This is a genomic window from Pseudomonas sp. MWU12-2345 (assembly GCF_023242385.1).
Classification (GTDB): Bacteria; Pseudomonadota; Gammaproteobacteria; order Pseudomonadales; family Pseudomonadaceae; genus Aquipseudomonas; species Aquipseudomonas gingeri_D.
Genome location: NZ_JALLJA010000007.1, coordinates 114,847 through 170,287, shown reverse-complemented (window position 1 = coordinate 170,287; position 55,441 = coordinate 114,847). Strand labels below are relative to the sequence as shown.

Genomic DNA, 55,441 nt, shown 5'->3' with positions numbered 1-55,441 from the left:
TCGACACAGGCCCAGCCATTGGTCCCCGACAGCGTTTGGCAACGGGAAGCATCCACGCCTTCTTTTTCCAGGCAATCGAGCAAGTGCCGGCCATGCCGATCATCGCCCACGCAGCCCAGGTAGGCGCCGCGAGCGCCAAGCCGGGATGCGAATACCGCGACGTTGAGCGCATTCCCGCCCGGATATTCGATGTTCCGGTCCAGGTATACATCCAGGGTGTTATCGCCCACTGCGATCAGGCCGGCCATGCTCAGTACTCCGTTTTCCACATGTAGCGGCGAGTCGTCAGCGGTTGCTGATGCCAGACCGCCAGATGGGCGGCGATGCGTTCAGCGGCAATGCCGACGATGTAGGGCGCGACAATCGCGCGGATCTCCGGGTCGATGCCGGGCATCGGGAAATCCTTGGAGTCGTAGACCATGACCCGTTCGGTATAGCGCTGGCAGAAGCTTACGACGCGTTCCATCTGTGCTCGACTGGGATCTTCACCGACCAGCAGCAGCAGCGGGGTGGAGGCATCGATGGCTTCGAACGGGCCATGGAAAAACTCCGCGGCCTCCACTGGCAGGCAGTGCAACCATTGGCTTTCCATCACCACGCAGACGCCGAACACATAGGCCGTGGTGAACATCGGCCCCGACGCGAGGAAGTACATGACCCGATCATCTTTATAGCGGCGTGCCTCTTCGGTCGCGCGTTGGTCGTTGTTGATCGCCGCATCGGCCAGCGCCCGTGGCAGCGCTTTGAGTGAGCGGGTGAGTTTGTCCAGCAGTGGCCAGTCTTCGCGTTTGGCCAGAATGCCGCCGATCAATGCCTGAAGGATCATGAAGCAGCCGAAGTACGCCTCGTCGGTGCGTCCTAGCAGGAAGCAATGTTGAACGGTTTGGGCCAGTTGCAGCTCGGCGGTCTGAGTCACGCCCACGGTCAGGCATGGCTTGCCTTGCAGGAAGCGTGCGGCGGCGATGGTTTCCTGGGTTGTTCCGGACTTGGATGCGAGGACGACCAGGGTGCGCTCATCCAGGCGCGGCGGGTCGATGTCCATGAACTCGGCCGGGAAATAACGACGGACTTCCAGCGAGTGGCTGTAGCGCTCAAGCCAGTACTGCAGGCCAAGCATGATGCGGTTGGGAGCGCCGCAGCTGACGAAATAGATGCGGTCAATCCGCGTTGCCAGCTCCTGGCCAAATTGCTGGGCGTCGTCGACGATTTGAACGGATTGCTGCAAGGACGCGATGAAACCTTCCCGGTTGAACTGGATCGCCATGTGGACTCCTGGGTGCCTTGTTGCGGTGGTTCAGGCTGCTGTTCATGACCACCATTTAGACCAAAAGCTATACCATGAAAAATACCATTACAAGGCTTTTTCCCCGTGGTCTAATGGACGGAACAGGCGGTTTCCAGGGTTTTCCTGAGCCGGGTTTCCTTTGTTATTGTCAAGTTGGCGGATTTGCGGCGGTTTTTGTTTTTTACAGTCGCACTGGATCGCCAGAAAAAATAATCCAGGATGTAGACCATGAAAGTGCCCCCTTCCAAACCCGCCGATGTGGCGTTTCCCGTGCCCCAACGCAAACAGGTTGCCTGGCAGGCCGTACAAGCGCTGCTGGAAATGCTGGAGCGCCCTGAGTTCGGACCGACTGAGCGGATCCCAGCGGAAAGGGATCTGGCCGAACACCTGGGGATCAGCCGGATGACCTTGCGCAAGGCGCTGCAAACCCTGATCGATCGCGGGGTTCTCGAGCGGCGGGGCAATCGCGGAACCTTCGTGACCGCTCCGGGTGTCGAGCGGCCACTCAACACCGTGGCGCGCAAAGGCATCGCCGAAGTGGTTGAACAGGCCGGGGCCAGGCCCGGCAGCAAATTGCTCTACTTCGAACAAACCCAGGCCAGCGTCCGTGTCGCCAAGCTGCTTAAGATTCGGGAAGGCGATGTGTTATTGACCATCAGGCGCCTGCGTACCGTGGACCAAAAGCCGTTCTGCATCGAGACCAGCTACATTCCTGCCGCCCGCGTGCCGGAGCTGGTAGCGGGGGATCTGATCGAGGGCGCCTCGTTGTATGCCTTGTTGTTGGCGCGGTATCAGATCGAAATAGACAGTGACGAGGGTACGTTGAGCATTGCCACGATGAATGACCAGGAAGCGCGGCTGCTGGAAGTCGACCCTGGCACGCCCGCACTGGTTTATCGGGGGGTGATATTCGATACCCAGGGGCAGCCGGTGGAGTATCTGGTCTCGATCAATCACCCGCAGCGTGTGGTGTTCAAGCTGGCGGACAGTCGGGTTGGCAGCTTTCATTCCAGTCAGTAAGACAGCCGAAGGCGTTTGTGCCGAGCAGGCTTTTATCCGTCGACCTTGCCCGAAAACCGGTTTGAAATAAGTGGCTTTACCGCATTCCCTTTTCAAACCGATAGTGCGCTGGAACCTCCTGGGCGATGAACTGCTGCATGTGTTGCAGAAAGCGGGCCTGCAGCTTCGACGTCGGCCCCTGGACCGGCAGCAGCATGCTGAAGTCCATTTCGATCGCCGGTTCGAACGCCCGGAATACGATGCCACTGCCCCGGTACTCGACGGCGCTGATGGCATCGACCAGGGCCACCCCCAATCCCTGCTCGACGAACATGCACATAGGCAGTGACAGCTGGGTTTCCAGGCGCAGCTCACGCTCGACCCCATGAGCGGCAAATATCGAGTCGATGTGTTGACGCGAACCGATGGATTGCGGATAGGAGATAAACGCCTCGCCGCGCAGATCCTCCGGCCGGATCGTGGTCTTGTCCTGTAGGCGATGGTTTGCCGGCAGGGCACAGAGCATGCGGGTGGCCAACAGTTTCTCGGCACGCGGGCTGGGGTAGGTGTTGGGCAGTACGATGATGCCCAGGTCGCAACGCTGGCCGACCACCAGGTCCACCACCTCCCGCGATGATTGCACCACCAGCGAAATCTGCACCTGGTCATGCTCGGCCATGAAGGCGGCGATGGCGCGGGGCAGGAACGACAGGCCCATGGCCGGCGCGCAAGCGATGTGCAGCGAGCCGCGTTTCAAGCTGCGGATATCTTGTGCTGTCCGCGCTATACGCTCGACGCCGAGCAGCGAGCGTTGCACTTCCTGATACAGGGTCATGGCTTCGGGGGTGGGCTGTAGCCGGCCTTTGATGCGGTCGAACAGGCTGAAGCCAATGTCCTCCTCGAGGCTGGCAATCAGTCGTGTCGCCGCCGGTTGCGAGATGTGCAGCATCTCGGCGGCACGGGTCACGGTCTGGCCCAGAATCACCGCACGAAAGGCTTCCAGCTGACGAAGGTTCATGGCGCTATCCCTTGGGAAAATCCATAACAAAAAGACATGGGTTTACCAAAATAAAGCATTTTTCAAGTCGCTGTCAGCTCTCTAGGATCGTTTGCATCAAGATTATCCAGGCGTAATGCCTGCGCTGAGGGTGATTCCTCGGTGTGTGAGAGCGATAGCGGGATCCATGCAAAAAACTGATGTCATTGTCGTCGGTGCCGGTTTGGTGGGGTTGTCCATTGCCTATGGGCTGGCGCTGCTCGGTCGTCAGGTCAGCGTCCTGGATGAGGGCGACGACGCCTTTCGGGCCGCGCGGGGTAACTTCGGCCTGTTATGGGTGCAGGGCAAGGGTTATGGGATGAGTCCCTATGCGCAATGGACGCGCGACTCGGTGGCGTTGTGGCCACGCTTCGCCGCCTCCTTGCAGGCCGATACCGGTATCGACCTGCATCTGCGCCAGGCCGGCGGATTCCAGCTATGCCTGAGCGATGCCGAGATGGCCGACGAAAGCCGCCAGCTGCACTGGCTGCGCAAATCCATGAACGGCGATTATCCGTTCGAACTGCTCGACTCGGCGCAACTGCGTAGCCGCTTGCTTGGCGTAGGGCCGTCGGTGGTGGGGGGCTGTTATTCGCCCATGGACGGTCACGTCAATCCGTTGAAGTTGTTGCGTGCCCTGTATGCCGCCTGCCGGCTGCGCGGGGTCAGGATCATCAATGGCCAGCGGGTCAGCGCCGTTGGCCAACGAGCCTCGGGCTTCGAACTGCATGCCGGTGACCAGCGTTGGTACGCCGGGCAGATCGTCCTTGCGGCCGGACTCGGTAACCGTGAACTGGGCGCGCAGTTGGGGTTGGACGTGCCGGTGAGCCCCAATCGCGGGCAGATCCTGGTCACCGAGCGCCTCAAGCCTTTTCTGCATTACCCCACCACCTATGTGCGCCAGACCGACGAAGGCACGGTGCAGTTGGGCGACTCCCATGAGTCCGTGGGGTTCGACGACGCTACCGGCAGTGAAGTGATGGCTGCCATCGCCGCGCGTGCCGTGCGCTGCTTTCCGCAGTTGGGGCAGGTACGGCTGGTTCGGGCCTGGGGGGCGCTACGGGTGTTGAGCGCCGATGGTTTTCCAATCTACGAAGCCCCAGCGGCCTGCCCGGGGGCGGTTGTCGTCAGTTGCCATAGCGGTGTGACCCTGGCTGCGATTCACGCCTTGCGCCTGGCGCCCTGGATTGGCGGTGAGTGCGCGGATCCGGCGGTGGGACCTTTCAGTTTGCGACGTTTCACTGCCAAGCATGAGGTGCGTCATGTCGGCTGACACCTTGTTCCGGGCCTTGGGGCCTGCGGGAAAAACCGTGCGGATCGAATTCGAAGGTACATCGTTGGCGGTGCCCGAGGGCATTTCCCTGGCCGCCGCGTTGCTGTTCAGCGGCGTCACTCATACCCGCGAAAGCGCCGTCAGCGGCAGGCCCGGGGCACCCTATTGCATGATGGGCGTGTGCTTCGAGTGTCTGGTCGAGGTGGATGGACAAGACAATTGTCAGGCGTGCCTGCTGCCGGTGCGAGCGGGGATGCGTGTGCTCAGGCAGCGTGGCGCTCGCGATTTCCGGGTCGCCGAACACGACGAGGAAGGCGCTGATGAATAGGCAGACAACCGACCTGATTGTGATCGGCGCCGGCCCCGCTGGAATGAGCGCCGCCCTTGAGGCCAGGCGATACGGGCTTTCGGTGGTGGTGCTGGATGAACAGGGCAGCCCCGGCGGGCAGATCTACCGCAACATCCGGCAGGCCGATGCGCGCAGTCGCGCTGTATTGGGTGATGACTATGCGGCGGGGGCTGGGCTCGTCGCGCAGTTCCTCGCCTGTGGGGCCCGTTACCTGGCCAACACGGCGATCTGGCAGGTGACGCCGCAGCGTCAGGTGCACTACCTGATCGAGGGGCGCGCCGAAATCTTGCAGGGGCAGCATGTCTTGATCGCCACCGGTGCGTTCGAACGACCGATGCCGGTTCCCGGTTGGACCCTGCCCGGCGTCATGACCGCCGGTGCCGGGCAGATCCTGCTCAAAAGCGCGGCGATGGTGCCAACCGGCCCGTTGCTGTTGGCGGGCTGCGGGCCTTTGTTGTACCTGCTGGCGGCGCAATACCTGCGTGCCGGGATCGCGATCGAAGCGCTGGTGGACACCAGTGGCCCGGGCGACCTGCTGCGTGCCTGGCGCAAAGTCCCTGGTGCATTGCGCGGTTGGCGCGACTTGCTCAAGGGCCTGCGCTTGCTGATTGCCTTGAAGCGCGCCGGGGTCAGGCATTTTCGGGCTGCGCGGGACTTGCGTATCGAAGGCCAGGCGCAGGCCGAAGCCCTGAGTTTCGACAGCAATGGGCGTCGCTGGACGATTCCCGCTTCCCTGGTTCTGCTGCATCAAGGTGTGGTGCCCAACACCCAGATCAGTTGGTCATTGCGCCTCGAACATGACTGGAGCGAACAGCAACTGTGCTGGATTACACGCCGTGACAGCTGGGGTGAAACCAGCCTGCCGGGAGTTTTTATCGCGGGTGACGGTGGTGCCATTGGCGGCGTTCAGGTGGCGCTGCTCGAAGGTCGCCTGGCTGGGCTGGCGATTGCCGCAAGGTCGGGAAAAATCGACGGGCAACGCTTGCAGGAACTCGCCATGCCTTATCGAAAGGCCTTGCGCCAACAACGTGCGGCACGGCCACTGATCGATGCCCTGTACCGCCCGCAACAGCAAAACCGCATTCCCGCCGACGAGGTGATTGTCTGCCGTTGCGAGGAAGTCAGCGCCGGTGAGATTCGCCGGCACGTCGAACTCGGTTGTCTGGGACCCAATCAAGCCAAGGCTTTCGGGCGCTGCGGCATGGGGCCTTGCCAGGGGCGCCTGTGCGGTTTGAGTGTCACTGAAATCATTGCCGGACATCGCCAGGTTCCCGCCGCCGAGGTTGGTTACTACCGCATTCGATCGCCCCTCAAACCCATCACGCTTGCCCAACTGGCCGGCGAGACAGCCCACACCCAGGAGCACTTATGAGCCGTATTCAACGCATCGAAAGCAATCCACGCCTGAGTCGCAGCGTCGTGCATAACGGCGTGGCCTGGCTCAGCGGCATCGTCGCCGCCGATTGCAGCCAGGACATCCAGGGCCAGACACGCCAGGTTCTGCAACGGCTCGACGAACTGCTGGAAGTCTCCGGCAGCGACAAGAGCCGTCTGCTCAGCGTGCAGGTCTGGATGAAAGACATGGCTGCCGATTTCACCGGCATGAATGAAACCTGGAGCGCCTGGGTCGATGCCGGGCAGACGCCGGCACGGGCCACTGCCCAGGTGATGTTCGATGACCCGGGGATCCTCCTGGAGTTGATCGTCACCGCCGCCGTCTGAGTTTCACCGTGGTACCCGCTGCGCCAGATCAAGCCTTGCGCAAGGACACAGTAGTCGACCGCCAGAGTCGCCACTTCCGCCAGTTCACATTGCTGCTGCCATAACGGACGCCTTCGCTTGCGGAGCATCCGACATAAACAACATCGCATCCGGAGCTATGAATGAACGTAAAAAGCCTTGTCCTGAAAGTCAGTCTTGCCTCGTTGCTGGCGTTTGCTGTCAACCTGCAGGCGGCGGAGCAACCGCTACGTATCGGCATCGAAGCGGCTTACCCGCCGTTTGCTTCGAAGACGCCGGATAACACCATCGTCGGCTTCGACTACGACATCGGCCAGGCGCTGTGCGCGGAGATGAAAGTCCAATGCCTGTGGCAGGAGCAGGAGTTCGACGGGCTGATTCCCTCGCTCAAGGTGAAGAAAGTCGATGCGGTGATTTCATCGGTCTCCATCACCCCCGAGCGGCTGAAGTCGGTTGATTTTACCGATCGCTACTACCGTATTCCGGCACGTCTGGTGTTCAGGAAAGGCAGTGGTATCAGCGATATTCCCGCTCAGCTCAAAGGCAAGCGGATCGGCGTGCAGCGCGCGACCAATTTCGATCGCTACGTGACCGAAAAATTCGCGCCGGCCGGTGCCGAGGTGATCCGTTACGGCTCGCAGAATGAAGTGTTTCTCGACCTGTTGGGCGGGCGACTCGATGCCACCATGGCCAGTTCGGTGGTGATCGATGAAAGCCTGTTGAAACGGCCGGAAGGGAGCGACTTTGAGTTCGTCGGACCGAATTTTACCGAAGAGCAATTCTTCGGCACCGGTATCGGTATTGCGGTGCGCAAGAACGATCCGCTGGCCGCTCGTTTCAATCGGGCATTGGCGACGATTCGAGCCGATGGCACCTACGACAAAATTCGCCAGAAGTATTTCGATTTCGATATCTACGGCGAGTAGGGATCGGGTGTTGTTTCGGCCCGCATGCTTGAGCATGCGGGCGTTTTCTTTGTCAGTCGGAGTCAAGATGCAAACCAAGGCATTACTGAGTGAACAACAGGTGTCGCAAATGCTCTCGGTGGCAAAGGATCTGGCCCAGAGCCGTAACTGGCCCGTGGCAATTGCCATCGTCGATGACGGCGGTCATCCGTTGGGCCTGTTGCGCCTCGATCATACGGCGCCGATTGCCGGTTATATCGCCATGGAAAAAGCCCGCACCGCGGCGCTGGGGCGTCGCGATAGCAAGGTTTATGAAGACATGATCAATGGTGGGCGCCAGGCTTTTCTAAGTGCGCCGAACCTGCAAGGCATGCTTGAAGGCGGTGTCGCCATCTGGCATGCAGGCCACTGCATCGGTGCCATTGGGGTGTCTGGCGTCAAGGCGGAACAGGATGCCGAACTGGCCCGTTTGGTGATTGATACCCTGTTGAGTGCCGCGCTCGACGACAGCGGACTTCACCGATGAGCGGGTGATCCGCAGCCTTGACCTGGCTCAAGCGCATCGCCGGCAATTGATGGCTGAATACGCACACAGTATCCAGTCATGTTTTCGGCATCCTCTGAGGGGAGCAATTGATGAGTGATCCGGGCTCCCAGGCAAAACCCGCGGCAGCGGTGCAATTTCCACTCGGGCTGATCACGGCATGCCTTGCCCTGGTGATCGTGTTGATACTGCCGCTACCGGCGGATTTACCTATAGTCGGGCAACGGATGTTGGCCATTCTCGTCTTCGCGGTGACGGTCTGGGTCACCGAGGCGGTGTCTTACGAAGCCAGTGCAATCATGATCACGTCGCTGATGGCGATTCTGCTGGGTACCGCCCCGACGCTGCAGAACCCCGCACTGACCTACGGCTCTTCGGCCGGCGTCACCATGGCGCTCAGCGGGTTTTCCAATCCAGCCCTGGCACTGGTGGTCGGTGCGCTGTTTATCGCCGCCGCGATGACGCACACCGGGCTGGACCGGCGTATCGCGCTGGTGACGCTGGCGAAAGTCGGCGGCAGTACCTGGCGGGTATTGCTCGGCGCCATGGTGGTCATCGTCTTGCTCAGCCTGGTGGTGCCCAGCGCAACGGCGCGCAGCGCTTGCGTGGTGCCGATCATGATGGGAGTGATTGCGGCCTTCGGCGTTGCCAAACGCTCCAATATCGCGGCAGGAATCATGATCATCGTCGCGCAGGGAACGAGTATCTGGAACGTCGGTATTCAAACGGCCGCCGCGCAGAACCTGTTGACCGTCGGCTTCATGGACAAGATGCTCGGCCAGCGCGTGTCATGGATCGACTGGTTTATCGCCGGGGCGCCCTGGGCCGTCGTCATGTCGGTGGTGTTGATCGTCATTGTCCTGAAAATATTGCCCCCCGAAACCGACCAGGTGCCCGGTGGCAAAGCCGCTATCCTGGCCAGCCTGGCTGAGCTGGGACCAATGACCGGCGCGCAGAAACGCTTGGCGGTTGTTTCTTGCCTGCTGCTCCTGGCCTGGGCGACCGAAGGCAGACTGCATGCTTTCGATACGACCTCGACGACTTATGCCGGGCTGGTGCTGTTGCTGCTGCCGCGTTTCGGGGTCATGACCTGGAAGGACGTGCAAGCCCGAATCCCGTGGGGCACCGTGATTGTCTTCGGCGTCGGCATCAGCCTGGGCACCGCGCTGTTGACCACCCAGGCCGGGCAGTGGCTGGGTGCCCAGGTCGTCGGGCACACCGGGTTGGACAGAATCGGCACGCTGGGGGTTTTTGCCGTGCTCAGCGGCTTCCTGATCCTGATCCACCTGGGGTTTGCCAGTGCTACCGCACTGACCTCGGCGCTGCTGCCGATCCTGATGGCGGTCCTGCACAACCTGCCGGGGGATTTCAGTCGGTTGGGCATGACCATGCTCCTGGGATTCGTCGTCAGCTTCGGCTTCATACTGCCCATCAATGCGCCGCAGAATATGGTGTGCCTGGGCACGGAGACCTTCAACCCGAAACAATTCGCCCGGGTTGGCGTGGTGATTACGCTGATTGGTTATGTCTTGCTGTTGGTGTTTGCCAGTACCTACTGGGCATGGCTGGGGTGGATGTGAGCGGCGTCGGTGATGAAGTTCAGCCCAATCGGCAACGATTGGGCTTGCTTATACGGGGGTAGCTCCCTGCTTGAGCCCTCGCGGCCTAGTGTTCTTCCGGCCCATCATGCAGCAGATGAAAGATCTCCCGCTTCATCCGGATAAACCCCGGGTCCATGACCATGTCCAGGGTTCTCGGCCGGCCTATTGGAACGTCCAGCACCTCCTTGATCCGCCCCGGTCGGGCGCCCATGACGAAGATGCGGTCGCCCAGCAGGATGGCTTCGTCGATATCATGGGTCACGAACAGCACGGTCTTCTTGGTGTGTTCCCAGACCTTGAGCAGCAGTTGCTGCATCTGCAGGCGCGTCTGGCTGTCCAGCGCCCCAAAGGGCTCATCCATCAGCAGGATCTGCGGGTCGTTGGCCAGGGCGCGGGCTATCGCGACCCGTTGCATCATCCCCCCGGAAAGCTGCTTGGAATAGTTATCGGCAAACTTCAGCAGGCCGACTTCATTCAGGTAGTAGTCCACCGTCTCGCGGCGCTCCGCGGCGGCAATGCCACGACGCTTGAGGCCGAACTCGATGTTCTTGCGCACCGTCAGCCAGGGAAACAGGGTGTAGCTCTGGAACACCATGCCACGGTCGGCCCCCGGGCCGTCGACCAACTGGCCACCGACATAGATATCGCCCGAGGTGGGTTCGGCCAGCCCCGCCGTCAGGTAGAGCAGGCTCGACTTACCGCAGCCCGAAGGCCCGACCAGGACCGCGAACTGCTGGTCGGGCACCTCGAACGAGACCTTCTCCAGGGCGGTGAAGGTTCCGCCCGAAGGCGTCTTGTACTGCAGGCTGACGCTGTCGACACGCAGGCGCGGGGCGGCGCTGGGGGCGATGCTCATTGGCGTGACGAGCCGGGGGGATGTTGCCGTTACTGAGCCCATGCGGCCACCTTCAAGCGAAGAAGTCTGAACAATTGATCGGTGACCAGCCCCAACAGGCCGATAACAGCGATCGCCAGGAAAATCACGTCGACCTGGAAGCCGCGCATGGCCTTGAGGCTGAGGTAGCCCAGGCCGCTGGAGGCCGCCACCAGTTCGGCCACCACCAGGTAGGTCCAGGCCCAGCCCATGGTCACCCGCAGGGTGTCCAGCACCCCCGGCAGTGATGCCGGGGCGATCACATGCAGGACCGCATCCATGCGGTTGGAACCCAGGGTGTAGGAGGCGTTGACCAGGTCCTTGGATACGCCCTTGGACACGTCGGCAATCATCACCAGTTGCTGGAAAAATACCCCGAAGATAATCACCGAGACCCGTTGTTCCAGGCCGATGCCGATCCACAGGATGAACAGCGGCACGAACGAGGTGACCGGCAGGTAGCGGATAAAGTTGACCAGCGGCTCGAGGAACGCCTGCACCACCCGGAAACTGCCCATCAGCAGGCCGATGGGCACCGCCACCAGCGAGGAGATGATAAAACCGACCATCACCACTTCCACACTGGCCCAGACATGCGGCCCCAGGGTGCCGTCACGGCTCAGGCGCAGCGCCGCCTCCAGCACGGCGCCCGGGGTGGGCAGGAACATCGCCGGCACCACGCCGCCATAGGACAGCACGGCCCAGAGCCCGATCAGCAGTACCCAGGCCAGTCCGCTGGCGCTCCAGACCACCTGGACCGGCAAGCCGGTCTTGGGCGTGAGGCAGCGGTTCAACCACGAATTACGCTTGGACATGCCGCCTCCTATTTCGGGGTGATGAAGCGATTGTCGATCAGGTCGGCGTAGCTGACGTTGTAAGGCTTGCCTTGCAACTCGCTGGCGGTTTCGTTGGCCAGCTTGAGCACGCCTTCGGCGGCACCCTTGCTGCCATTGCTGCCCAGCAGGGCTTCGCTCATGGCCTGGTCATAGAAACGCACGCCCTTGGCCGCCGAGGCCAGTTCCGCCGGGTCCGCCAGGTAGCCGCCGACGCCCTTGGCCATGATCGCGTAGGCCTCCTTCGGATGTTCCTGGGTGTACTTCACCGCCTTGTACAGGCCGGCGACCAGGGCTTTGACATCTTCCGGCTGCTTGTCGACGACCTCGCAGTTCAAGGCCACCACATCGACGATCACCCCGGGGGTACTGCTGCTGTCGATCAACACCTTGCCGGTGTGTTTTTCACGCACGGTGCTCAGGTGCGGTTCCCAGGTCACGGCGGCGGGTACGCGGCCGGCGATAAAGGCGGTGGCCGCATCGTCGGCGGTCATGTTCTGGATGGTCAGGTCGCTCATCTTCATGCCGGCGTTCTTCAGCAGGTAGTTGAGCCAGAACTGCGAGACGGAGCCTTCATTGACGGCCACGGCCTTGCCCTTGAGTTCCTGCAGGCTGTTGACCTCCTTGCCCACCAGCACGCCGTCGCCGCCATGGCTTTCATCCAGCGCGGCGACAGCCTTGAAGCAGAATTGCGGGCGATACTTGAGGATTTCATCCAGGGTCGAGGCCGAGCCGGACAGCTTGCCCGAGGCCTGCGCGGCCATGTACATGGAAGCTTCCTCGATGGTCGGCAGTTCCACGGTCAGGCCCTTGTCCTTGAAGTAGCCCAGGTCCTGGGCCAGGTACAGGGTGCCGTAGCCGACCCAGGTGGTGTGGCCGATCGACAGGGTGCCGGCCTGGGCACCACCGGCAACGCCGGCGGCGATAGCGGTCAAGGCCAGTGGACGTATGCAGCGCGAGACGAAAGACTTGATCATTGTGCACTCCCGGAATGTTGGTTTTTTAGTTGGTATATCTCGGGGCAGTGGGGCAAGACGCCAAAAACTGAAAAACCTGGGGGCTCTGACGGACCTTGTGCCTCTGTTGGGGCGAGATTGATATTGGCTGATGTGGCGGGCCAGGAAAATGAGTAAATATGTCGTCGCTAAAGAGGAAAAAACTGGGTAGGCCTGCTGGGGCGAAAAGCCTCTGCGGCGGGGGTTCTGGCGGGCGGGCAAGCTGGAAAACGCCGCCGCCCGGCTTCGGGTGGCAGCGTTTTTCCTTGGGGGGCTGCTATCAACCGGTCAGGCGCTCGTTGTCGCGAATGCCGGCCGCGGTCAGGGGGCCACGTAGCAGGATCAGGTCGGCGGCTTTCTCACCGATCATGATGCACGGTGCATTGGTGTTGCCGCTGATCAGGGTCGGCATGATCGAGGCGTCGACCACCCGCAGCCCTTTCAGGCCATGGACCTTCAAGTCCGGGCCGACCACGCTCATGGGGTCGACGCCCATCTTGCAGGTGCCCACCGGGTGGAACACCGTCGAGGCGTAGTCGCGCACGTAGGTCAGCAGCTGCTCATCGGTCTGTACGGCCTCGCCGGGAAGCATCTCTTTACCGCGAATGCCATCGAACTGCGGGGCGGCGAGAATGCGCCGGGCCAGCTTCAAACCTTCGATCAGCACCTTGGCGTCGGCGGGATCGGAGAGGAAGTTGAAATCGATCACCAGCTTGCCGTTGCGGTCCAGGTGCAGCTCGCCGATGCTTTTGGGCCGCAGTACACAGGTGTGGACCGCATAACCGTGGCCCCACTCGAACAGCCGGCCTCGATGGCTGCGATAACCGGGCACGAAATGGAACTGCACATCCGGCAGCATCTCTGCGAGGGGCGTTCGGGCAAAGCCGCCGGCCTCGACATAGTTGGTGGTCAGCCAGCCTTTTTTGGCCAGCAGGTAGCGCAGCGGCGCGCTGAGAATGCTGGGCAGGGAGCCGAGGGAAAAGCCCAGGGTCAGCGGGCTTCTGGAGCGAACGGTGACCAGGCCGTCGAGATGGTCCTGCAAATTCTTGCCGACGCCGGGCAGGTCGTGCTCGACCGGGATCCCGGCGGCTTGCAGTTCCTGCGCCGGGCCGATGCCGGAGGCCAGCAGCAACTGCGGGCTGCCCAGGGCGCCCGCGCAAAGGATGACTTCACGGCTGGCGTGCAGGGTCTGTTGGCTGCCGGCCATTTCGAGCCTGACGCCCTTGGCCGTGCGCCGCTCAAGGATCAGCGAATGCACGGTGCAGTCGGTTAGCACGGTCAGGTTCGGACGATCGATCACCGGTGCGACAAAGGCCCGGTAGCTGGAGAGGCGGCGGGCATCCTTTTGCGTCAGGTTGTAGAGGCCGCAGCCTTCGAGCTGCTCGCCGTTGAAGTCGTCGTTGCGGCGCAGGCCCAGGCGTTCGGCGGCCTGGACGAACAGCTTCGACAGCGGATTGGGATCGCGCGCGGCCTCGACGTTCAGCTCACCGGCGCTGCCATGCCGGTGCGGGTCCTGGCCGAGTCGGTTGTTCTCCGACTTCTTGAAGTACGGCAACACACTGTCCCAGTCCCAGCCGGGGCAGCCGGCCTGCGCCCAGCGATCATAGTCGCTGGCGTGGCCGCGAATATAGATCATGCTGTTCATCGAGCTGGAGCCGCCGAGGGCCTTGCCCCGTGGCGTGTGCAAGGTGCGGCCGGCGAGGTTCTTCTGCGGAGCGCAGAAGAAGTTCCAGCTGTACTTTTTGCTCTTGTAGAGGGTGATGGTGCCGGCCGGCGTCTGGATTCGCGGGCTGTTGTCGTGGCCGCCGGCTTCGATCAGGCAGACGCTGAGGCTCGGGTCGGCACTCAAGCGGTTCGCCAGTACACAGCCGGAGGAGCCGGCACCGACGATGACATAGTCGAAGTGCGTCTTCATGCGCTTTTCCCTGCTGGTTGATGGATTGACGCGGGCGGCGGTGCCGGCCCGCGAGGTGGTGGACTACCGGGGATTCAGCGCAACTGAAACCAGGTGGTCTTCAACTGGGTGTATTTGTCGAACGAATGCAGTGACAGGTCGCGGCCAAAGCCGGACTGCTTGCCGCCGCCAAAGGGCACGCAGACGTCCAGGGCATCCACGGTATTGACCGAGACGGTGCCGGCATTCAAGCGGGCCGCGACGCGATGGGCGCGGTTGAGGTCGTCGCTCCACAGCGACGCGGCCAGGCCGTAGATATGCTCGTTGGCCATCCGTACGGCATGGTCTTCATCGTCGAAGGCGGTGATCGCCAGCACCGGGCCGAAGACCTCCTCACGGGACAGGCGCATCTCGGGGCTGACCTGGGTGAACAGTGTCGGCTGGATAAAATTGTTCGAACCGTTGATCGTCACCTGCTTGCCACCGGCTACCAGTTGGGCGCCGTCGGTGCTGGCGGTGCTGATGTAATCCATCACTCGCGTCGCCTGCCGGGCGTCGACCATCGCCCCCATCCGGCTGGCCGGGTCAAGCGGATCGCCCGGTTGCCAGTGGCGAGTCTTTTCCTGCAGGCGTTCGACGAACTCATCGTGAATGCAGCGCTCGACCAGCAGCCGCGAGTTCGCCGAGCAGACTTCACCCTGGTTGAAGAAAATCCCGAAGGCGGCCTTTTCCGCCGCCAGGTCCAGGTCCTGGCAATCGGCGAACACCAGGTTCGGGCTCTTGCCGCCGCATTCCAGCCAGACCTGCTTGATGTTGGATTGCGCCGCGTACTGCATGAAGTATTTGCCGACCTGGGTCGAGCCGGTAAAGGCCAGCGCATCGATATCCGGGTGCAGGCCCAGGGCGCGCCCGGCCTGTTCGCCAAGGCCGGTGACCACATTGAACACCCCGGGCGGCACACCGGCCTCAAGCGCCAGCTCGGCCAGGCGCAGGGCGGAGAAGGGCGATTGCTCGGCGGGCTTGAGAATCACGCTGTTGCCTGCCGCCAGGGCCGGCGCGACTTTCCAGGCCGCCATGTCCAGGGGGAAATTCCACGGCACCACGGCGGCGATCACACCCAACGGCACCCGGGTGATGGTCGCCAGGGTGCCGGGGCCGGTGGGCGCCACCTGGTCGTAGAGTTTGTCGAGGCTTTCGGCGTACCAGGCAAAGACCTGGGCCGCGCCGGGGACATCGATGTTGTAGGCATCCATCACCGGTTTGCCCATGCTCAAGGAGTCGAGCAACGCCAGCTCCTCGCGGTGGGCCAGGGTCAACTCGCTGAGCCGCAGCAGGATCGCCTTGCGCTCCCTGGGCTGCATCCGGGCCCAGGGTCCGTTGTCGAAACTGTTGCGGGCCACCCGCACGGCCCTGTCGATATCGACGTCCGAGCAGGCCGTGACCCGCGCGAGCAAGGCGTTGGTGGCAGGGTTGATCACGGCGAATGTGGCGCCGTCCCGGGCCGTATGGGCCCGCCCGTCAATACAGGCGACATCGATCAGGCGCTGCTGTCCCGCCAGGCGTTGCCACGTGTTCAAGTCAGTCACTGCACCCTCCAAAATAGCCTCTGATGGGCCATGTCCACGATCCGTTGTGCCGATAGTGGGGGAAGTGCGCGGTCCACGAAATGAGTAAAAATGTCTTCGCTATCGATAAAAAACTCATCAGGCGTGCACTGAAATGGCGCGTGCCTGGACAGGTTTTTTAGCGTCAGGCCCCAGGAAATTAATGGTTTCTCGCGTTTCGTGAACACCGCAGAATCGGCTGGATGCTCACGTCGTCGGGGCAGTGCGCGCGGTACGGTTTTTACCGGTGGCGTGTAAGCTTCTGAGGACCCGGCCCGATTCTTGATGGGCGATGTGGATGCATTCGCTTTGCCATTTCCGAGGTAGCCATGGCCGCTTACAACTTGCGACAACTCAGATATTTCGTCACCACTGTCGAGTGCGGCAGCGTCGCCGAAGCCTCCCGCAAGCTCTATATCGCCCAGCCTTCGGTGTCGACCGCGATCAAGCACCTGGAAGAAAGCTTTGCCGTGCAATTGTTTATCCGCCATCACGCCCAGGGCGTATCGCTGACCCCCAGTGGTGCACGGTTCTACCGCAAGGCCCAGGAGCTGCTGCGGGTGGCCCACGAGTTCGAGCAGAATGCCTTGGCGGACAACGATGTGGTCGCCGGGCAGATCGATATCGGCTGTTTCGAAACCGTCGCGCCGCTCTATCTGCCGCGCCTGATCGCCGGTTTTCGCGACCGCTGGCCGGGGGTGGAGATCCGTATTCGCGATGGCGAACAACAGGAATTGGTGCAGGCGCTGACGTCGGGCAGTATCGATCTGGCCATTCTTTATGAACATGACCTGGACAGCACCATCGATACCGTACCGCTGATGGCGCCGCAGCAACCCTATGCGCTGTTGCCGGAAGGGCATCGTTTCGCCCACCAGGCCAAGGTCTCGTTGCACGATCTGGTGCTGGAGCCGATGGTGCTGCTGGATGTGCAACCCAGTCGGACCTACTTTGTGAGCATCTTCGAGGAGCTGGGCCTGACCCCGCATATCCTGTTCAGCTCGCCTTCCATTGAAATGGTCCGGGGTATGGTCGGGCGTGGGTTCGGCTTTTCAATTCTGGTCACCCGGCCATATTCCGATTACACCTACGACGGGCAGAAGGTGGTACGCGTGCCGTTGGCCGAGCAGGTCACCGGCTCCGGGTTGTCCGCCGCCTGGTTGCGCCGTGGGCAACTGACCAAGCCGGCGCAGTTGTTTGTCGACCATTGCCGCGAGGTCTTGGCGCCCAAGCTGGACGCCTGAGGGATCAGCTTCGCAGCGCCTGGATCAGGCGCTGGAGCATTGCATCGCAGCCCTGGAGCTGCTCAAGGCTGACAAACTCATCGGGCTTGTGGCCCTGGTCCATGCTGCCGGGGCCGCAGACCACCGTCGGAATGCCGATGGCGTCGAACAACCCGCCTTCGGTGCCGAAGGCCACGGTGCTGAACTCGCTCGAGCCACAGAACTGCGCGATCAACCGCGCCGCTTCGCTCTGCGGGTCGGTGGCCAGTCCCGGGTAGGCCGAGAGTTCGGAAAAGCGGATGTTGCTGGCCTCGTTGACGGCACGCATTTTCGGCAGTACTTGTTGTTCGGCGTACTGCTCCAACTGCTGGGCGACTTCACGGGGATCGAGGTTGGGGAGTGCCCGCACTTCGAAATCGAAGCGGCAGTCGGCGGGGACGATATTGAGCGCCTTGCCGCCGCTGATCACCCCGGTCTGCACGGTGCTGAAGGGTGGGTCGAAGCGTGGGTCGTGCAAGTGCGGGGCGCGCAGCTGTGAACCGATACGCCCCAGTTCGCCGATCAGTTCGGCGGCGTATTCGATGGCATTGACGCCCTGGGGGGCGTACGCAGAGTGACAGGCCGCGCCGTGGACATCGCAGCGCATCGCCAGTTTGCCCTTGTGGCCGAGCACCGGCTTGAGTTCTGTGGGTTCGCCGATGATGCACAGCAGCGGCTTGTGCGGCCGCTGTTCAAGTTCGGCGAGCAGCGAGCGCACGCCCAGGCAACCGACTTCTTCGTCATAGGACAGGGCGATGTGCACCGGCATGCGCAACGGCGCGGCCAGCAATTGCGGCACGGCCGCCAGCACACAGGCGATATAGCCCTTCATGTCGGCGGTGCCGCGACCGTAGAGCTTGCCGTCCTTTTCGCTCAGTTCGAACGGCGCGACAGTCCAGGGCTGGGCGTCCACCGGCACCACGTCGGTATGGCCGGAGAGCACGATGCCCGGGCGGTCGTCCGGGCCCAGGGTGGCGAACAGGTTGGCCTTGCTGCGCGCCTCGTTGAAGATCAGTTGGCAAGGAACATCCAGCCGCGCCAGGTAGTCGCGGACAAACTCGATCAAGTGCAGGTTGGACTCGCGGCTGGTGGTGTCGAAGGCGATCAGCGCGGCCAGTAGATCGCGGCTGCTGTTCATCTATTCATCCCCGGGCACGCCGTAGCTGGGCGCCTTGGTCGGGTCCAGGGCGCGGACGATATAGTCCTGCACTTGCGGGCTGTAGTCGGCCCAGAGTTGCGCCAGCTTGCCCACCGGGTCTTCATCCGCCCAGTCGACCCGCAGGTCGATGATCGGCCAGATCAGTTCGCCGACCACCACCATGGCCGCCGAATGCACGGGTCCTGCTTCGCCACCGGCCGCCACCGCGGCTTGCATGGCGGCGACCAGGCGATCGGCGAGTTGCCCGCCGCTGGTTTCGAAGGTGTACACCAGGGCTTCGATCACACCCGGGTTCGCCAGCATGTTTCCGGCGGCCACGCACTGCTCGCCGGACAGCGCATTGTGGCAGCCCAGGGTTTCGCCGCCACTGAAGTGCGCGGTGTTGCCCAGGTGATCGATGGCGGTCAACTGCCTGAATTGACTGTAGCCGTTGCGGGTCAGCGCCTTGTCCAGGGCTTGCGCGGGCGACAGCCCGAGTTCCAGTTGGTCGAGCACCTGCGGGCCGAGGGCGGGTAGGGTGATGTTCTGGGTGGCGACCGCCCCCACGCTGGGGCGCAGCCAGGGGCAGCGGGCGCCGACGGCAATGCTGGATGAACTGATGGCTATGCCCAATTGGCCTGTTTCGGCACAACGGGCGACGATTGAAAACGTCATGGTGGGGTGATCCTGTTTCCGTCCAGAGTCGCCATCCGCGCCCCGGACAGCCTGCGCAGAGGCTGCCCGGGCGGGGATTGGGTATGACTGCATTCTGTCCATCAGCGGCAGCGGGCGAAACGAGGTTTTTTATGGCGCTTGGTTAAGTAAAAACTTGTCAGTGGGCGTCGGGCGTTACAGGCGGCCGTACTCGCGGGCTGTGCGATCGACCGCGATGCGAGTCTTGTCCACCAGTTCGTCCAGCTCCGCCCGCGTGGCGATCAGGGCCGGCGCCATGATCATGCGGCCCAGGGTCGAGCGGATGATCAGGCCTTCCTCGAAACCGATGGTGCGGCAGCGCCAGGCGATCTCGTTCTCGTTGGCAAAGCGCTTGCGACTGGCCTTGTCTTCGGCAAACTGCAGCGCGGCGACCAGGCCGACACCCTGGATTTCACCCACCAGCGGATGCTGGCCGAAGACTTCCCGCAGGCAGTTCTGCAGATAGGGCCCGGTGTCGGTTTTCACCTGCTGCACCACGCCTTCATCACGCAAGGCCTTCAAGTTGGCAATGGCCACTGCCGCCGCCACCGGGTGGCCGGAGTAGGTCAGCCCGTGGGCGAAAACACCGCCTTTTTCCACCAGGGCTTCGGCCATGCGCCGCGACAGGATCAGGCCACCCATGGGGATGTAGCCCGAGGTCAGGCCCTTGGCAATCGACAGCGTATCGGGCTCGAAGCCGAACGTCTGGTGGGCGAACCATTCGCCGGTTCGGCCAAAGCCGCCGATGACTTCGTCGGCGCACAGCAGCACGTCGTACTGACGGCAGATGCGCTGGATTTCCGGCCAATAGGTGGCGGGGGGAATGATCATGCCGCCGGCACCCTGGAAGGGCTCGGCGACAAAGGCGGCGACCTTGTCGGCCCCCAGTTCGAGGATTTTCTCTTCCAACTGGCGGGCCGCGCGCAGGCCGAATGCCTCCGGGCTCAGGTCACCGTCGTGGGCGAACCAGTAGGGCTCGTCGATGTGCGCCACATCCGGGATGGTGCCGCCCATTTCATGCATGAATTTCATGCCGCCCAGGGCGGTCGCGGCCAGGGTCGAGCCGTGGTAGCCGTTCCAGCGGCCGATCATGACTTTTTTCTCCGGCTTGCCCATCACCTGCCAGAACCGGCGCACCGTGCGGATCAGCACCTCATTGGCCTCTGAGCCGGAGTTGGTATAGATGGCGTGGCTGTAGTGGGACGGCAACAGGCTGAACAGCAACTCGGAGAGTTCGATCACCGCCGGGTGGGTGGTGTGGAAGAACATATTGTAATAGGGCAGTTGTTCCAGCTGCGCGTGGGCGGCGGCCGCCAGGTCCTTGCGGCCATAGCCGAGGTGGGTGCACCACAGGCCCGACATGCCGTCCAGGTAGCGCTTGCCATCATTGTCCCAGAGCGTCAGGCGGTCGCCGCCGACCATCACCCGCGGGCCTTGCGCATTGAGCGCTTTCTGGTCGACGAACGCATGGATGTGGTGGGCGGCATCGGACGCCTGGTAGTCGCGGGTGCTGCGATTGGGGTCGAGTTCGGCGGACATGGACTATCTCCTTGGGGTGGGGTGGCTAAATAATATTTGGCACTTAAAAATATTTTTGTAAAGAAAATATTTGTTGGTGGAAAACTATTTCAGTAGGCTTGGACCTACGAAAAATCACCTCAGGACCTACATGAGCGGACTCAGAGAGCGGCAAAAGGAACAGCGCCGGCAAGTGATCGCCGAGGCCGCGCTGCTGCTGTTCAAGGCCAACGGTTTCGCCGCCACCAGCCTGGAGCAGATCGCCAACCAGGCCGGGGTCTCGGCACCTACGGTGGTGAATTATTTCGGCGGCAAGCAGGAGATTCTCGTGGCCTTGCTCAAGGCCCCCGACGAGCAGGCGATGCGCGAGGCGCGCGCCCATCTCGATGACAACAGCGACCCGCTGGAGGCCTTGTGCGAGCTTGAAGGGCTGATGACCCATTATCAGTTGCAGGCCATGCCCGCTTCCCTGTGGCGGGAGCTGGCGCCGTCGCTGTTTACCGGCGAGCTGTCCCAGGCCTTGCAGCCGTGGAACAGCGCGGTCATCGAGGAAACCAAAGCGCTGCTGGTGCACTTTCAACGCCTGGGCAAAGTGCGCGACAGCGTGGATATCGAGGTGGCGGCGACACTGTTCAACCAGTACGCCAATGTCGCCTTTATCCGCCTGGCCACTGAACCGACCCCGGACCGTGAGGCCCACGCCCGGCACATGCGCAGTGTCCTGGGGCTGATGTGCCACGGCATGCTGGTCCAACAGGAGGGGGCCACTCCAGCGCCGGCCTGAGGTTTCCCCCCAGGCCTAGTTTTTTCCTGCCTTGCGACGACAAAAATCATAATTTCGCTATTCCCTGTATCTGCACAGAATGCCTGCACACTCGCCTTCGAGAAGGACACAGGCATGACAGCTGGAATCATTGAAATCGATACGCTTGTTGTGGGCGCCGGCCAGGCCGGCGTGGCCATGAGCGAGCATCTAAGCAAACTCGGCGTGCCGCACCTGGTGCTCGAACGCAATCGTATTGCCGAAGCCTGGCGCAGCGGCCGCTGGGATTCGCTGGTGGCCAATGGGCCGGCCTGGCACGATCGTTTTCCAGGCCTGGAGTTCGATGATCTCAGTCCGGATGCCTTCGCCCCGAAAGAGCGGGTGGCGGATTATTTCGAGGCCTATGCCCGCAAGTTCAATGCGCCGATCCGCACCGGTGTGGAAGTGAAAAAGGTCGAGCGCAATAGCGGCCGGCCGGGCTTCACCGTGGAAACCTCCGAGGGCGTGATCCAGACCCGTCGCGTGGTGGTGGCCACCGGGCCGTTCCAGCGCCCGGTGATTCCGGCGATTGCGCCCCAGGACCCCGGCCTCAACCAGATCCACTCCGCGCAGTACCGCAATCCCCAGCAATTGCCCGCGGGCGCCGTGCTGGTGGTGGGTGCCGGTTCTTCGGGGACGCAGATCGCCGATGAGCTGCAACGCGGCGGCCGCACCGTGTACCTCTCGGTGGGCCAGCACGACCGGCCTCCACGGGCCTATCGCCAGCGGGATTTCTGCTGGTGGCTGGGAGTGCTCGGCGAATGGGATGCGGCGGCCATGAAGCCGGGTAGGGAGCACGTGACCATTGCCGTCAGCGGCGCCGACGGCGGGCGCACGGTGGACTTCCGCGAGCTGGCCCAACGCGGCCTGAAACTGGTGGGGCTGACCCGGTCGTTCGATAACGGTGTGGTCAGCTTCCAGGCCGACCTGGCGGACAATCTGGACCGGGGCGACGAGAATTATCTCGCGCTGCTCAATGCCGCTGACGCCTATATAGAGCGCAATGGCCTGGACCTGCCGGCGGACCCGGAAGCCCGTCGCACCTTCCCGGATCCCGAGTGTGTGACCCGGCCGATCCTCCAACTCGACCTGGGCGAAGCGGGCATCACCACGATTATCTGGGCCACCGGCTTTGCCACCGATTACAGCTGGATGAAGGTCGATGCCTTCGACGACAAGGGCAAGCCACGCCATCAGCGCGGTGTGTCCAGCGAGTCGGGGATCTACTTTCTCGGGCTGCCGTGGCAGTCACGCCGGGGTTCGTCGTTTATCTGGGGTGTTTGGCATGATGCCAAATACATCGCCGATCAGATTGCCATCCAGCGCCAGTACCTCACCTATCGCGATGCCGCCCAGCGTGAGGCGGATATGGCCGCTGCCAGCCCCTCAGTGACCCGGTCCGCCGTCAGCGCTTGATGTCCGCCAGCCGCACTGCGCTGTGCGGCGTTGTCTTTCTTTCGAGGAGTTATCAATGTCCACGCCCACCCATACGCGTATCCGCATGTTCAACACCAAGGACACCTACCCGAACCAGTCGCTGGACAATGACCTGTGCCAGGCCGTGCGGGCGGGCAACACGGTGTATGTCCGTGGCCAGATCGGCACCGATTTCGACGGCAATCTGGTGGGGCTCGGCGACCCCGGGGCGCAGGCCGAGCAGGCGATGAAAAACGTCAAGCAACTGCTGGAAGAGGCCGGCTCGGACCTCTCCCATATCGTCAAGACCACCACCTATATCATCGACCCGCGTTACCGCGAGCCGGTGTACCAGGTGGTCGGCAAATGGCTCAAGGGGGTGTTCCCGATCTCCACCGGCCTGGTGATCTCGGGGCTTGGCCAGCCGCAATGGCTGATGGAGATCGACGTGATTGCGGTGATCCCCGACAACTGGCTGGCGCCCCGGGCCTAGGCCTTATCCGGCGGCCAGGCCGAGGAAGTTGCGTAGCGGCCTGACCCGTGACAGCAGGCAACGCTCCAGCAGCCATAGCACCAGCATGGAAGCGCCGAGCAAGGGCAGGTACAGGCCGAGCAGCACCAGCACACCGAGCATGACGGCCGGATAACGGCTTTCGGCCAGGGCCGGCGGTGCGCCGAGGGCGCCCTGGGGACGTCGGCGCCACCAGAGCACCAGGGCGCTGAGGGACAGGGTCATCAGGCCGAAGGTGGTGAGCAGGCCGAGCAACTGGTTGGCCAGGCCGAACAGTTGGCCTTCGTGGACCGCCACGCCGTAGCCGATGACACGGTCGAGCAGGGGACGCTGGCTGAAGTCGACACGCTTGAGCACCGTGCCGCCGACCGGGTCTAGCGTCAGGTTGACCCGCTGTGGGCGGTTTGCCGTGTCGGAGCGTGCGGCCCATTTCGGCGACTGCGCCGAGGGCGGGGTGATCAGAACCGGCGACGGCAGGTGTAGCGCCTGGACCATTGGCACCAGGCGCTCCAGCGGGCTGTAATCCGGAGTGCCGGGTGTGCTCGTCGGCATAGGCATCGGCATATCGTGATGCATGCCAGGCATATTGGCGTGCTCGTCGGTCATGGGCATGTTCATCGCCCGCCGCTGGGCCATTTCCGAAGCCCGGCCGGTGGTCCAGTCCTGTTCCACGGCGTGGCTCGCGGCCCACTGCCGCACTTCCTTGAGGGCGCCGCCCCAGACCGTCGCCCAGGGCAGGCCGCTGAGAATCAGCAGGACGGCGAACAATGAAATCCAGAACCCGACCACGGCATGCAGGTCCCGCCAGAACAACCGGCCACGCTGCTTCAACCGTGGATAGACGACGCCGGCCAGGCGACCGCCTTTCGGCCACCAGAGATAGAGCCCGGAAAGCAGCATGACAATGGTCCAGCCGGCGGCCAGTTCCACCAGCGCCGAACCCAGGCCGCCCATCAGCAATTCACCGTGCAAGTGGAACAGCTGGCGGGTGAAACGCTCGTCATCCGCCACCTGGCGCACCACCTTGGCCGTCACCGGGTCGATATAGACCCGCTGCAACGCATCGCCTTTACCCACCAGGATCTGCACGGCCTCGGTCGGACCGTCAGGCAGTTGATAGGCGTTGAGTACGCTGCCGGGCACCAACGCCAGGGCCGCTTGTATCTGTTCACTGATCGGACGCCGTGGCGCATCGGCCTGGACGTGGTTGTAGGGGCTGTCGAGCAAGGCGTCGATCTGCGGACGGAACAGGTAGATCGAACCGCTCAGCGACAGGGCGAGGACAAAGGGAATGCAGAACAGGCCGGCATAGAAATGCCAGCGCCAGATCAGCCGATAGAGCCCTGCGCGCTTGTTGGCCGTTGTGAGAGTGGTCATGGGGCGAGGCTCCCGCTCTGGTGAATGGCGTCGTGCAGTGCCGGATCAATAGTCATAGTTGAGCCCCAGGAAGGCGGTGCGCTGCTGATAGGGATGCGGGCTGACGAAGTACTTTTCATTGCCCAGGTTGTCGACGCCGGCCGAGGCCGTCAGGTGCGCGTCGATCTTGTAGCTGGCCTTGATGTCGAACACGCTGTAGCTGCTGATGCCGCCATAGGTGTCATGGTTGCTGTCGGTGTTCAGCAGGGTGCTGTAGGCGCCGCTGGAGTAGCGGTAGCCGAGGGCGTAGGTCAGCTGCGCGTTCTGGTGGTAGACCGCCGAGATCCGGCTGCGCCAGCGCGGGATACGCGGGAACTCCTTGCCTTCGGCGGCCGGCGCTAGGCTGTCCTGCTGCACCTCGGATTCGGCATAGGTGATGCTGCCCGACAGGTCCAGTCCGTCGAGGCCGACGTCGTGGGCATCGAGGACGGTTTCCACGCCACGGATACGTGCGCGGTCGATGTTCTCGACCTGGGTCAGGTTGGGGCTGACCGTGGTGTCGGTCTGCGAGAACAGGGCGTTGCGGCGATTCTCCTGGAACAGCGAGACGCGCATCTGGTACTGGCTCCAGCTGTACTGCGTGGTCCAGTCGTAGGATTGCACGTCCTCGGGTTTGAGGTTGGGGTTGTTCTGTACCAGCTGGTTGCCGCTGGTGACCTGCTGGAACAGCTCGGTCACCGTCGGGTAGCGCACCGCGCGGCCGTAGGACAAGCGTGTTTGCAGTTCCGGAGTGATGTCGAAGGCCAGCGCCGCCTTGGGCGAGAAGTTGTGGCGACGCTGGTCGGGGTAGCTGACCTGGGCCGGGGTGGTCGCGGTGTTGAGGTTGAAGCCGTCGAAGGCTTGCCAGTATTCCTCGCGGCCACCGAGGGTCAGGGTCCAGCGCGGCGCCAGTTTCCAGACGTCCTGCAGGTACAGTGCCTGGGTGCGGGTCTCGCCGCCGGAGGCCGCGCTCTTCGCTCCGCCATTGCCGTTCTGCCAGTCGCTGACCTGGTAGGTGTCCTGCTTCAGCAGGTAGTCATCGATGTGATAGCCGAAGGTGACTTCATGGGCCTGGCCGAACAGCGGTTGCGGACGCCAGATCCCGCGCAGCTCTCCGGTCTGCCAACCGGTACCGTCCTGCACCTGGCGGGTGCCGGCCGAGGTCTGGCCATAGTTGGAAGCCGAGCGCGATTCTTCGTTGAGGTACTGGTAGTTGCTGTAGGCGGCATGCCAGTCGAACGGGCCCCGGGTATCGCTGCCCACCGACAGGGCATTGAGGATATGCAGCTCGTCGGTGCTGCCGGGGTTGAGGCCGGACACCGTGTAGGCCTTGCCGCCGATATTCACCGGGCCGTTGTAGAAGGTCTGGCCGGTGGCGCTGTTTGTCAGGTAGCTGTCGACGCTGGTATGGGACTCGTCGGCCCACAAACCCAGGGTGTAGATCGCGGTGACGTCCGGGTTGATGTCCCAGCCAAGCTTGAGCTTGCCCTGGTCCTGGACGCTGTGGTCGATGGAATAGCCGCCGAACACCAGGCGCGGGTTGCCATTCTGGTCGGTGTCCTGCTGCGCGCCGCTGACGCGGGTGGCCGAGGCCGCGGCGGTCCTGCTCGAGAGGCTGGAGGTGGCAAAGCTCATCGGCTGGCCCTGGGCGTCGAGATGGTCGTAGGAGACCCAGGCCGAGAACGGCCCGACGCGGTTGCCGCCGGCCAGGCTGACGTTGCCGCTGTTGTAGTTCTCGTGGGTGCCGTAGAGCTTGAAGTCCTGTTGCGCGCCGGTGATCGCCGCGTGGAATTCCGGGCGGGTCGGCATGCGGGTTTCCAGGGTGACCACGCCGCCCAGGGAGTTGCCCGGGTAAAGCGCGCTGAACGGCCCATACATGACGTCGACCCGGGAAATCTCGCTGGGCGAGACCAGGCCCCAGCGCGGCGGGAAGCTGTAGCTGTTGCCCAGCAGGTTGGAGAGCAGCAGGTCGTCGGCGTAGACCAGCGACTGGGCGCTGGACACGGTCCCGGTGGTGCGGGTGGAGACGATGCCGTTGCGGTCGCCGATATAGCGTTCGCGCACTTCGAGGCTCGGCAGGTATTTCAGGGCCTCGGCCGAGGTCATCAGGTTGACGCTGTCCTGGATCTGCTCGGCGCTGCGGCTTTCCACCACCGCCGGGGCGATGGCGATGGCATGGGGCAGCGGCTGTACCTGGTCGTCGGCGGTCACCGTGACATTGCCGAGGACGATGGGGTTGGCGTCGGCACTGCTGGTGCTCGGCGCCGGGGTGTCGGCGTGTACCGGCAGGGCGGTCGGCAGCAGCACCAGGCCGCTGGCCAGAGCCGAGAGCAGGGCGTGGTTCAGGGTTGACAGGCGTCCAGCCGGCAAAAGGGCGGCCGGACGCTTCAACGCGCCGAGGGCGCGTTGCTGGGGAGTCATGGGCATCGGTATGGATCCGTGATTCAGGGCGACAAAACACGCGGAAAAACCACGGGCGCCAGGGCGCTCGCGGTGTTCAGCGGATGGTTTGTTGTTGGGGAACTGCCTGGATCAGGCCTGGGGCGGCCCGCGCGGACACAGGTCCAGGGGCCATTGATAGGCCGGGTTGGGTGTTTTGCAGGAAACAAGGGTGGGGGTGGCCGGCACCAGCGGCGGCAGTACCGCCACGGCCCAGAGCAGGGCCGGGCTGTCGTGAAACAGTGAGCAGTAGCCGCAGGCGTCGAGCGTCTCGTGGGTGCCGTTATGCTCGTGCCCGCCCGAAGGGTGGGACATGTCCATGGCATGTGCGGGGCACTCGATGCCACTCGGTGGCTGGTGCTCCAGGGCCTGGACGGTACGGGAAATCGTCGGCACGAACAGCAGCAGACCCAGGGCCAGCATGGCCATCCAGGTTGCGAATCGCTGCTGGGTTCGAGTGCGGGGCACGTGGGTTCCCGGTCAGGGGTAGGAAGAGGGCTGTGATCTTGCCACGTCGAGCGCGACTGGCAAAGGCCAGCGGCAATCTGCCGCAGAGGGCAGGCCTCAGGCTTTCGCGGACTCCGGCCACAATCCGGCATGAATCAGGGCTGTCACGATGACCCCCAGCAATATGCCCACCAGCCGATCGCGGATTTCGCTCAGATTGGTCATCGGCGCAAAGTCCGCCAGCAGCGCCAGGTCGAAGCCGAACACGATCTGGATCCCGGCATAGCTGCTGCGCGGCGAACCGGCGCTGACCCAGGCGGCCAGGCCCAGCACCGGCAGGCTCATCAGCAACAGGCCGACGATGCTGTCGATCTGCGGCACCACCCAGACCATGCACATCAGGGCCAGGGCGCTGCCGACCAGGCAGCCGAGGATGCGCAACAGGCCTTTGTGCAGGGTTTTTTCCAGGCTCGGCATGGCCGTGATCAGGCAGGTGAGCATGGCGGTGTGGATACCCGGCCAGTCGACCGCCGTGTACAGCAGGTAGCACACCAGCGCGGCGAGCAGGGTCTTGAAGGCGAACTGCAGATAGACCGGGTTTTCAAAGGCATCGGCCACCAGCAGCGGTGGCTTGGGGGCCGATGCCGCTTCACCGGGTGGCGGCGGTGCCGGTAGCAGCAGGGTGTTGACCGCCACGGTCACCAGCGTCGGATAGACAATCGCGATCCAGGCCCAGAGGCAGGCCCGGGTCAGGGCTTCGGGATCGTTATTGAGGTCGACCTGGCTCTGGATATAGATGGTTATCAGGGCCATCACGAAAAACAACGGACCGAGCCGACAAGTGCGCATGAAAAACACGCTGGCGAAAAACACCAGGCTGGCGCCGGTGATGCGCAACAGGGGATAGTCGAAGCTGAATTTGAGCAACAGGATCGCCACGCCCACGGCCAGCGTGGTGCTGACGATAAACAGCGTGCCGAGCATCCGGGTCAGGGCCACGCTCGACTGGCTCACGAAGAACACCAGCACCAGGGAGATCGACAGCAACGGCACCTGCAAGCTCATGGCGATCAGGATGACGATCGTGCAGGCGAGCAGATGACGAAGGACCGCGTTCACTCGGCCAGGGTGATCGCTCATTTCTTCCTTGAAAATGTCCCATAACGATTGTCCCCGCGCTTCTCCCTTCATGGCGTCGGGGTCGTCGAGGCGGGCGTCGGGCTGTTACCGGTGTTGATGACCGCCACCGCCGACGCCCCAAGGCGAAACGGCTGCAGGTCCGAGCCATTGACCCGGATGCGCACCGGAAAACGTTGTGAAACCCGGACCCAGTTGATCGACCGCGCGACCTTGGGCAAGCCGTTGACATCACTCCCGCCATCGTCCGGAAATACGCCAAAGCCGATCGAGTCGACATTGCCGCTGAATGTCCGGCGGGTATCGCTCATCAGGTAGACGGTGGAGGCGTCGCCCGGGCGAATATTTTTCAGCTCGGTTTCGCGAAAATTCGCGACCACGAACCAATGCCCGGTGTCGATCAGGCTGAACACCGACTGGCCTGCCGAGGCGAACTGGCCGGCGGTGGTCTTGAGGCCGACCACACGGCCGTCGAACGGCGCGCGAACAGTGCTGTACTCGACGTTCAGTGCCGCCCGGGCGATCTGCGCTTCAATCACCGCCCGATGGGCCACCTGGGCATCGACGCCGCTGACCGCGGTGCTGGCCTGGCGCGCTTGCAGTTGGCTGACATTGAGTTGCGACAAGGCGCTGAGCCTGGAAGTTCGTGACTGGTCGATGGCTTCCGCGGAGATATAACCGTGGGACAGCAGGGCTTCCTGGCGCCTGAGGGTGTCGCCGCTTTGCTTGGCCTGGGCCTGGACCCGCTCGATTTCGGCATGGGCGGCTTCGGCGTTCAAGCGTTGGGCGGCGATCTGCCGTTCGTTCAGGCCGATCTGCCGATCCAGCTCCACCAGCGACGCCTTGGCCTCGTCCAGTGCCGCCTGGTAGGGGCGTGGATCGATGCGCATCAGCACATCGCCCTGATGCACCTGCTGGTTTTCCCGCACCGGCAACTCGACGATGCGCCCGCTGACCTGCGGGGTGACATTGACGGTATCGGCATAGGCGTAGGCGTCGTCGGTGCGCGGCTGCGCATCCAGCCGGGCGATCACCCAGAGCAGCAGGCCCAGGGCGGCGATGCAGAGGGCGGCGATGAGCAGTCGACGAGGAACCTGTGATGACGAATGTGTTTGCATGGGGAAACGCCCGGGTTAGAAAAAGACCAGCCAGCTCAACAGCGAAAAAACCAGCGCCAGCAGTGGGTAGCTCAGCACCCATGGCTTTAGCCATGGGGTACGCTGTGTCCTGAGCAGCACGGCCCTGACCAGAAGGGTCAGCAGGACGCCGGCGATCGCGCAAAACAGCCAGTCCGGGAAATACGCACCGACTACGCTGATCGACGGCGGTTGCTTGCAGCCGGCCAGTGCCAGGCAGGCCAGTGCTCCGGCCAGCACTTTTGCGCTGCCTGGCAGGCGTCTGTCCGGACGGGGGATACGGGGAGGGCGGGTGTTCATCTCGGTCGAGGCTTCTGGTCAAATGGGCAAAATGGAGAGCGCCGCTGACGGTTAGTGTCCGGATCGAAGCGGGCGAGTGTTGCGCGGTCTTGCGTTAGCAATAGTCTAGAGATGGCGTCTGGGGTGAACATGATCTGTTCGGCCATATTATTGATAGGGAGTGCACTGTGATCGACCTTGGGTTCCTTTCAGCGGAGTCGACGCGCGAGTGAATAATCAACAGCGTAGCATCAGCAGCGCGGTGATCATGGCCAGGGTCGGCGTTGAGCGTGGCCTGTCGACCGTGGACTTTCTTGCCGGCTCCGGACTTGAGCCTGCGGACCTGGAAGCCCCGACCCATCTGGTTTCCTTCGAGCAGGAATTTCGCCTGATCCGTAACCTGCTCAAGCACTGTGGGTGCGTCACAGGCCTGGGCCTGGAAGTGGGTTCGCGCTACCACTTCACTTCACTGGCCGCGCTGGGCTTTGCCCTGGTCAGCAGTTCCACGTTGCGCGATGCCTTTTCACTGATTCCGTATTACTCGGAGTTGAATGCCAGCCTGGTGCGCGTGGTGGTCGACGCCCAGGCGACGGACCTGCGGATCGAATGCGAAGAGAGCGATATCCCCCTGGATTTGCGCCCGTTTATCGTCGAGCGCTCCTTTGTCGCCGGATTGAAGATCGCCAGCGATCTGCTCGGACGCACGGCGATCCCTCGGGCCATCGAGTTCAGCTTTGCCGAGCCGGCCGATATGGCGCTCTATCAGCAATTCATCGGTGTACGCCCGCGCTTCAATGCGCCGAAAAGCGCCCTGGTCTTCAGCCAGGCCGACGCGGATATCCTGCTGGCGTTGGCCGATCCCCTGGCGCTGCATATCGCCCATGACCAGTGTCGCCGAGGTTTGCCGGTCGGGCCGAAGAGCGCCGGGTTGGCCGGGCGGGTGCGCGAGTTGCTGGCCGCGCAGCCGGCCGCCATGCCGGCGATGGGGCCGCTGGCTATCACTTTGTGCATGTCGGTGCGGACCTTGCGGCGCCGCTTGCAGGAGGAGGGCGCGACCTATCTCGGCTTGTGCGACGAAGTGCGCCAGGCCATGGCCGAACGTTTGCTGACGGGCTCGCGCCTGCAGATCGAGCAGATTGCCGAGACGTTGGGGTATTCGGAATCCGCCAGCTTTATCCATGCGTTCAAGCGCTGGACGGGGGAATCGCCCCATGCCTTCCGGCGGGTCCGGGCTCAGTCGCGTTCCGAGTAGGGGTTGGATGGGGTGCCGCCGGGCGCCTGCCGTCGCTTTTGGGCAGAGCGCACTATAATTAATCAGCGTCTGTGTGGCGGTGGCGCGTACTCCACAGCCGCGCCCCGGGTATGAACAGTACGTCTGAAGACTCGACAGAGGGTTCTGCCATGAAAAACCATTCCTTGCAGCATTACTCCCACGATCTGGGCATGGCCGTGCACGACACGTGGACCACCGCCCGGGTCAAATCCGCCCTGGCCATGGCGGACTCCGCGCAAAGCCTGCATATCCATGTGAAAACCCATGCCGGTACGGTGTCGTTGAGTGGCCGGGTGCTGACCCATCGCCAGTGCGAGCAGGTCATTGATCGGGTCCGCGCGGTGCCTGGGGTGCTCGACGTCGATGCCCGCGAGCTGCTGACCCATGTATTCATGCCCGCGAGCTCCATGCAAGCGCCCGATGCCGAAGAGGCCAATGAGTACCGGCCGCCGTTGCCACGGCGTGAGGATGATCAATAACACTCTCGGTATATCAGCGGCAGGGCTGGCGGTTGTCAGTCGGCCCTGCCGGGATGCGCCCCAGCGTCAGCTCTGGACGTGACACCTGGCAGGCTACGGCTCCTCAGACCTGGGGGCAGGTTTGTGTCGAACGCTGGACGCGAGCGCCCAGGCGGTAATGAGCTCCACCAGTACGGCCGACAAGATACCCGGCCCCGCATGACCCGCCCACAGTTCCCCCACACCCAACACCGCCAGGACGCCGCCGGTCACGGCGAAGCCATCGGCTACCGCCGTTCTGGCAACTGAGGGCGGGGCGCTGCGCAAGCGCGCCAGCATCAGGGCGATGCCCAGGAATAGTGCGGCCGAGCGCCGCGCCACCAAACCGGTTGCCTCGGTGTAGCCGACATTCCAGCTTTGCAGCAGAAGTTCTGGCACCCACATCCAGATCAGGGCCAGTGCCAGGCACAATGCACAAACCCATGTACAGACGGTATGAAATCGAAGTGTCATTTTATTGGGCGGCCGATTCGCCTCGGAGTGGAACAGACCTCGAATATATCCGTGCAATCCGGCGCCGTATTGAATGTTTCGGACAAACTGGAGGGGGCCTAAGCCCAGATGCGGTAGACCCAGAAGCTTTCATGGTCCAGGCAGCGTTTCAATTCATCCGGACTGAATCCGGTGTAGCGTCGGAACTCTCGGCACAGATGGGGTTGATCGGAGAAACCGCTGTCAGCAGCCAGCTTGGACCATGCTGGCGCGACACCCGATGCGACTGGATTCGCCGCCAGTAGCACTTCTTCTATCCGACCCAGGCCACGCAGTTGCCGTAGCGTCTGGCCGGTCCAGCTCTTGATCCGCCTGTCGACCTGTCGTTCGCTCTGGCCTCGGCCTTGAACGGTTGCGCGCAGGGCCACATCGCTGGACCAGGCTGCCAGGCGATGTGCACGGGCCATTGCCGCCGAGTAAGGGGGCGCGGTAGTCACTGAGTCGTGGTTCTGCGTGGCTGTCGCCGATTGGGCCGCCGCCCAGCGCGGCCCCAGGAATTCCTCGATCAACCTGACCCGCGCCCCATCATCCGGGGCCGTCAGTACCGCGTGTGCCATGTCCTGCCAGTCTGAATCGAACAGTGAGGCGAACGGGCTGTAACAGTTGATGTGCGGCCTGATCTCCAGGCCGGTGAGTGCCTGTATGGCATCGGGATAGATCAGCAGCGTGAAGAAATGAACCTCGTTTCCGTTGTCGCTGAACGAGGGGCGCGTGTGTGGGCCTGAAAATGCAACGGGCAAGGACGTGCATTTGTCGGGCACGCGAGAATCCTGCCCGCGGATAACCCAAACGATGACGCAGGTAGAGGTGGGTGGGAAGTGATTGCGACGCTCCTCGGGAGTCAGGGCGGCGATTTCGCGGGTGCTGCGCGATAGATAGGCTCGGATGCAGCCGGTGAGGGCTGAATGAGGGGCGTACAAGGCGCTGTGAGTCGAGCCAAGTTTGCCCTGTACTTCTCTGACCGGCCGAGTTTCATCTGTCATCGATTCAGACTAACACACGCGGCGCGCTGGTCAGAGTTGCGCACCACCAGTAACACCGGTGTCCGCTGTGGGTGCTTTGGAGCGGGACCGTTGATTTTATGCGTCAAATAGCAACCGGTTTCGATCCGGGCTTCTATGATGATTTGATCCCACAAGAAACTCGTCCCTTGAGCCTGGCGATCTTGTCCGGCTCGTGGGAATGAATCCTCTGTAAGCCACGGACGAGCCTATGACCTCTTCTCCAGCCTGGATCATCTGCGAGCATTGCGATTCGGTGTACACAGCCGTACCTCTGGCCAAAGGGCAGACTGCGCGTTGTGTCCGTTGCTCGGCCATTCTGGCCCGTGGCGGCCAACTCAGCCTTCAACAACTCCTCGCGCTGTCCATCAGCGCGGCGCTGCTTTTCGTTTTCGCCAACGCGTTTCCGGTGATCTCCATCAGCCTGCAAGGCCTGAGTAACCAGGCGACGCTGTGGCAGTCCGTGGAAGCCCTGGCACAGGGACAAATCAGCGTAATAGCGGCCGTGGCGGGACTGGCGATCATCCTTGCGCCTATGCTGCAAATCATCTTGTTGTGCTGGGTACTCAGTTTTGCCCTGGTCGGGCGCGCGGCTCCCGGCTTCAAGATCTGTATGCGAACCCTGGAGCAATTGCGTCCCTGGAGCATGCTCGAAGTGTGTTTGCTGGGGATTCTGGTGGCCATCATCAAACTGGCCGGCATGCTCGATGTGCATCCGGGACTCGGGTTGTGGGCACTGGCCATGCTGACGGTGTTGATCATCCTGATTTCGGGCAAAGGTATCCGTCGGCTGTGGCAAGACCTGGAGGGCGTTATTCCGTGAGCAGGCCGCCCTATGCCAGTGAAATGAATCTGGCCCTGTGTCACACCTGCGGGCAGGCCTGCCCATTGGCGGACGCGAGCTGCTCCCGCTGTGACGCCCGGCTGCATCGGCGCAAACCCGATAGCCTGGCCCGCACCTGGGCACTGCTGCTGGCCAGCATGATCTGCTACATCCCGGCCAACCTGATGCCGGTGATGTACACCGACATCTTTGGCAGTGGCAGTGAAAACACCATTTTCAGCGGGATCATGGAGTTCTGGCAGGCAGGCGAGTGGGACCTGGCGTTGTTGATCTTCATTGCCAGCGTGGCGGTGCCGTGCATGAAGTTTCTGGTGCTGGGTATGCTGCTGATTACCTGTCAACGCCGCAGTCGCTGGGCCATGCGTGAGCGCTCCAAACTCTATCGGTTGATCGAAGTGGTGGGTTACTGGTCCATGCTTGATGTGCTGGTGGTGGCCCTGATCGCTGCCCTGGTGCAGTTTCGTTCTCTGAGTACCATCGATCCGCGGATGGGCATCCTGTTCTTTGGCCTGGTGGTGGTACTGACGATGTTCGCCGCCATGAGTTTTGATCCCCGGCTTATCTGGGACGCAGAGGTTGAAAATGCCTGACTACCCAAGTTCTGCCGATACGCCGGTTCCAGGCAGCCCCGAGGTCAAGCGTCGGCGCTTCAACGTATCGCTGGTGTGGCTGGTGCCGATTGTCGCGGCGCTGATCGGGTTGTCGATGGTGGTGCATAACGCCAGGCAGGCGGGGCCGCAGATCACCGTGAGCTTTCTGACGGCTGAAGGGCTGGAAGTCAACAAGACCCAGGTCAAATACAAGAACGTGGTGATCGGCAAAGTGACGTCGATTGCCTTGGCAGACGATCGCAGCCACGTCGAGACCACCCTTGACCTGGACGCCTCCGCCAAGTCGTTTGCCACCGATGACTCGCGGTTCTGGGTAGTGCGCCCGCGCATCGGCGCTAACGGTGTCTCGGGGATCGGTACACTGCTGTCCGGCGCTTTCATCGGCGCCGATGCCGGCGAATCGGAGAAGAGCAAAAAGGACTTCATCGGCCTGGAGACCCCACCGCCCATCACCTACGGTCAGAAGGGCAAGCGTTACACCTTGTACACCGACAATCTCGGCTCGCTGGATATCGGCTCCAACGTCTACTACCGCCGCATTCCGGTTGGCGAGGTGGTGTCCTACAAACTCTCGGAGGACGGTAAAGGTGTCGAGGTGGAGATCTTCGTCCACGCGCCAAACGACCAATTCGTGACGAGCGATACGCGCTTCTGGAATGCCAGTGGCGTTGATATCAGCCTGAGCGCCGACGGCCTGAAGGTGAACACTGAGTCCGTGACCTCGATTCTCGCCGGAGGGATAGCCTTTGTTGAACCCAAATACAGTCCCAATCCTCAGCAGGCTGAAGAACGGGCGCGGTTTACGCTGTTCAAGGATCAGGACACCGCCATGGCGCCCGCCGATGGCGAGCCGCGCTACTTCCGCATGCGTTTCGATCAGCCCCTGCGCGGCCTGGTGGTCAATGCACCGGTGGATTTTCACGGGGTGACCCTTGGCCGAGTGGTGTCGGTAGACCTGGATTATGACGAGGTCAAGAAAGACTTCCCCACCCTAGTAGGGGCCGTGATTTACCCGAACAGGCTGGGTAAGGCCCATGAAAAAATATTGAAGCTTCGGGGTGGGGACGATGAAACCCAAGGTGCGCAATTGATGGCCGAACTCGTCTCGCGAGGGCTCAGGGCGCAGGCCCGGAACGGCAACCTGCTCACCGGACAACTCTACATCGCCCTGGATTTCGACCCTGGTGCGAAACCTGTGACGTTCGACGTGGCGGCACGGCCGCTGGAGATTCCGACGATACCGGGCAGCCTGGACAAACTTCAGGAGCAATTGCAAAGCGTGGTCGACAAGATCAGCAAGCTGCCGATCGAGCAGATTGCTGGAAACCTCAATGGTAGCCTCGGCGAACTGCAGAAAACCCTGAAAAAGGTCAATGGCGAAGTCTTGCCGCAAGTGCGCGATACCCTGGCTGAGACCCGGAAAACCGTGGCCTCGGCCAATGACAGCCTTTCCGAAGACTCACCGCAGCGCCAGCAGTTGGGCCGGACGATGGAAGAGCTCCAGCGTACTGCTCGCTCGGTGCGGGTGCTGACCGATTTCCTGGGGCGGCATCCCGAGGCACTGATTCGTGGACGCCTCAAAGAAAACCAGCCCGATCGCTATCAATCCTCGCCGTCCACCTCTCGGGACATTGACCAGGAATGAACACTATGACCAGTCGCTTCCTGGCCGTTTTCACCACCTTGGGCCTGGCGGCCTGCAGCTCGGCGCCGACCCACTACTACACGCTGGTGCCGACGGCGACAGATAGCACAGTGCGCACGAATGTAGCCGCGCCAGCCTTCCAGTTCGAGATGCTGCCCGTGCGCATACCGGTCCAGGTCGACCAGCCACAAGTGGTTGTTCGCCAGGGCAGCGGAGCCTTGACGATCCTCGAAACCTCGCGCTGGAGCGCGCCATTGGCCGACGAGTTCCATGACGCCCTGGCCGGGCAGATGGAACTCAAACTGGGTATCCGAGATCTGGCGGGCTTACCCAAGGCCCAGGGCCTTGCGACACTCTCTCTGCAAACCGACGTCCGACGTTTCGACTCACTGCCGGGTCGGTACGCCTTGATCGATGTGGTCTGGAGTATCAGCCTGCGCGGCGACGGCGAGAAACGTCGCAGCCTGACGTGCAGCAGCGTCATCCGTCAATCGGCCGGCCCGCAGGTACAGGACCTGGTGCTGGCCCATCAGCAGGCCATCGGGCAGTTGGCGAGCATTATTGCTGGCGCCGCGCGCAGCTGGTCGACACTTCAGGACACAGGGTGCCCTTAGGGGAAACGCCGACAATCTGTGGCTACACTCGTTCCTGCCACATTGATTCGCAAATGACGTGGTCGGCTTGCCTGAAGGAACAATCAAACCCAAAAGTGAGGAACACATGAACACGGTCCGTAAATGCCTGTTAGGTGTTGCATTCGGTAGCCTGTTGCTAGGTGGCTGTACCTCGAAAATCACCGAGAAGTCGCAGTACTCCGGCTTCTTGTCCAACTACAACAACTTGCAGGAAGTTACTACCAGCAGCGGCCAGAAGGCGATGCGCTGGGTCATCCCCTCCTGGAACCCGAACGCCTACGATACGGTCGCGTTCAAGCAACTGGATCTCTACCCGGCACCTCGGCCCGACGATAGGGTCAATCTCAAGACCCTTGAAGAGTTGCAGGCGTACATGACCAACAACGCCAAAAGCGTCCTCGGCCAGAAATACCGGATCGTACCGAACGCTCAATCTGCGCCTGTCGGTTCGCGCACGCTGATCATGCGTGCTGCCATCACTGGTGTTACGGCGTCGAACGAAGGCATGCGCTGGTATGAAATCGTTCCGGTCGCCGCCGTCGTCGGCGGCGTGACTGCCGCCACGGGCCATCGCGACCAGAGCACCGAACTTTACATCGAAGCCGAACTGATCGATGGGAGCAGTGGCCAGACTGTGGCCAAGGTGGTGCGTAAAGTCTTTGGTGAAACCCTGAGAAATTCGAGCCAAGCCGTCACCACCAATGACTTTAAAGTGGCGATCAGGGCTCTAGGCAGCGACTTGCAGGCGTTTATCCGATAACGCCGGGCACCCTGCGAGGGTTTTGCTCTCGCAGGGTGACTCTGCCTCAAGCCTCGGCAGCCGTGCCACGGCGTTTCTGCCGCTCGGACTCCAGCCAGATCACCAGCGCCAGCAGGCTGCCACCGGCTATCAGCAAGCTCATCAGCCAACCCAGGGTCTCGGCGATCTGGGTGAAGAACAGTGTGTAGACCTGGATGATGAAGAAGGTCGAGCCATAGCCCACCAACATGCCGAAACGCAAGCGAATCCCCAGCGCGAGAACCCCCAGGCTGACCAGCGCCCAGAGCACGTTATACATCACCAGTTCTCCGGCATCGGCCAGGTGCCAGGGGCCATCGATCAGCTCGTAGCTGCCAAACAGCGACAGTAGCCACAGGGACATTTCGCCGACAAACAAACCGCAGGAAATCCACACCTTGGCAAAGCCGCCATAACGTCCCAGCCACCCGGCCTCGCCGCGCAGATGCACCACGCCCGCCGCGATCAACGCGACCGCAGCGCCGAGAAAACGTAGCGGGTAGTTCATGCCGAACCAGTAGGCGCCCCAGCCGGACTGATAGCCGCTGCGCCCGCCAAACCAGACAAAGAACAGCACGCTGCACAGGGTCAACAGCAAGACGTTGTTCAGGGCGTAACTGAGGACCAGCAGTATCAGCAGATCGACCAGCAGCAGCGCCGGCCAGTTGCCCGAACCGTCCGAATAGATCATGCCCAGCACAAAACTGGTGCCGATCAAGGCAAAACCACCGAGCAACTCAAGGGTGCCGCCCAACAGTTTCAGCTGCCTGCCGATCAGCCAGCGCCCGCCAACAAACAGTCCCAGGGTTACCAGCGCCAGGCTGACGGCCAGTTTCGGCAAGGTGAATTCCAGGTGTTCGCGCAGAAACAGCAGCAACCCCGCCGCCAGGCTGATCGCGCCAAAGGTCAGGAACCAGCGGCCCAGCGAGCGCCAGTCCCAGCGCGTCAGTACATAACGCTCGCCAATGCGTGCGTGCTGGTCGATGTCGATCTGGCCGTCTCGCAGCCATTGATCCAGTGCGTTGTGCACCTGTTGATTACGCTGATCCGGGCTCATTGTGCTGCTCCCTTGACGCGCAGGGCCATGCGTTCAAATGACCAGCCCAGTAACAGGCCGATGATCCCGGCCACCGCGAAAAACGTTGCAATGCCCAGGCGGTCCCAGGAGTACTCATAAAAGCGGGTGTACAGGTCGATGCCCAGGAACACCACGGCGAAACCGGTAAAGCTCGGATGCTTGAAGCGTGCGCCGACCACCAGTTGCCCGATGGCTACCAGGGTAAACAGCAGGGTCCATATGCGCGTGTCGCTGCCTAAATCATCGAGGCTGAGAAACCAGAGGGAGCAGTTGAGGTAGAGCAGCCCGAAGATCACATACAGTCGGCCAAACCCACAGAAGCGGCGCAATTGGCGCTCCTCGGCCAGCTGGTGGCCTAAACCCAATGCCGCTGCCAGCGCGGCAATCACGGCCATCGAACGCGGGTCCTGGATATCGAAAAAATAACCGCCGTGCCCAACATACCGGCCCCACGCGCCCAGCCCATGGAATGCACACAGCAGGCCCAGGAGAAGCGGCCAGCGTAGACGATAACGGTAGGCGGTGAGGGCGCTCAGCAGCGCGGTGACCAGCAGCGCCAACGGTAGATTGCCATACTCGCCCACGTCATTATCTGAAGTGCTCAGCAACAGGCTGGCGCCGATCAGGATCAGGCCGATGGTCAGGATCGCCACACCGGTAACCGGCGTGCGCTGGGCCGGATCGCGGGCCATGCGCACACCGCCCCACCACAAGCCGGCCCCGGCAAAGAAGAACAGCACGGCGCCGACCGTCACCGACTGGCTGAACAGGCTCAAGCCCCCCAGCACCGCCATGCCGATCAGCAGGACCGCGCCGATCCCCAGCCATTGCAGGACGTTGGATAACAGCTGGCCCGGTTGTTCGTAGGGTGCGCTCAGGCGCTTGCGGGCTTCGGCATCGATCAGGCCGCGGTGATGCCAGTCGGCAATTTCGTGAACCAGCAGCTGCTTTGTTGTTTTTCTCATGGTGTCCAGAGGTCCGTGACGTGAAAAATCCGAATGGCCTACAGAACATTAGTGTCATTCTCAACGCGCGGCGTCACATTTTGAAAACCGAACGCCTGTCAGCCTTGCACATGGCACCTGACCCGCTGCGGCTCCTCTCCCAGCAAGGCCTGCGGCTTTTCACAGCCGGCAGTACACAAGCTGCACCTTTCACGAAAGAAACAGCCCTCTGGAAGGCGCCGGTTCCCCGGCAGTTCGGTCGGCGCCGCTACCTGTTCCGCCTGCAGGGGCACGCCGAGTCGCGGCACCGCTTCGAGCAGCAGGCGGGTGTAGGGGTGACGTGGCTGCTCCAGCACCTGGGCGGCGCTGCCCAGTTCGACGATCTGTCCCAGGTACATCACCGCCACCCGGTCGGCCATATGCCGCACGACCGACACGTTATGGGAAATCAGGATGTAGGTCAGGTTGCGGGCGCGTTGCAGCTCCGCCAGCAGGTTGAGGATCTGCGCCTGAACCGAGATATCCAGGGCGGAGGTCGGTTCGTCGAGGACAATGATGTCCGGGTCTGAAGAGAGGGCGCGGGCAATCGCGATCCGCTGGCGCTGGCCACCGGAAAACTGATGGGGGAAGCGGTCGAGGTATTCCGCACGTATGCCCACCTGGGCCGCGACCCGGGCCGCGATATCACGCATTTGCCCACGCGGTGCATGACCCCGGGCGTACAGCGGCTCGGTGATGATTTTCCAGATCGGCAGGCGCGGATCTAGAGAGGATTGCGGGTCCTGGAACACGATCTGGACATTGCTGCTGCCTTTGCCGTCGGTGCGAGCGGCCCAGTTCAGTGCGCCGCTGCTCGGTGCCACTAACCCCATCAGCAGTTGGGCCAGGGTGCTTTTACCGCAGCCCGACTCGCCGACGATACCCAGGGTTTCGCCGGCCCTGACTTGCAGGTCGATACCGTTCAGCGCGTGGGCGTAACCCCGTGGTCGGCCCAGCCAGTCGTTGCTCACCGGGAAACGTACGCGCACGTCGTCCAGCCGGAGAATCTCGGGGGCCATGTCGGTCACGGCGTGAATCACGGCACTGTTCATCACGAAAGCTCCTTGACCGGTAACCAGCACGCACTTTTGCGTTGCTCATTACCGTTGATGGGGTTGAGGCTCGGACGCTGGGCGCAGATCGGCATGCTGTGGGCGCAGCGTTCCGCGAAGGTGCAGCCGACGGGCAGGGCGGCCAGATTCGGTACTTGCCCGGGAATGGTCATCAGTGGCAGCCCTGGCTCGACCATCTCGGGCAGGCCGCTGAGCAGCCCCTGGGTATAAGGGTGCTGCGGGTTGTTCATCACATCGGCGGTGAGGCCCTGCTCGACCACGGCCCCGGTGTACATCACATAAACCCGGTCGCAGAACTGCGAGACCAGGGCCATGTCATGGGTGATCAGCAAAATGGCGGTGCCTTTCTGCCGGGCTTTCTCCCTGAGCAGCAACAGCACCTGGCGTTGTACGGTGACATCAAGGGCGGTGGTCGGTTCGTCGGCGATCAGCAGTTGCGGTTCGCAGGAAAACGCCAGCGCGATCATCACCCGCTGGCGCATGCCGCCGGACAGCTCGAACGGATAGCTCTCCAGGACTTGCTCAGGACTGGCGATATGCATGTCATGCAGCAGCGCGATGGCCTTGAGACGGGCCTCGGCCGCGCTGATCTTCTGGTGATGGATGATCACGTCGAGCATTTGCCGGCCGATGCGTCGGGTCGGGTTCAGGGCGGTCATCGGCTCCTGGAAAATCATCGCGGCATCGCGGCCGCGGATCTGCAGCAGCTCCTTCTCGGAGGCCGCCAGCATGTCGCGATCAAGCATGCTCAAGCTGCCGGCGGTAATGCGATAACTGCGTTCGGGCAGCAGGCGCATGCTGAGCATCGCGGTGACCGACTTGCCCGAGCCGGACTCGCCGACCACGCCGACGATTTCGCCGGGATTGACGTGCAGGGTGACGCCATTCAAGGCCTTGACGTTGTTCTTGTAGGCCGGGAATTCCAGGCTCAGGTTGTCGATGGCCAATACAGGGTTGGAGGTCGGCATGGTCATTTCCCCTGTTGCCGTGGGTCGAGCAGATCGCGCACGCCATCGCCCAGCAGGTTGAAACCGGTGGCGGTGATCAGGATCGCCAGGCCGGGAAAGGTCGAATACCACCAGTTATCCAGGATGTAGTTGCGCCCGGTGGCGACCATCGCGCCCCATTCGGCGGTCGGTTGCTGTGCCCCCAGGCCGATAAAGCCCAGGGCCGAGGCCATGAGAATGGCGCTGCCGATATCCAGGCTCAGTTGCACCAGCAACGGTGGCATGGCGTTGCGCGCCACGTGCCAGTGGACCATATGCCAGCGTCCGGCGCCGAAGGTCTGGGCGGCCTTGACGTAGCCCATCTGGCGGATGCTCAAGGCCTGGCCGCGGGCCAGCCGCACATAGGATGGGATTCGCACCAGGGTGATCGCCAGCATGGCGTTGAACAGGCTGGCGCCCAGCGCGGCGGCCAGGGCCATGATCAGCACCAGGGATGGCACCGACAGCATGATGTCCATCAGGCGCATGATCAGCGCGTCGAAACGCCCGCCGATCACCCCGGAAAAACAGCCCAGCAAACCACCGATCAAACAGGAAGCAAAGGCCACGAACAGGCCGACGCCCACCGATTGCTGGCTGCCGAACAAAACGCGGCTGAACAGGTCCCGGCCGACCTCATCGGTACCGAACCAATGTTCGGCGGACGGTGGCATCAGGCGCGCGCCGAGGTCCAGGGCATTGGGATCGTGGCTGGCCAGCCAGGGGGCGAAGATCATGCACAGCAAGACGATAAAACTGATCGTGAGGCCGGCCATGGTCAGCGGGCTGCGGCGGATCTGGTAGGCCAGGTAGGCGAGTTTTTCGCCCCAGCGCGGGCCGCGCGCGGCGGTCAGGGTCACGGACATTTCAATTCACCTCGCCGATGCGTGGGTCGATTACGCGGTACAGAAGATCGATGGCCATGTTCAGCAGTACATAGATAAATGACACCAGGATCGCGAAGCCCATTACCGCCGGGAAGTCCAGCGACTGGATCGACTTGACCACATAGGCGCCCATGCCGGGCCAGGCAAACACGGTTTCGGTCAGGACGGCGCCATAGAGCAGGTCACCCAGGGTCAGGCCGAGCACGGTCACCGAGGGGATCAGAGCATTGGGCAGGGCGTGGCGCAGGATCACCGTCCAGCGTGACAGGCCATAGGCGCGGGCGGTGCGGATATAGTCCTCGGACAGTTGCTCCAGCATTGCCGAGCGAATCTGCCGGGCGACCACGCCGAGGGTCACGAAACCCAGGGTCGCGGCGGGAAGAATCAGGTGTTGCAGCACATCGAGAAACAGCCCGCCGTCACCGGCAATCAGTGAGTCGATCAGGTAGAAACCGCTGAAGGTCGGTGGTGGTGCCAGTCCCTCGGACAAGCGGCCGCCACCAGGCAGCCAGCCCAACTGGCCGTAGAACAGCACAATCGCCCCAAGTCCGAGCCAGAAGGCCGGGGTGGAAATACCGGTCACCGCGAGTGTCCGGGCGATCTGGTCAATGGCGCGGTTGTGATAGACCGCCGACAGCACCCCCAGAGGCACGCCCACCAGGATCGCCAGCACCAGCGCCACCAGCGCCAGCTCCAGGGTGGCCGGGAAGAACGCCTGCAGGTCTTCGAGGACCGGGCGGTTGGTGCGGATCGAAGTCCCCAGGTCGCCGTGCAGCAGGTCGATCAGGTAACGGCCATATTGTTGATACAGCGGCAGGTCCAGGCCCAACTGGTGACGGATGCCCGCCACCAGCGCATCGCTGGCACGGTCGCCGGCGATCAGTCGGGCCGGGTCCCCGGGAATCAGGTGCGAAATTGCAAAGGTAATCAGCGAAACGCCGAACACGACCAATACCAGGCCGAGCAGGCGCTTGCGCAATAGAGTCAGGAAGGCCATTGGGCACCTCAGTCACAGCAACGACGAGAATCAGACGCCGCGCCAGCCGCGAACGGCCGGCGCGGGGGAGCCGCTTTACTTGCTCATGCTGCCCAGGTTGAAGACCTGTTCGAGCATCGGGTTGAACACGTAGCCTTTGACCGAGTCACGCATCGGCAAGGTGTAGCTCTTCTGATAGAGGTAGGCGTAGACGCTGTCCTTGAGCACCATCTTCTGTGCGGTCTGGTACAGCTCGACGCGCTTGGCGGTGTCGCTGGTGGCGGCCGCTTCGCGGATCAGCTTGTCGACTTCGGGGTTGCTGTAGAACGAGCGGTTGCCTTGCAGGCCCTGCATCTTCGAGTCGAACCAGAAGTTCATGAACATGTAGGGGTCGGCAAAGTCCGGGCTCCAGGCGCCCGAGGCAATGTCGTAATCGGCCTGGCCGACGCGCTCGCGCAGGGTCGCGTTGGCGAGTTTTTCCATCTTCAGGTTGATGCCCAGGGGGGCCAGTGCCGCTTGCAGCGTCAGGCCGATCGGTTCCCAGTTGGGATCCTTGTCCGAGTACATGTAGCTGAGGCTGGTGATTTTCTGCGGGGCCTTGGCCAAGCTGTCCTTGGCGGCGGCGAGGTCCTGTTTCATCGGTGGCAACGAACTGTCGTAGGCCCACATGCCGTCCGGGATCGGCCCGTTCATCAGCTTGGCCTTGTCCTTGAGAATACCTTTGACGATGCCGTTGTAATCCACCGCCTGGGTAATCGCTCGACGGGCATCGACGCTGGCCAACGGACCCTTCTTGTTGTTCAGGTACAGGTAGGTCACCCGCAGCGACGGGAACTCCCGGACCACCACGCCGGACTTCTTGGCCAGCGCGCCGAGCTGGTCTTCGGGCATGTCTTCGATGATGTCCAGGTCACCGTGTTCCAGTTGCAGGCGACGCACGGAAGGCTCGGCGATGATCTTGACCACCACGGTTTTCAGCGCGGGCTTGGGCCCGGCGAAGTAGGTGTTCGGCTCCAGGGTCAGCGACTGGCCTTTCTGCCAGGTGCTCAGGCGGAAGGGGCCGGAACCCGCGGTGTGGCTGGACAACCAGGCATTGACGTCGGGTGTCTTGGTCACCACATCGGGGTTGATGATCGAGGCGCCGTTGTGGGCCAGGGTAAACAGGAAGGGTGCGAACGGCGTCTTCAGGGTGAAACGGATGGTCTGCGGATCGACCACCGCCACCACCATATCCTCGGGGAAGGCCCCGGACGGCCCCTGCTTGAGGGTCATCAGGCGATCGAAGGAAAACTTCACCGCGGCGGCATCCACCGGGGCGCCGTCATCGAACTTGTTGCCGGGTTTGAGCTTGAATTCCCAGACCAGGTTGTCCGGGGAAACGGTCCAGCTTTCGGCCAGGTCGCCCTGGACTTCGGTGCTGCTTTTATCGCCCTCGACCTTGTAACCGACCAGGCGCTGGTACGACGGATAGGTGATGGTCCAGTCGTTGTTGTCAAAGGTCACGGCCGGGTCGAGGGTCTGCGGGTCGGCGGGTTTGCCGATGACCAGCGTGTCCTTGGGCACCGCCGCGGTCGCGGCCTGCCAGGCGCCGAGGCTCAAGGCGCTGCACAGAACGCTCAGCAATAGTCTGCCGGTGCCGGGAAAGGGTTTGCGGGTCACGGTGTTCGTTGGGTTCATGCCGGTTTCCTTGATCATTCGATGTATGGAAGTTCGTCAGGTTTTTTATAAAAGCTATAACCGGGCAGTTGCAGGTGAAGCCTGAGTAACGCTGTCTTGTTGTTGTTTTCAGCCGCACCGGAAGTGGGCTGTGCTGTGTTGCCTGCGAAACTCTGTGGTTTCGTCAGTGTTGGCGTTGCGGTTTGATTGGGGTTCTCAGGGCCGTGGTTTACACCTCCTCCAGCAGGGGGTAATCGTCGGCATTCGGTAGTTCGTAATGCCACCATTCGGTATCGATCGCCTGGAACCCGGCGCCGAGCATGATCCCCAGCAACAGCAGGCGATTGCGTTGCACATCGGCGGGCAGGTCGGGGTAGAACTGATGGGAGCGCTCTTCCATGGCGTCGAAGGCCGTGCCCATGTCCAGCGGCTCGCCATCGGCGTCCACCAGGGTCAGGTCCACCGCCACGCCACGGCTATGGTGGGAGCCCAGATGCGGGTCGCGCACGTAGTCGTTGTTCGGCAAGGCTTCCCACAGCAGGTACTGGGCGTAGGGCGGGCGGTAGGCGTCATAGATGCGCAGGGTCAATCCGGCCAGTCGCGCCAGGTGGCTGGCCTTGTTCAAACAGTCGGCGGCTTGACGATGCAGCAGGCAACGGGCAGTCGGGTAGATCACTTTTCCAGCCAGGTTGTCCGCGCTGGCGTAGATCAGGTCGATTTGCACCTGATAACGCTGGGCATCGATCTCTACAAGGGGGCTGTTGTTCACGCAAACACTCCAGTTGGGATTCGCAGAGGCGGTGGGTCAGCCTTCGAACTGGCCGAAGGCTTTTTGCAATTGGCGGTTCTTGGCCAGGCGTTCATCGAGGCGCTCGCCGTACTTCTCCGCGACGGCCGAGACCACCAGGTTCAACAGGCAGGCCAGCGGAGCGGGGGAGTCCCAGAACTGCCCGACATCGGTTTTCAGCTGCAACAGATCCAGCGGGTAGTCCCGGGCCCAGGGGCATTGCAGGTCGGTGATCAGGGCCAGGGGCAGGTTGTTTTCCAGCGCCGCGTCACAGAAGGTCTGGGTCACGCTGGAGTAGGCGCGGAAGTCGGCAATGATCGCGTAGGGATTGGCGAAGCCGGAGTTCAGGGTTTCCGCGTAGATGCCGGAGAGGCCGTCGACGTAGTAGACCTTGGGGCGAATGTATTCGAGGTGGCTGTGAAACGCCGTGAGAATCCCGCGGGTCGACTGGATCCCGAGGATGAACACCGCATCGGCTTCATGGATACGTTGCACGATCTTGCCAAAGGCTTCGCTGCGAGCCAGGCCATAGGCGTGCTGGATGGCTTCGATTTCGCGAGTCATGGAGCGGTCGAGCGCGTCGTCCTGGTTGGTTTCGGCGCGAAAGGCGGCAATCCGGTCAGTGATCAGCCATGAGCTCGGCGCTTCGCCGCGCAGGCTTTTTTTCACTTCATCAAGGTTGCGGTAGCCCAGGGAGCGCAAGAAGCGCCCCACGGAAATCCCGGTGGTGGAGGCTTGCTGCGCGATGCTGTCGGCCGACTCGAACGGCAGTTGCTCCGGATTGCCCAGCAGATAGCTGGCGATGCGCTTGCCGGTGGGGGTCAGGCTGGAGAACTGTTGCTCCAGTAACAGAAGAAAGCTGTTCTTTTCCGTGGACATATCGGCGCGCCGGGATTGTTATGTTTGTGTCATTTTGTGTTTCGTTGTTATAAACATAACATTGGCTTTCGAAGCAACACAACGCCTTTTTCAGACGATCTCACAGGGGGGCAGCCAGGTTTTGTATGCAGACGGGGCCGATGGCCCCGTCCGGGAACAGCGATTACTCGGTTTTCGCTGCCATCAAGGCATTCAGTTCGCCGTAGGTATGGGCTTTCAACGCGTGGGTGTCGAGCTGGCCATTGTCCAGGAAGCTGCGGACCAATGTGCCCATGGCGCCATGCAGGAACTCGGCGATGCTCGAACCCGCGCTCAGGCGTCTGACCCCCAGGCGCTGCAATTCGGCGGGGGAAGCCAGCCCGTCCCGGGACAGCAGGTTGACCGGCAGTGGGGTGGCCCGGCAGATGGCGGCAATTTCGTTCGAATCGACCACGCCCGCGGCAAACAGCCCATCCCCCCCGGCGCCAGCATAGAGTGCGGCGCGTTTGAGCAGTTCTTCAAGACGCTGCTCGGCGGGGAACAGGTTTTTCAAGTAGACGTCGGTGCGTACGTTGATGAACAGCTTGACGCCCGTCTGGTTCGCCACCTTTCTCGCCACATCGATCTTGCGCACCAGCAGCTCTGGAGCGCCGAGGCCGTCTTCGATATTGATCCCGACCGCCCCGGCGGCGATCACGGCGTTGATCACCTGGCCGACCTGCTCCAGGTCATCCGAGTAGCCAGCTTCGATATCCACCGTCAGCGGTACGCTGAGCACCCGTGTCATCGACTTGACGGTGGTGCTCAGCAGATCGAGAGGCAACTGGTTGCCATCCTGGTAGCCATGGGACCAGGCCATGGCGGCGCTGCTGGTGGCCACGGCCTTGCCGCCGAGGCGTTCGACGATGCGCGCACCGCCCGCATCGGCCACGTTGGCCAGGACCAGCAGTCCATTCTGATGCAGGCTGTGAAAAGCGTTATCCAGTGCGGTCATGACTGTTCAATTCCTTTTGAAAAATGTATTGGGCAGCATACAGCCTTACTCAGTTCGGAGGGAACCGAGCTGTTTTTACTGACTTTCCGAGGACAGCAATACCGTTTTTTGCGGGATGGCTGAGCGGGACGCAAGCGATGTTGCAGGCTATGCTGAACTGAGGCTGAACGAGGTTGAAGTTACTGAGTCTGGATTGGCGAAAGTAAGAGGTGTTTCTTGTCTGCAGGAGTGCTTCATGGGCGGGGCAGGGCAGAGGTAGTTGAGTCGATTGTATGGAGTTCGTTACCAGGTAGCTCAATCGAGACAAGGGTTGCAGCTATTGAAATCCAGGGTTCATTGAGCCAGCTGAGCGCATTCAATGTGTCGTTTGGTGTTCTTGTATTTTGTTTTTGATACAAAAGCGTACTTGAAATTTTTGACCATTAGCGAAGTTTTCTGGATAAAAACAATGCTTCTTCTTGTTCGTGAGAGGTGCTAGCCTTTGGTGGCCTTTTGATATCTGATTTTAGTTGGTGTCAAATGATGGTTTTTGGTGTATCTGGTTTTTAGCTGCAGCACCTTTTTAATGTATTAGCTTGTCCAGGGTTGGTTTGTCGTGCTTGTAATAGCAAGATGCACTTTCATCTTTCGTTAAAAACGTTGAGTTGACATGTCTGATCGTAACGCAGGGAGCAGCGTTTCGTCCGAAACGCGACAACACACAGGAAGTGAAGACAGTGGCATTGCCTCACTCGTCGCCATCCCCAAACTTTCGGATGTTGCCGTCATCACGGAACACCTCAAGCATCTGTCAGGGCTGTCCCTGCCTATCAATGCCCTGACGCTAGCGCGTCTGGCACGGCAAGATGCAGTCAAAGCCCGCTCGACCACGAGCCGGGTCAGTCGCTTTGCCCAAGCTCCGCTCCCGCGATTACCAAACTTTGCGACGGATACTTCCTGGTCGCGGCCAACAAATGTGCAAACGACAACATTTTGAATTCGGTGGCGATCAAGGCCGAGCAGCGCTCGGCGCATTCAGAGCTGCTGATAGCGGGTTGGTTATTGGAATATTTAAATAGAGGGAAATAGTTTGAAAGTTAATGAAATAGCAGTTTTTGCAGTCACTGCAGCTTTGTGCACGACGGCATTCGCCGGAACAGATGATATAAAAGCATCGAATAATCAGTTTGACGTTCAGGCTATTTCCACGAAAGTCGATTATAAGGAAACCACCAAAGGACGATTTGGCAGTCCTGTCGGAACCTTCGCTACGGAAAACGGCACTGTCCACGGTTTTGCCTTGTCTTTTTCCATGATGAAGGACGTGCTGCTGGATAACGACTATCTTCAATTTCAGTACAGCAAGAACAACGGAAATACCGGGTATAAGGGGACGCTCCAGTCAAGCGGGAAATACGGTTCTGCCGTCGGACAGTCTAGCGCAAACATTTCCGACTATAGTCTGCGCTGGGGAAAAGGTTTTGCGCTTGATGGGGCGTTCATGGTCACTCCTTACGGCGAGCTTGGCCGGCATGAATGGCAGCGCGGCGTTAATTTCGGCGAAACCTATACCCATAGTTGGTATGGCGCCGGCACACTTGTCCAATACTCGCCATTTTCCCGTTTGGTATTTACCGCCAATGCCCTGGTTGGACGCACGTTCGCGTCAGACGTTGATGTGAGTGGCCCTCGTGGCTTTTCTGCTGGGCTTGGAGATTCCAATCTGTATAAGGCCGGTTTATCCGCAGATTATGCATTCACGAAAAATCTTCATGGGAATGTGGGTGTCGATTACACGTCTTTCAAATATGGCATCAGTTCTGCGCATAATATTTCAAGCACTGCGGTGGCGTTGGAGCCAAGCAGTCAGACCGATGAGACGACCCTGAAGATTGGGGTTGGCTACGCTTTTTGAGTATGAAGCGCAGGCGTGTCAGATGTTTTCATTTTTAAGTAGAAAAAATAGACATTAGACAATCGAAAGAGGCCAGTATGTTTTCAAAGGGGCGCGCCACGAAAATAAAGTGTGCTCCATTTTTTTTGGATGTCTATGTTTTCTACTTGGGAGAGGTGCCTGTCATCATGGCGTTTCGTTTGAGGAATGTTCCTGCGGACTATCCGAATGTACCATGGTTTAATTCGGCTCCGATATGTGGTTGTATTTCTGTTCTTGTTGTTTTTTATGCGGTTTGTGGGGTCTATTTTCCGTCCCTGACTAAGGTGTTGGATTTTTTTATAGGTCCTGTGGTGAGCGGTCTTGATAGCGTGGGTGTGAAAATCGCTCCCGTTATCACCGGCCCTTTCAATGTGACACTGTATAGAAATTTGAGTGGAATAGCATTTGTTGGGGCCTTGATATATAACTTCGTTTCTGTGCTTTATATGATAAAGCATAAAAGGGCCGCTGGGATAGGGTGTGTGGAAACCCACGCGCTTCTGATGAAAAGAAAACAATGGGGTGTAGTGAAGGCTTGGCTGGTGTTACATTTTTATGTTTATGTCGGTGTTGCTTTTTTTATGGCGTTTGGGACCTTTGGTCTGCTGAACGGTGTCTACCACTGGGCAGTATTCGGTACTGAGAAAAATGACATTTTGGAAATGTGCCTTGTATCTCTGTACTTCTTCTTTTTAGGCATGACACCTGCGTATTTTTACTCGCTGTATTTTAAATATATTGTGTTTGATGTGCGCTATTTATTAAGGAAATGTCGAGCCGACACCTAGTCTACATGTTTCCTTTTTTGCCAAGGAAAGCTATGAGAAAATCAAGCTTAATAAGCCGCTAGGATACATTATTGGGTTTTTGTTTTTTCTCATCGTCTTTATGATCCCGTTTTTTCTTCCGTTTATTGGAGATTCTCGCAATCCTCTTATGAATCAAATGAGTTGTTTTTTACCCCTGCGGTTATTGGCTTGGGGCACGACAGCGATAATCCCATTTGCCTTAGGGTGGTCTGTCGGTTGCACTTATCAACGATTTATTGTTAGCAGAAAATACTGAAGGGGCGCGGGTTTGCCAGCCTCAGAGAGCGGCAAGCCGAGCATCGAGCGTATCAAGAAACACCTTCGTCTTGCTCGGCGTAAAGCATCTGGAAGGCAGCAGGGCGTAGATCGGCGCAGGAGCGCTGTGTCATGTCGATTTCGCAGGATGCGGTGAAGGATGACAAGTTGGGATTGATTTATCCGGCTCGGATTCAGTTCGGTGCGCATGTTATTGTGGCGGATGGCAAGGATGTTTCGTTGGAATCGGGTATGTCGAGTTCGGTGGAGATCAAGACCGAGCAGAGAGGGATTATTGAGTATTTGTTGACACCGTTGTTGAAGTGTCAGCGTGAGGCATTGGGGGAGCGCTAATTGAGAAAAAGCAGTGTGCATTGCGTTGGCCGGTTGAGCCCGCTGCGGCCATATTTTATGGCAGTACTTTATTAAAAAGGAACCAAGATAATGGACCTGCCTATTACTCCAGCCCCCGAAGCGGGGCGTCCGATAAAGCCTATTCCTTGGTTTCGAACCGGGCCCTTTGTGCTGATTAGTTCAGCTACGATTACTGTTTATGCATTGTTGGGTAATTTTTCTCCGTATTATAGAGCTGTTGTGGATGTTTTTATAAGTCCGATAATTGATAGTCTGGGGTGGGCTTTTCTGAATATTCGAACCTCGCCTATGAGTGGGGAGCTTGACCCTATTTACTATCGTAATTTGATGGGGTTGTGTGTGCTCTTTAGCGCTTTGTATAACATTGCATCTGCTTTGTACATGGTTAAGGTTAAAAAAGTAGCGGCTGCAAGTTGCGAAGAGGCACATCGGAATATGATGATTATGAGAGGGGTGAGTGCTAGAAAGGCTTGGGTGTTATTGCATTTGGGTGGGTATTTCGTGGTTGGGGGGGTTGCAGCTCTTACCACGTTTTCTTTTTTGAATAGTATGTTTGGTTGGTTGGAATTTCAGCCTTCAAGGTATGATATGTTGCTTACTTTGATTGTCTGCTTGGCATTCATTTTGCCGTCAAGTATTTGTGTGGCGATGTGGTCGATTGTTGGGCAGCTTGTTTTTTTTGATTTTCGGAAAATTTTTGAATTTATTGTAAAAAAATAGGGAGTTTAGTCATGGCGAAAAAAACAGCTTTCGATACTTTTCGGTGGAAGTTCACAGCACCTGGAACCGGGATGTCGAGTTCGGTGGAGATCAAGACCGAGCAACGACGGATTATTGAATATTTGTTGACGCCGTTGTTGAAGTATCAGAGTGAGGCGTTGAGAGAAAGGTAAATTCGATATTTGGGTTTCCCATGAGCGCTTTTCTTATTTTTTCTAGACGGGTGATGAAATGTTAAGTTGGATTGGGGCTGTGCCGAGATTTCGCAAGAAAAATGCTTTTATTTTTTGTTAAACCCAAAAGGAAGTCTCTGATGTGTTGCCTTTTTCTTGCAACAACTGCTTTGCAAGCCGGAATCATTATCGACCAAGAAGGAAATTTCAGCATGAAAATTCGTACGCGGCTGAAAAAATTTTTGGCAAACTCGCTATGACGCAAATTGTGCCTAGCTCATCCGCAGGAGAACTTCGTGAACAGTGGTTTGACGCTACTCCAATATATGTGGCTTTTCCTGTCCTTATAGTATTTTATGCGTTTTCAGGATTTTATTTTCATCGATTAAATGGAGTTATGAACGAGTTCCTTACTCCCCTAATTGATGGGCTTGGCTTCATTGGAATAAAGATCGCCCCCATCTTGGTAGGACCATTTGACGAAATCTTTTTAACAAACCTTAGCGGATTATCTTTTCTCGGTGCCGCCACATATAATCTCGCCTCAATTATATATATAATAAAAAATAAAAGATTTGCCGGGCTAAGTTGTATTGAAACCCATGCATTGCTAATGAAGCGAAAGCAATGGGAGGCAAAAAAAGCGTGGATAATGCTGCATTTAAACATATATATTGGCGTAAACGCTATCGTAGTATTTATTGTATTGTGCTTTCTGAATAGCATATTCCACTGGCAAGTTTTTACGATAGCTAGCAACGGAATACTAACGGCATGCTTAGTATCAGTATATTTTTGTTTCTCGGGTATGATGCCAGTTTATCTGTTCTCTGTGGTTTTAAGGTTTGTAGTGTTTGATGTTTCTTACATTTTTAAAGAAAAGCAAACTAATCGGTAATATGGACACAATCATAATCAAAGGTGCGTTTTTAGGAGAAATAGCGGCGTTAAGTCAAGATGCTAAAGCAGCAGGCAATGCCGGAAATTACCTTTTTTGTAGGAAAAGGAACAGCTTTTGTTTTTAGAAGGGGTGTACCACAAAGATAAATCTGTGCCAGTTATGGTCGCGTTTTGCATTTTGAAAATTTAATGTTCTGATTGGCTAATGATGAGTAAGTATCATGAGCGACAATGAAAAGAAACTGTCTTGGCTTTCTGCGTTCGATATGATGTTGAATGGGACGGCTTTAGGGCTTGGGAACAATCACTGGGCAAAATCATTGTGGTTGAAGTTTGCGATAGTGTTTATGGTTGTAGGGCCCATGTTTGAATGTATCGATGCTCAAGATTACGCGGGTGCTATGCCGCCAGAAGCTCCGATGATTAAAACGACAGGCACGTTCATACGCTATATCGGTTATGCTGGCGTTAAGGAAGTGTCATATATCCAGTTTAACGCTGATAACGGCATGACGTATCGTACTCAGCATTCTGTTGTCCCTGCGGAGCTTGATGACTTAGGGGGGTTAAAGTCACCCATTAAAGTATATGTTGAAGGGTTTCTTCTAAAAGATGGAGGAGGGCCGTTTTATCCCCTTAAGTTAACCACTCTCAATGGGGTTGACTTGGCGTCGCCGGATAAGCTGATGAAGTCGCTTTTAATAGGTAGAAATCCATTTTACATTAAAAAAGTAGAAGCGCTTTTCTTTATAGCTCTCGTTCTATGGGGGTTTTCGTTTTTTTATGCCAATCAATTAAGGCGTTTTGATTCAAAGAGGCGTGACAAGGTCCGAAATGCCAAAGGTTGATACAGTTGGCGTTAGCTTGTGGGCCGAGTCATCGCTCCTTTGATACCCCGCCTGGTCGCGATGGTCGGCGGTTGAAATGTCTACTCGACACTTCGGGGGAGCAATTATAGGGTGACATTCAAACCCCTTATTCTCGCTCTGGATCCCTTGGTTTTACTCATCAGCTGCTGGCCAGGGGGCGTGTCATCAACGCCTCGAACAATACGACGATTGCCGCTGCCGACTTGTTTGCCGTGAAACAAGGCAAGGAAACACTGTGTGCCACCGCACTGGTGACGATGCGCAATATTCCCCTCAAGGGCTGAAGCGTTTGCTGGCTGGTTAAAGCCTTTGAGATCGGCAACACCCCTACGGGTTTGCCGGCCTCAGAGAGCGGCAAGCCGAGCACCAAGCGCATCCAGGAACACCTTCGTCTTGCTCGGCGTAAAGCGCCGGGAAGGCAGCAGGGCGTAGATCGGCGCAGAAGCGCTGTGCCAGCCACGCAGGATATGCACCAGGCGACCTGCCGCCAGGTCGTCTGCCACATCGACACTGGATTTGAGCATGATCCCGTGGCCATCAATCGCCCAGTCGCGCACGGCATCCCCGCTGTTGGCGTGCAGCCGTGAGCGCGGCTGCAGCTCAATCACTTCGTTTCCTGGACCTTCCAGGCGCCAGGGCAGGGACGGGTCGTCGTAGCGCAGACACCCATGACGCTCCAGATCCCGAATACGCTCAGGCTCCCCATGACGTTCGAGATAGGCGGGCGCAGCCACCAGAATCCGGCGATTGTCAGCCAGCTTGCGCAGGATCGCAGTGCTATCCCGAGGTTGGCCGATACGCACCGCGACATCGATCCGTTCGTACGTCAGATCGATCAGGCGGTCGTCGAGCCTGAGTTCGATATCCAGCTTGGGATGGCGCTCGACCAGCTCGGCGACCAAGGGCACCAGGTGAATACGCCCGAAAGAAATGGGTGAACTGACCCGGAGCATGCCGAATGGCTCTTCACCACCCATCGTCATGCGTGACTCCGCCGCCTCCAATTCCTCGAGTATCCGATCAACGTGAACCATCAGGGCCAAGCCCTCATTGGTCGCCGACAGTGTTCGTGTGGTCCGGTTGATCAGCCGTTGTCCTGCTCGTCGTTCCAGTGCCATGAGCCGTTTGCTGACCACCGCCAGCCCTACACCCAGATCACGAGCCGCCGCTGACAGGCTGCCGCAGACCAGGATCCGTTGGAAGGTACGCAGCTCGTTGAGGTCGTCCAACATACTATCAACCCTT

56 protein-coding genes (1 of these 56 cut by a window edge) are annotated in these 55,441 nt (G+C 60.5%); 25 read left to right on the top strand and 31 right to left on the bottom strand.

The genetic code is table 11. The features are described from left to right. Both M5C71_RS16115 and M5C71_RS16110 read right to left on the bottom strand, forming a co-directional pair. Positions 1-248: the 5' end (the start) of a PfkB family carbohydrate kinase gene (locus tag M5C71_RS16115; protein WP_248768236.1), read on the bottom strand. Its footprint begins 607 nt before the window's first position; only the first 248 of its 855 coding nucleotides appear in the window; the start codon lies at positions 246-248; the stop codon falls past the left edge of the window. A gap of 2 nt (positions 249-250) precedes the next feature. Beyond that, positions 251-1,264 carry an SIS domain-containing protein gene (locus M5C71_RS16110; RefSeq protein WP_248768235.1) on the bottom strand — a complete coding sequence of 338 codons (1,014 nt, stop codon included), beginning with the start codon at positions 1,262-1,264 and terminating at the stop codon, positions 251-253. 249 nt (positions 1,265-1,513) lie between these two features. Here M5C71_RS16110 and M5C71_RS16105 point away from each other — a divergent pair, with 249 nt between their 5' ends. Next, positions 1,514-2,305 (top strand): GntR family transcriptional regulator, encoded by a 792-nt coding sequence (locus tag M5C71_RS16105; RefSeq protein ID WP_103499566.1) that lies wholly within the window; start codon positions 1,514-1,516, stop codon positions 2,303-2,305. Positions 2,306-2,381: 76 nt separating this feature from the next. Here the strand turns inward: M5C71_RS16105 and M5C71_RS16100 are convergent, their stop codons facing one another. Beyond that, positions 2,382-3,302, bottom strand: coding sequence for a LysR substrate-binding domain-containing protein (locus M5C71_RS16100; RefSeq protein ID WP_248768234.1), 921 nt, complete (start codon positions 3,300-3,302; stop codon positions 2,382-2,384). Between the two features lie 166 nt (positions 3,303-3,468). On the opposite strand from M5C71_RS16100, the gene M5C71_RS16095 reads away from it, so the two are divergent. The 7 genes from M5C71_RS16095 to M5C71_RS16065 all read left to right on the top strand — a co-directional run bounded on the left by M5C71_RS16095 (position 3,469) and on the right by M5C71_RS16065 (position 9,711). After that, positions 3,469-4,593, top strand: coding sequence for an FAD-dependent oxidoreductase (locus M5C71_RS16095; protein ID WP_248768233.1), 1,125 nt, complete (start codon positions 3,469-3,471; stop codon positions 4,591-4,593). After that, positions 4,583-4,921 carry a (2Fe-2S)-binding protein gene (locus tag M5C71_RS16090; RefSeq protein ID WP_248768232.1) on the top strand — a complete coding sequence of 113 codons (339 nt, stop codon included), beginning with the start codon at positions 4,583-4,585 and terminating at the stop codon, positions 4,919-4,921. The genes M5C71_RS16095 and M5C71_RS16090 overlap by 11 nt, the downstream gene beginning before the upstream one ends. Next, positions 4,914-6,314 carry an NAD(P)/FAD-dependent oxidoreductase gene (locus M5C71_RS16085; protein ID WP_248768231.1) on the top strand — a complete coding sequence of 467 codons (1,401 nt, stop codon included), beginning with the start codon at positions 4,914-4,916 and terminating at the stop codon, positions 6,312-6,314. The genes M5C71_RS16090 and M5C71_RS16085 overlap by 8 nt, the downstream gene beginning before the upstream one ends. Next, entirely contained in the window at positions 6,311-6,664 is a 354-nt protein-coding gene (locus tag M5C71_RS16080; protein WP_103499571.1) for a RidA family protein, read from the top strand. The genes M5C71_RS16085 and M5C71_RS16080 overlap by 4 nt, the downstream gene beginning before the upstream one ends. Before the next feature lie 161 nt (positions 6,665-6,825). Further along, the gene (locus M5C71_RS16075) at positions 6,826-7,608 is read left to right on the top strand and encodes an ABC transporter substrate-binding protein (RefSeq protein ID WP_248768230.1); all 783 of its coding nucleotides are present in this window, start codon (positions 6,826-6,828) and stop codon (positions 7,606-7,608) included. 67 nt (positions 7,609-7,675) lie between these two features. Next, a complete protein-coding gene (locus tag M5C71_RS16070; RefSeq protein WP_103499573.1) occupies positions 7,676-8,113 on the top strand; it encodes a heme-binding protein in 438 nt (145 codons plus the stop codon). Between the two features lie 110 nt (positions 8,114-8,223). After that, positions 8,224-9,711, top strand: a complete 1,488-nt coding sequence (locus M5C71_RS16065; protein ID WP_248768229.1) for a DASS family sodium-coupled anion symporter — start codon at positions 8,224-8,226, stop codon at positions 9,709-9,711. 85 nt (positions 9,712-9,796) lie between these two features. Here M5C71_RS16065 and M5C71_RS16060 read toward each other — a convergent pair whose 3' ends face one another. The 5 genes from M5C71_RS16060 to M5C71_RS16040 form a co-directional block, all read right to left on the bottom strand. Beyond that, positions 9,797-10,630, bottom strand: coding sequence for an ABC transporter ATP-binding protein (locus M5C71_RS16060; protein WP_103499575.1), 834 nt, complete (start codon positions 10,628-10,630; stop codon positions 9,797-9,799). Beyond that, entirely contained in the window at positions 10,618-11,421 is an 804-nt protein-coding gene (locus M5C71_RS16055; protein ID WP_100941672.1) for an ABC transporter permease, read from the bottom strand. The genes M5C71_RS16060 and M5C71_RS16055 overlap by 13 nt, the downstream gene beginning before the upstream one ends. Before the next feature lie 8 nt (positions 11,422-11,429). After that, a complete protein-coding gene (locus M5C71_RS16050; RefSeq protein WP_103499576.1) occupies positions 11,430-12,416 on the bottom strand; it encodes an ABC transporter substrate-binding protein in 987 nt (328 codons plus the stop codon). 298 nt (positions 12,417-12,714) lie between these two features. After that, on the bottom strand, positions 12,715-14,349 hold the full coding sequence (locus M5C71_RS16045; protein WP_248768228.1) for a GMC family oxidoreductase N-terminal domain-containing protein: 1,635 nt from the start codon (positions 14,347-14,349) through the stop codon (positions 12,715-12,717). A gap of 74 nt (positions 14,350-14,423) precedes the next feature. Beyond that, on the bottom strand, positions 14,424-15,914 hold the full coding sequence (locus tag M5C71_RS16040) for an aldehyde dehydrogenase (RefSeq protein WP_103499578.1): 1,491 nt from the start codon (positions 15,912-15,914) through the stop codon (positions 14,424-14,426). A 347-nt stretch (positions 15,915-16,261) separates the two neighbouring features. Between M5C71_RS16040 and M5C71_RS16035 the strand changes: the two genes are divergently transcribed. Continuing rightward, positions 16,262-17,176: a LysR substrate-binding domain-containing protein gene (locus M5C71_RS16035; protein WP_103499579.1), complete on the top strand. Its 915-nt coding sequence runs from the start codon at positions 16,262-16,264 to the stop codon at positions 17,174-17,176. 4 nt (positions 17,177-17,180) lie between these two features. On the opposite strand, the gene argE is transcribed toward M5C71_RS16035, so the two are convergent. From argE to M5C71_RS16020, 3 genes are all read right to left on the bottom strand, one after another. After that, complete coding sequence (gene argE / locus M5C71_RS16030; RefSeq protein WP_248768227.1) at positions 17,181-18,332, bottom strand: acetylornithine deacetylase; 1,152 nt, start codon at positions 18,330-18,332, stop codon at positions 17,181-17,183. Continuing rightward, a complete protein-coding gene (locus M5C71_RS16025) occupies positions 18,333-19,007 on the bottom strand; it encodes a DUF1028 domain-containing protein (protein ID WP_152742011.1) in 675 nt (224 codons plus the stop codon). It lies immediately after the preceding gene. Between the two features lie 174 nt (positions 19,008-19,181). Continuing rightward, a complete protein-coding gene (locus M5C71_RS16020; protein WP_103499582.1) occupies positions 19,182-20,564 on the bottom strand; it encodes an aspartate aminotransferase family protein in 1,383 nt (460 codons plus the stop codon). A gap of 130 nt (positions 20,565-20,694) precedes the next feature. Here M5C71_RS16020 and M5C71_RS16015 point away from each other — a divergent pair, with 130 nt between their 5' ends. From M5C71_RS16015 to M5C71_RS16005, 3 genes are all read left to right on the top strand, one after another. Then, positions 20,695-21,327, top strand: coding sequence for a TetR/AcrR family transcriptional regulator (locus tag M5C71_RS16015; protein ID WP_103499583.1), 633 nt, complete (start codon positions 20,695-20,697; stop codon positions 21,325-21,327). A gap of 114 nt (positions 21,328-21,441) precedes the next feature. Next, positions 21,442-22,761 (top strand): NAD(P)/FAD-dependent oxidoreductase, encoded by a 1,320-nt coding sequence (locus M5C71_RS16010; protein ID WP_103499584.1) that lies wholly within the window; start codon positions 21,442-21,444, stop codon positions 22,759-22,761. A gap of 55 nt (positions 22,762-22,816) precedes the next feature. Then, a complete protein-coding gene (locus M5C71_RS16005) occupies positions 22,817-23,254 on the top strand; it encodes a RidA family protein (protein WP_103499585.1) in 438 nt (145 codons plus the stop codon). Between the two features lie 3 nt (positions 23,255-23,257). Here the strand turns inward: M5C71_RS16005 and M5C71_RS16000 are convergent, their stop codons facing one another. The 6 genes from M5C71_RS16000 to M5C71_RS15975 all read right to left on the bottom strand — a co-directional run bounded on the left by M5C71_RS16000 (position 23,258) and on the right by M5C71_RS15975 (position 30,126). Then, positions 23,258-24,649 (bottom strand): PepSY domain-containing protein, encoded by a 1,392-nt coding sequence (locus tag M5C71_RS16000; RefSeq protein ID WP_103499586.1) that lies wholly within the window; start codon positions 24,647-24,649, stop codon positions 23,258-23,260. Positions 24,650-24,694: 45 nt separating this feature from the next. Continuing rightward, positions 24,695-27,094 (bottom strand): TonB-dependent receptor, encoded by a 2,400-nt coding sequence (locus M5C71_RS15995; RefSeq protein ID WP_248768226.1) that lies wholly within the window; start codon positions 27,092-27,094, stop codon positions 24,695-24,697. A 105-nt stretch (positions 27,095-27,199) separates the two neighbouring features. Further along, entirely contained in the window at positions 27,200-27,574 is a 375-nt protein-coding gene (locus M5C71_RS15990; protein ID WP_248768225.1) for a DUF2946 domain-containing protein, read from the bottom strand. A gap of 96 nt (positions 27,575-27,670) precedes the next feature. Then, positions 27,671-28,693, bottom strand: coding sequence for an FUSC family protein (locus tag M5C71_RS15985; protein ID WP_248768224.1), 1,023 nt, complete (start codon positions 28,691-28,693; stop codon positions 27,671-27,673). Positions 28,694-28,740: 47 nt separating this feature from the next. After that, positions 28,741-29,808, bottom strand: a complete 1,068-nt coding sequence (gene mdtN / locus M5C71_RS15980) for a multidrug transporter subunit MdtN (protein WP_103494275.1) — start codon at positions 29,806-29,808, stop codon at positions 28,741-28,743. A gap of 15 nt (positions 29,809-29,823) precedes the next feature. Continuing rightward, positions 29,824-30,126, bottom strand: a complete 303-nt coding sequence (locus M5C71_RS15975) for a YtcA family lipoprotein (RefSeq protein ID WP_248768223.1) — start codon at positions 30,124-30,126, stop codon at positions 29,824-29,826. A gap of 208 nt (positions 30,127-30,334) precedes the next feature. On the opposite strand from M5C71_RS15975, the gene M5C71_RS15970 reads away from it, so the two are divergent. Both M5C71_RS15970 and M5C71_RS15965 read left to right on the top strand, forming a co-directional pair. Further along, positions 30,335-31,357 carry an AraC family transcriptional regulator gene (locus M5C71_RS15970; RefSeq protein WP_248768222.1) on the top strand — a complete coding sequence of 341 codons (1,023 nt, stop codon included), beginning with the start codon at positions 30,335-30,337 and terminating at the stop codon, positions 31,355-31,357. 149 nt (positions 31,358-31,506) lie between these two features. Next, complete coding sequence (locus M5C71_RS15965; RefSeq protein WP_103494278.1) at positions 31,507-31,857, top strand: BON domain-containing protein; 351 nt, start codon at positions 31,507-31,509, stop codon at positions 31,855-31,857. Positions 31,858-31,950: 93 nt separating this feature from the next. On the opposite strand, the gene M5C71_RS15960 is transcribed toward M5C71_RS15965, so the two are convergent. Both M5C71_RS15960 and M5C71_RS15955 read right to left on the bottom strand, forming a co-directional pair. Continuing rightward, on the bottom strand, positions 31,951-32,307 hold the full coding sequence (locus M5C71_RS15960) for a hypothetical protein (protein WP_247263041.1): 357 nt from the start codon (positions 32,305-32,307) through the stop codon (positions 31,951-31,953). A gap of 140 nt (positions 32,308-32,447) precedes the next feature. Then, a complete protein-coding gene (locus M5C71_RS15955; RefSeq protein WP_248768221.1) occupies positions 32,448-33,149 on the bottom strand; it encodes an AraC family transcriptional regulator in 702 nt (233 codons plus the stop codon). Between the two features lie 451 nt (positions 33,150-33,600). Between M5C71_RS15955 and M5C71_RS15950 the strand changes: the two genes are divergently transcribed. The 5 genes from M5C71_RS15950 (at position 33,601) to M5C71_RS15930 (ending at position 37,884) form a co-directional block, all read left to right on the top strand. After that, positions 33,601-34,212: a paraquat-inducible protein A gene (locus M5C71_RS15950; protein WP_177103241.1), complete on the top strand. Its 612-nt coding sequence runs from the start codon at positions 33,601-33,603 to the stop codon at positions 34,210-34,212. After that, positions 34,209-34,823, top strand: coding sequence for a paraquat-inducible protein A (locus M5C71_RS15945; protein WP_248768220.1), 615 nt, complete (start codon positions 34,209-34,211; stop codon positions 34,821-34,823). The genes M5C71_RS15950 and M5C71_RS15945 overlap by 4 nt, the downstream gene beginning before the upstream one ends. Then, positions 34,816-36,489: an MlaD family protein gene (locus M5C71_RS15940; protein WP_152741999.1), complete on the top strand. Its 1,674-nt coding sequence runs from the start codon at positions 34,816-34,818 to the stop codon at positions 36,487-36,489. Before M5C71_RS15945 ends, M5C71_RS15940 begins: the two co-directional genes overlap by 8 nt. A gap of 5 nt (positions 36,490-36,494) precedes the next feature. Then, a complete protein-coding gene (locus tag M5C71_RS15935; RefSeq protein WP_248768219.1) occupies positions 36,495-37,103 on the top strand; it encodes a PqiC family protein in 609 nt (202 codons plus the stop codon). 106 nt (positions 37,104-37,209) lie between these two features. Next, on the top strand, positions 37,210-37,884 hold the full coding sequence (locus M5C71_RS15930; RefSeq protein ID WP_103494285.1) for a DUF3313 domain-containing protein: 675 nt from the start codon (positions 37,210-37,212) through the stop codon (positions 37,882-37,884). 46 nt (positions 37,885-37,930) lie between these two features. Here M5C71_RS15930 and M5C71_RS15925 read toward each other — a convergent pair whose 3' ends face one another. The 10 genes from M5C71_RS15925 to M5C71_RS15880 form a co-directional block, all read right to left on the bottom strand. Then, on the bottom strand, positions 37,931-38,959 hold the full coding sequence (locus M5C71_RS15925; RefSeq protein WP_248768218.1) for a DUF2157 domain-containing protein: 1,029 nt from the start codon (positions 38,957-38,959) through the stop codon (positions 37,931-37,933). Continuing rightward, positions 38,956-39,945, bottom strand: coding sequence for a DUF2157 domain-containing protein (locus tag M5C71_RS15920; protein WP_248768217.1), 990 nt, complete (start codon positions 39,943-39,945; stop codon positions 38,956-38,958). The genes M5C71_RS15925 and M5C71_RS15920 overlap by 4 nt, the downstream gene beginning before the upstream one ends. Before the next feature lie 98 nt (positions 39,946-40,043). Further along, complete coding sequence (locus M5C71_RS15915) at positions 40,044-41,015, bottom strand: oligopeptide/dipeptide ABC transporter ATP-binding protein (RefSeq protein WP_248768216.1); 972 nt, start codon at positions 41,013-41,015, stop codon at positions 40,044-40,046. Next, positions 41,015-42,010 carry an ABC transporter ATP-binding protein gene (locus M5C71_RS15910; RefSeq protein WP_248768215.1) on the bottom strand — a complete coding sequence of 332 codons (996 nt, stop codon included), beginning with the start codon at positions 42,008-42,010 and terminating at the stop codon, positions 41,015-41,017. The genes M5C71_RS15915 and M5C71_RS15910 overlap by 1 nt, the downstream gene beginning before the upstream one ends. Further along, complete coding sequence (ddpC, locus tag M5C71_RS15905; protein ID WP_248768214.1) at positions 42,007-42,888, bottom strand: D,D-dipeptide ABC transporter permease; 882 nt, start codon at positions 42,886-42,888, stop codon at positions 42,007-42,009. The genes M5C71_RS15910 and ddpC overlap by 4 nt, the downstream gene beginning before the upstream one ends. 1 nt (position 42,889) lies before the next feature. Then, complete coding sequence (locus tag M5C71_RS15900; RefSeq protein WP_248768213.1) at positions 42,890-43,906, bottom strand: ABC transporter permease; 1,017 nt, start codon at positions 43,904-43,906, stop codon at positions 42,890-42,892. Between the two features lie 75 nt (positions 43,907-43,981). Beyond that, the gene (locus M5C71_RS15895; protein WP_248747812.1) at positions 43,982-45,562 is read right to left on the bottom strand and encodes an ABC transporter substrate-binding protein; all 1,581 of its coding nucleotides are present in this window, start codon (positions 45,560-45,562) and stop codon (positions 43,982-43,984) included. A gap of 208 nt (positions 45,563-45,770) precedes the next feature. Beyond that, positions 45,771-46,310 carry a D-alanyl-D-alanine dipeptidase gene (gene ddpX, locus M5C71_RS15890; protein WP_248768212.1) on the bottom strand — a complete coding sequence of 180 codons (540 nt, stop codon included), beginning with the start codon at positions 46,308-46,310 and terminating at the stop codon, positions 45,771-45,773. Positions 46,311-46,346: 36 nt separating this feature from the next. Further along, positions 46,347-47,207, bottom strand: a complete 861-nt coding sequence (locus tag M5C71_RS15885; protein WP_103494294.1) for a MurR/RpiR family transcriptional regulator — start codon at positions 47,205-47,207, stop codon at positions 46,347-46,349. Positions 47,208-47,370: 163 nt separating this feature from the next. Further along, positions 47,371-48,180 (bottom strand): isocitrate lyase/phosphoenolpyruvate mutase family protein, encoded by an 810-nt coding sequence (locus tag M5C71_RS15880; RefSeq protein WP_248768211.1) that lies wholly within the window; start codon positions 48,178-48,180, stop codon positions 47,371-47,373. 1,069 nt (positions 48,181-49,249) lie between these two features. Between M5C71_RS15880 and M5C71_RS15875 the strand changes: the two genes are divergently transcribed. From M5C71_RS15875 to M5C71_RS15850, 6 genes are all read left to right on the top strand, one after another. After that, positions 49,250-50,074 carry a hypothetical protein gene (locus M5C71_RS15875; RefSeq protein WP_103498308.1) on the top strand — a complete coding sequence of 275 codons (825 nt, stop codon included), beginning with the start codon at positions 49,250-49,252 and terminating at the stop codon, positions 50,072-50,074. Positions 50,075-50,241: 167 nt separating this feature from the next. Continuing rightward, a complete protein-coding gene (locus tag M5C71_RS15870; RefSeq protein ID WP_248768210.1) occupies positions 50,242-50,883 on the top strand; it encodes a hypothetical protein in 642 nt (213 codons plus the stop codon). 408 nt (positions 50,884-51,291) lie between these two features. Next, positions 51,292-51,513: a hypothetical protein gene (locus M5C71_RS15865; protein WP_177101786.1), complete on the top strand. Its 222-nt coding sequence runs from the start codon at positions 51,292-51,294 to the stop codon at positions 51,511-51,513. A 90-nt stretch (positions 51,514-51,603) separates the two neighbouring features. Next, positions 51,604-52,254 (top strand): hypothetical protein, encoded by a 651-nt coding sequence (locus M5C71_RS15860; protein ID WP_248768209.1) that lies wholly within the window; start codon positions 51,604-51,606, stop codon positions 52,252-52,254. A gap of 315 nt (positions 52,255-52,569) precedes the next feature. Then, on the top strand, positions 52,570-53,325 hold the full coding sequence (locus M5C71_RS15855; RefSeq protein ID WP_248768208.1) for a hypothetical protein: 756 nt from the start codon (positions 52,570-52,572) through the stop codon (positions 53,323-53,325). Positions 53,326-53,548: 223 nt separating this feature from the next. Next, positions 53,549-54,175: a hypothetical protein gene (locus M5C71_RS15850; protein WP_248768207.1), complete on the top strand. Its 627-nt coding sequence runs from the start codon at positions 53,549-53,551 to the stop codon at positions 54,173-54,175. A gap of 160 nt (positions 54,176-54,335) precedes the next feature. Here the strand turns inward: M5C71_RS15850 and M5C71_RS15845 are convergent, their stop codons facing one another. Continuing rightward, positions 54,336-54,572, bottom strand: coding sequence for a hypothetical protein (locus M5C71_RS15845; RefSeq protein ID WP_248768206.1), 237 nt, complete (start codon positions 54,570-54,572; stop codon positions 54,336-54,338). Further along, positions 54,541-55,428, bottom strand: coding sequence for a LysR family transcriptional regulator (locus M5C71_RS15840; RefSeq protein WP_103498311.1), 888 nt, complete (start codon positions 55,426-55,428; stop codon positions 54,541-54,543). The genes M5C71_RS15845 and M5C71_RS15840 overlap by 32 nt, the downstream gene beginning before the upstream one ends. Positions 55,429-55,441 lie beyond the last annotated feature (13 nt).

Excerpts from the sequence above, each read along its gene's own strand:
- M5C71_RS15935 (WP_248768219.1), top strand. The coding sequence starts at position 36,495 with ATGACCAGTCGCTTCCTGGCCGTTTTCACCACCTTGGGCCTGGCGGCC.
- M5C71_RS16100 (WP_248768234.1), bottom strand. The coding sequence starts at position 3,302 with ATGAACCTTCGTCAGCTGGAAGCCTTTCGTGCGGTGATTCTGGGCCAG.
- argE (WP_248768227.1), bottom strand. The coding sequence starts at position 18,332 with ATGAACAGCAGCCGCGATCTACTGGCCGCGCTGATCGCCTTCGACACC.
- M5C71_RS15915 (WP_248768216.1), bottom strand. The coding sequence starts at position 41,015 with ATGAACAGTGCCGTGATTCACGCCGTGACCGACATGGCCCCCGAGATT.
- M5C71_RS15850 (WP_248768207.1), top strand. The coding sequence starts at position 53,549 with ATGAGCGACAATGAAAAGAAACTGTCTTGGCTTTCTGCGTTCGATATG.
- M5C71_RS16055 (WP_100941672.1), bottom strand. The coding sequence starts at position 11,421 with ATGTCCAAGCGTAATTCGTGGTTGAACCGCTGCCTCACGCCCAAGACC.
- M5C71_RS16060 (WP_103499575.1), bottom strand. The coding sequence starts at position 10,630 with ATGGGCTCAGTAACGGCAACATCCCCCCGGCTCGTCACGCCAATGAGC.
- M5C71_RS16000 (WP_103499586.1), bottom strand. The coding sequence starts at position 24,649 with ATGACCACTCTCACAACGGCCAACAAGCGCGCAGGGCTCTATCGGCTG.
- ddpC (WP_248768214.1), bottom strand. The coding sequence starts at position 42,888 with ATGTCCGTGACCCTGACCGCCGCGCGCGGCCCGCGCTGGGGCGAAAAA.
- M5C71_RS15900 (WP_248768213.1), bottom strand. The coding sequence starts at position 43,906 with ATGGCCTTCCTGACTCTATTGCGCAAGCGCCTGCTCGGCCTGGTATTG.
- M5C71_RS15885 (WP_103494294.1), bottom strand. The coding sequence starts at position 47,207 with ATGTCCACGGAAAAGAACAGCTTTCTTCTGTTACTGGAGCAACAGTTC.
- M5C71_RS15880 (WP_248768211.1), bottom strand. The coding sequence starts at position 48,180 with ATGACCGCACTGGATAACGCTTTTCACAGCCTGCATCAGAATGGACTG.
- M5C71_RS15910 (WP_248768215.1), bottom strand. The coding sequence starts at position 42,010 with ATGACCATGCCGACCTCCAACCCTGTATTGGCCATCGACAACCTGAGC.
- M5C71_RS16020 (WP_103499582.1), bottom strand. The coding sequence starts at position 20,564 with ATGTCCGCCGAACTCGACCCCAATCGCAGCACCCGCGACTACCAGGCG.
- M5C71_RS15940 (WP_152741999.1), top strand. The coding sequence starts at position 34,816 with ATGCCTGACTACCCAAGTTCTGCCGATACGCCGGTTCCAGGCAGCCCC.
- M5C71_RS15845 (WP_248768206.1), bottom strand. The coding sequence starts at position 54,572 with ATGCGCTTGGTGCTCGGCTTGCCGCTCTCTGAGGCCGGCAAACCCGTA.
- M5C71_RS16080 (WP_103499571.1), top strand. The coding sequence starts at position 6,311 with ATGAGCCGTATTCAACGCATCGAAAGCAATCCACGCCTGAGTCGCAGC.
- M5C71_RS15995 (WP_248768226.1), bottom strand. The coding sequence starts at position 27,094 with ATGCCCATGACTCCCCAGCAACGCGCCCTCGGCGCGTTGAAGCGTCCG.
- M5C71_RS16005 (WP_103499585.1), top strand. The coding sequence starts at position 22,817 with ATGTCCACGCCCACCCATACGCGTATCCGCATGTTCAACACCAAGGAC.
- M5C71_RS16090 (WP_248768232.1), top strand. The coding sequence starts at position 4,583 with ATGTCGGCTGACACCTTGTTCCGGGCCTTGGGGCCTGCGGGAAAAACC.
- M5C71_RS15895 (WP_248747812.1), bottom strand. The coding sequence starts at position 45,562 with ATGAACCCAACGAACACCGTGACCCGCAAACCCTTTCCCGGCACCGGC.
- M5C71_RS15840 (WP_103498311.1), bottom strand. The coding sequence starts at position 55,428 with ATGTTGGACGACCTCAACGAGCTGCGTACCTTCCAACGGATCCTGGTC.
- M5C71_RS15865 (WP_177101786.1), top strand. The coding sequence starts at position 51,292 with ATGTCGATTTCGCAGGATGCGGTGAAGGATGACAAGTTGGGATTGATT.
- M5C71_RS15965 (WP_103494278.1), top strand. The coding sequence starts at position 31,507 with ATGAAAAACCATTCCTTGCAGCATTACTCCCACGATCTGGGCATGGCC.
- M5C71_RS15920 (WP_248768217.1), bottom strand. The coding sequence starts at position 39,945 with ATGAGAAAAACAACAAAGCAGCTGCTGGTTCACGAAATTGCCGACTGG.
- M5C71_RS15930 (WP_103494285.1), top strand. The coding sequence starts at position 37,210 with ATGAACACGGTCCGTAAATGCCTGTTAGGTGTTGCATTCGGTAGCCTG.
- M5C71_RS16065 (WP_248768229.1), top strand. The coding sequence starts at position 8,224 with ATGAGTGATCCGGGCTCCCAGGCAAAACCCGCGGCAGCGGTGCAATTT.
- M5C71_RS16070 (WP_103499573.1), top strand. The coding sequence starts at position 7,676 with ATGCAAACCAAGGCATTACTGAGTGAACAACAGGTGTCGCAAATGCTC.
- M5C71_RS16045 (WP_248768228.1), bottom strand. The coding sequence starts at position 14,349 with ATGAAGACGCACTTCGACTATGTCATCGTCGGTGCCGGCTCCTCCGGC.
- M5C71_RS16075 (WP_248768230.1), top strand. The coding sequence starts at position 6,826 with ATGAACGTAAAAAGCCTTGTCCTGAAAGTCAGTCTTGCCTCGTTGCTG.
- M5C71_RS16015 (WP_103499583.1), top strand. The coding sequence starts at position 20,695 with ATGAGCGGACTCAGAGAGCGGCAAAAGGAACAGCGCCGGCAAGTGATC.
- M5C71_RS16025 (WP_152742011.1), bottom strand. The coding sequence starts at position 19,007 with ATGACGTTTTCAATCGTCGCCCGTTGTGCCGAAACAGGCCAATTGGGC.
- M5C71_RS15985 (WP_248768224.1), bottom strand. The coding sequence starts at position 28,693 with ATGAGCGATCACCCTGGCCGAGTGAACGCGGTCCTTCGTCATCTGCTC.
- M5C71_RS15925 (WP_248768218.1), bottom strand. The coding sequence starts at position 38,959 with ATGAGCCCGGATCAGCGTAATCAACAGGTGCACAACGCACTGGATCAA.
- M5C71_RS16085 (WP_248768231.1), top strand. The coding sequence starts at position 4,914 with ATGAATAGGCAGACAACCGACCTGATTGTGATCGGCGCCGGCCCCGCT.
- M5C71_RS16050 (WP_103499576.1), bottom strand. The coding sequence starts at position 12,416 with ATGATCAAGTCTTTCGTCTCGCGCTGCATACGTCCACTGGCCTTGACC.
- M5C71_RS15860 (WP_248768209.1), top strand. The coding sequence starts at position 51,604 with ATGGACCTGCCTATTACTCCAGCCCCCGAAGCGGGGCGTCCGATAAAG.
- M5C71_RS16035 (WP_103499579.1), top strand. The coding sequence starts at position 16,262 with ATGGCCGCTTACAACTTGCGACAACTCAGATATTTCGTCACCACTGTC.
- M5C71_RS16095 (WP_248768233.1), top strand. The coding sequence starts at position 3,469 with ATGCAAAAAACTGATGTCATTGTCGTCGGTGCCGGTTTGGTGGGGTTG.
- M5C71_RS16110 (WP_248768235.1), bottom strand. The coding sequence starts at position 1,264 with ATGGCGATCCAGTTCAACCGGGAAGGTTTCATCGCGTCCTTGCAGCAA.
- M5C71_RS15975 (WP_248768223.1), bottom strand. The coding sequence starts at position 30,126 with ATGAACACCCGCCCTCCCCGTATCCCCCGTCCGGACAGACGCCTGCCA.
- M5C71_RS16010 (WP_103499584.1), top strand. The coding sequence starts at position 21,442 with ATGACAGCTGGAATCATTGAAATCGATACGCTTGTTGTGGGCGCCGGC.
- mdtN (WP_103494275.1), bottom strand. The coding sequence starts at position 29,808 with ATGCAAACACATTCGTCATCACAGGTTCCTCGTCGACTGCTCATCGCC.
- M5C71_RS15870 (WP_248768210.1), top strand. The coding sequence starts at position 50,242 with ATGGCGTTTCGTTTGAGGAATGTTCCTGCGGACTATCCGAATGTACCA.
- M5C71_RS16105 (WP_103499566.1), top strand. The coding sequence starts at position 1,514 with ATGAAAGTGCCCCCTTCCAAACCCGCCGATGTGGCGTTTCCCGTGCCC.
- M5C71_RS15950 (WP_177103241.1), top strand. The coding sequence starts at position 33,601 with ATGACCTCTTCTCCAGCCTGGATCATCTGCGAGCATTGCGATTCGGTG.